Consider the following 57,671-nt stretch of genomic DNA (forward strand, 5'->3'; position numbering starts at 1 on the left):
GTAGGTGATCAGCACGCGGGCGTCAGCAGGGATCTGCGCGCGCAGGTCGGCGATAGCGTCTTTACCAAACAGAATGCGGGTTGGGGTGTGAAGATTAAAGTTGTTCATTGCTCGTTCCCTTTAGTGGGTGAAAAACCGTGGTGGCGCTGATGGCTACCTGATGCTGCTCATTGTGGCCGTCCGGGGCCAGGCTCTCAATGCACATTCCTGTCGATGTCTTGCCCATTTCTACAGAGCGCTGGAGAAACTTCGTAAAAATGCGCAGACTGTGAGGGTCGGAAACCGTACCCGGAGTAACGTAAAATGAACCGTGAAGCGATCTGCCTTCAGCTTACCTCGCAGATTAAAAGGCTGATAGATAAAGAAAATAATGTTGGCGACCTGCTACCGGATATTCGCCTGCTCTACGGCACGCAGCCCGGGACGCGCACGCCGGTGATGTACCAGCCGGGCATCGTTTTTCTCTTTTCAGGCCATAAGATTGGCTATATCAACGAGCGGGTGTTCCGCTACGACACCAATGAATATCTGCTCCTGACGGTACCTTTACCCTTCGAATGTGAAACCTTCGCGACAGAGTCGGTCCCGCTGGCGGGTATTCGCGTCAACGTCGATATTCTTCAGCTGCAGGAGTTGCTGATGGAGATTGGCGAAGACGAGCTTTTCCAGCCGTCGATGGCCTCCAGCGGGATTAACTCGGCGACGCTGTCGGAAGAGATCCTCTGCGCCATTGAGCGCCTGCTGGACGTCATGGAAAGGCCGCTGGACGCGCGTATTCTCGGCAAGCAGATTATCCGCGAAATTCTTTATCACGTGCTGCTGGGGCCGGGCGGCGGGGCGTTACTCGCGCTGGTGAGCCGACAGACCCACTTCAGCCTGATCAGCCGCGTGCTCAAGCGTATTGAAAGCCAGTACACGGAGAACCTCAGCGTTGACCAGCTGGCGGCGGAAGCGAACATGAGCGTTTCGGCGTTTCACCACAACTTTAAGTCGGTGACCAGCACCTCGCCGCTGCAGTACCTCAAAACCTACCGTTTGCATAAGGCACGGATGTTGATGATCCACGACGGCATGAAGGCCAGCGCGGCGGCCATGCGCGTCGGCTACGAAAGTGCGTCGCAGTTCAGTCGGGAGTTTAAGCGCTATTTCGGCGTCACGCCGGGAGAAGATGCGTCACGTATAAGAACGATGCAGGGCGCCTGAGGGGAAACGTAGGCCGGGAAAGCAGTAGCGCCACCCGGCTTTTGTTTATGCACTGCAATACTTTTTCTTAATCACCACCGCAATGGTACCCACCAGCCCAGCAACCAGCAGGAATATCGGCAGGATCATCAGGAAGGTCATCACCTGATCTTCATGGTGCTTCACAAAGGGGATCATGTTCAGCGCGTAGCCGAGGGTGGTTACCACGCCAACCCACAGCAGGGCGCTCAGCCAGTTGAAGAACTGGAAGCGGCGGTTAGACAGCCCGGAAATACCCGCCATGGTGGGCAGAAGGGTGCGCACAAACGCCAGGAAACGCCCGGCGAGCAGCGCCAGCAGGCCGTGGCGGTCAAACATACAGGTCGCACGCTGGTGGTATTTATGCGGCAACTGCGCCAGCCAGCCCTTCACCACGCGCGTGTTCCCCAGCCAGCGGCCCTGCAGATAGCTCAGCCAGCAGCCCAGGCTCGCGGCGGAGGTAAGGATAACCATCGTTGGCGTAAAGTCCATGACGCCTTTGCCGATCAACGCCCCGGCAAGCAAAAGCAAACTGTCACCGGGTAAAAACGAGGCTGGCAGTAATCCATTTTCCAGAAACAGCGTCGCGAACATCACGAAATAGACGACGCCTACAACGTGGGGATCCGCCAGGGCGGCAAAATCATGTTGCCAGAGCGCCGCGATAATATCTTGAATAACAGCCATGGACTTTCCTGTGGAACAGCAGAGATAACGCTATTGTACTCCCAATTTCACCTGTCGGGATTGATCGCAGGCGCAACTCATGCAGACTTTTCTGCATGCAGTGTTCACAAAAGCGTCCGGGGAGTACATTTTCAGCCCGCACTCTACACGATACGTTCAAAGCCTGCAGATAAATCCGCAATTAAATCGTCCACATTTTCTAAACCGATATGCAATCTAATGAGGGTGCCGCTGAAGTCCACTTCTCCGCCGGGGCGCAGGGCCCCGATCTGCTCCGGCTGATTCGGCAGGATCAGGGATTCAAAACCGCCCCAGGAGTAGGCCATGCTGAAGAGGGTAAAATTATCCAGATAGCTTGCCAGCTCGTCATTACTCAGCCGTTTTTTAAGGACAAACGAGAACAGCCCGCTGCTGCCCGTAAAGTCACGTTGCCAGAACTCATGGCCTTTACTACCCGGCAGCGCCGGATGGTTCACGCGCTCAACCTGCGGATGCTGCGCCAGCCATTCAGCGATTTTCAGGCTACTTTCATGATGCTGACGCAGACGCACGCCGAGCGTACGAATGCCCCGGCTGGTCATGTATGCCGTGTCTGCATCCACCATCTGGCCCATCAGGTAGGCATTTTCCCGCAGCTGGTCCCAGCAGCGCGCGTTGGAAACCGCGGTGCCAATCATCCCGTCAGAGTGCCCAATCAGGTATTTCGTTGCCGCCTGAATCGAGATATCAATATCGAATTCCAGCGCCTTAAACAGCACACCTGCCGCCCAGGTGTTGTCGATCATGATAATCGCCTCTGGCGCTTTGCTGCGCACGGCCTTCACGATAGCCGGAACGTCGTGCACTTCCATGGTGATGGAGCCGGGAGATTCCAGGAACACAATGCGCGTGTTTGGCTGGATAAGTTCAGCAATGCCTTCACCAATCAGCGGGTCAAACCAGCTGGTGGTCACGCCGAGCTTGCTGAGAATTTTGGTGCAGAAATCCTGGCTGGGTTCATAGGCGGTGTTGGTCATCAGGATATGGTCGCCCTGTTCCACAAACGCCAGAATGGTGTTGGCGACCGCCGCCGCACCGCACGGGAACAGCGCGCAGCCCACGCCCCCCTCCAGCTCGCACATCGCTTCCTGCAGCGAAAAATGGGTTAGCGTGCCGCGGCGACCGTAGAATAGCCCACCTTTTGCGCGGTTACGCGTGGCGATTTTTTTTTCCTCAACGGTATCAAACACCAGCGAGGAGGCGCGTTGAATCACGCTGTTGACCGATCCCTGAGTGTATTTCTTGCTGCGTCCCGCCTGCACCAGCGTGGTATCAAGATGCTTCTTCGTCATGTTCGCTAACCCTGTTTTTATACGTCTGGACGTCCAGACTACCACGATTGTAAAAAACTGCACCCGCATGCTTATCGAATAAGCAGAAAATATTAGCAAAAAATCGCATAAGAAATTTTTACTGCGTAAGCGCAAGGAAACTGAGCGAAAATTACGGCACCATGTAAATACTAATGAGAACGACTATCAATTCGACGGCTTTTTGATATTATTACGTTCAGATTTTGTGATTTGCGTCCTGGAGATACAGAGTGGGTAATAATTTGATGCAGACGGATCTCTCCGTTTGGGGCATGTATCATCATGCTGACATCGTGGTTAAGATTGTGATGATCGGCCTGATTCTGGCGTCCGTTGTCACCTGGGCTATCTTCTTCAGCAAAAGCGCCGAGCTGCTTTCGCAGAAGCGTCGCCTCAAGCGGGAACAGCAGCAGCTGGCAGAAGCCCGCTCTCTGGATCAGGCTTCTGAGATGACCTCATCCTTCCACCCGAAAAGCCTGACCACCCTGTTAGTGAATGAAGCTCAGAACGAGCTGGAACTCTCCGCCGGCAGTGAAGATAACGAAGGCATTAAAGAGCGTACCGGTTTCCGTCTGGAGCGTCGCGTTGCGGCCGTTGGCCGACACATGGGACGCGGCAATGGGTATCTGGCGACCATCGGCGCGATTTCACCGTTCATCGGTCTTTTCGGTACGGTCTGGGGCATCATGAACAGCTTTATCGGCATTGCCCAGACCCAAACCACCAACCTGGCGGTAGTGGCCCCGGGGATCGCGGAAGCGCTGCTGGCGACGGCAATCGGTCTGGTTGCGGCAATTCCGGCGGTGGTTATCTACAACATTTTCGCGCGTATGATCGGCAACTACAAAGCTACGCTCGGCGACGTTGCCGCTCAGGTTCTGCTGCTGCAAAGCCGCGATCTCGACCTGAATGCCAGCGCCGTGAAGCCGGTGCATGCGGCGTCTAAACTGCGCGTAGGTTGATTGTATGGCAATGCGTCTAAACGAAAATCTGGACGATAACGGCGAAATGCACGAAATCAACGTGACGCCGTTTATCGACGTCATGCTGGTGCTGCTGATTATCTTCATGGTGGCAGCCCCCTTGGCGACGGTCGACGTGAAGGTGAATCTGCCTGCCTCCTCCAGCCAGCCGCAGCCGCGTCCGGAAAAGCCAATTTATTTGTCGGTGAAAGCGGATAAATCCATGTTCCTGGGGAACGACCCTGTGACGGATGCCTCCGTTATTCCGGCGCTGGACCAGCTGACCGGCGGCAAGAAGGACACCACCGTCTTCTTCCGGGCGGACAAAACCGTCGACTACGAAACCATGATGAAGGTAATGGACACGCTGCATCAGGCGGGTTATCTGAAGATTGGGCTGGTCGGGGAAGAGAAAGCGGCCTCGAAGTGATAAAGAAGCTGGCGAAAGCCGGCTTTTTTCATTGTGTGTGAGGGAGCACGGTCAATCTAACGAGTAATAGCGTATATGGTTTCCTCTCAACGTGTTCCGGTCGCGTTGAGGTTGATAACGGGCATGATAGCCACATTACCGGCGTAAAAGAGATCTGAATTAGTAAACGAATAAATACGTCCGGTAATGGTTGCGTTGACGTGCGAACCGTACCCAGTGATTCTGGCGCTGCCGGTATCAGCAACCATAAACGGTGTCCTCTTTTTCAGATGGTTAAGCGGGTTTACCTGATGCTTAGCGTCAAGATAATAGCGGTACACGTCTGAAACCGTCGCTCCTCCGCCCTTGTACTTAGTGATGTATAAATACATATCAGATGTAATTTGTTGTTCTGAATAAAGTTCATCATCTGGCGGCTGGCTGGCGTAATACTGAAATATCACAAAAACGAGTAGTGCGACAGTCAGCGTGCGATGCAACCATTTAATAACCGTGCTGCCTGGCATAATCAATTCCTTGTTTAATCCAAAACTGGTCGTGCGGGTCATCCCCATAAGGTAGTTCACCGTACCATGCTCCCCACTGTGGGTTTGATGTTCCAGCCCTGCTTTGCGCGAAACCTGCGCCCATATAAAGCATTTTTTCTGGTATACCCGCTGCAAACCCGGTAGCACCATAATTAAAATTACCAAAATTAGCCAGGTCACGGCGCTGTTGTTTGTAATCCCACGGACCATGATTTCTGACCTGTTGATAAAACCAGTAATAGGTTTGCGGTAGCGCCATATTACGTCCCACGCTATGCGTGCTGGCTTCGCGCATGTTGTCTAAAACAATGCTCGTTCCTCTGGTCGGCATGAGAGGCAGTACAGCCATAATTGCATCCTTGCAGTTTGATTTTTGGGGATATTTACCCATGATCAATCCTTGAACATTGATACATATCATTTAAGTCGGTGATTTTTTCTGCGCGCAATCGTATTACAACAAGCGCGCAGGAGTTGTGATTTTCTGCGAACAGGAAGAAGAAAAGAGTATTTAGCTTTTAGTTTCGGGGGGGCGGGTTGCCAGCGCGTCTTCATCAAGCGCGACGTGGGTGACGTTTGAGGTGTGATAATCCCCCTCAGACAGTTTACGGGTCAGGCGCAGCGTCGCGGTCTCTCTCGCCAGCAGATACTGATAATTTGCCTCCAGACGTCCCAGAAGCTTCTCTTTCAGCTCCGGGCGCTGCTCAATGATGGCATTCATCACGGCACCGTAGATCTCTTCTTTCACCTGTAACGGGTATATTTCGCGGCGGTTCTGCCATTTCAGGCGCACGAGCGTGGCCGGGATCGATACCAGATCCTGGGTAATACGTGTCATTTCTTCATTTTTACTCTTTTTTAATGCTTCGAAATTTTGCTTTAAGATAAATTCATCGCTTTTTTTATCATCTAAAGTCAAATAAACGTTATTGTCTTTAACTTCTTTCACGTTAATCTTCCCCCAGGGTATAAAAAATAGGGTTGTTTTTTTGTCGCGTAATTAGATTAAGCCAAATTTCATTGCCGGCCTCATTTATTTCTTTCGTTTTTTTAGCCATTATTTGACTTAGTTTCTGGGCATCTATTTCGCCTTCTGCCTGCAGGTCATTCAGCAGGTGGACGAAGGCTTCAATTTTTATAGCGCGAAATAAGCGGTCTTTTATATGGCGATCGTGCTCTTCCAGCAGCATATTACGGGATTTGCCAGTGTGAGAGACGCCAATTAATATATCAGGCTCGAAATCAGAGAGCTTTCTTTTCCCCTGAGTGAAACTGGCCTTTTTTTCTTCTTCCGTCGGTTGCTGTTCCACAGGCGTAATGTGGTACTTAGCCGGGACGAGATAGTCGGGCAGCATTTTTAATTTCCTTTAATTTCAACAGGGTGGGGTTGGTAAAGGCGTGAGATTCGTTGACAATATCATGAGGCAATTTTAAAATCAAAAAAAATGGAGCCAACCCATGAACAGCATCTTTTTTACGGTCATCACATTACTATTACTGACCGCTGGTGTGCTTTTATTGATGCAGGAGTTCAATAAAACGAAAGTGTCGAAAGACACCAGTGAACCGCCACAATCTGAACTGATGACAAAAGAGGAAGGAGAAGATCATTTCTCTGTTTTGATGAACTCCGTTACGCCTGTCTGGTACTGGCGGGTGAATCATGAATATATCGACTTCTTACACGCGACAATTAAGCGCATGAAAATGTCGGAAATTAATGACACGCCCGGTCTGTTTGAGGCGCAGCGTCGCTGTAGCGATCTGAATTCAGCGGTTTATAAATATTACGACAACATCAAAAAGCGCTGTCTTAACGGTGAGAAGGTCTCGTATTCAGACCTGGACGTATTAAACCTTCGCCAGTGTTTTCGCGAGTTTAGCCTGGAAGCCTACCCGGAGCTGGTGGTGCTGGTCTGGCCGGAGTATGCGCGTCCTGAGGTTAACCCGGACGACGTCTGAGTGGCGTACTGGTTAGTTCTTGCAAACAGTCAGCGCCGTTGAGATATACTGAGCGCTGGTTTCGTTTGCAGACAGGATTTTATGGAACGCTTCTTTGAAAACGCAATGTATGCCTCTCGCTGGCTGCTCGCACCCGTCTATTTCGGTCTTTCCCTGGCGCTGGTCGCCCTGACGATCAAGTTCTTCCAGGAGATTTTCCACGTATTGCCTAACATTTTCTCCGTGGCGGAAGCTGATTTAATTCTGGTTCTGCTGTCGCTGGTGGATATGACGCTGGTGGGCGGCTTACTGGTGATGGTGATGTTTTCCGGTTATGAGAACTTCGTCTCTCAGCTTGATATCGCCGAGCATAAAGAAAAGCTCAGCTGGCTGGGGAAAATGGACGCCTCGTCGCTGAAGAATAAAGTTGCGGCATCTATAGTGGCAATCTCCTCTATCCACCTGTTGCGCGTGTTTATGGACGCGAAAAACGTCCCGGATAATAAGCTGATGTGGTATGTGATTATCCACCTGACGTTTGTGCTGTCGGCGTTTGTGATGGGGTATCTGGATAAGATCAGTAAGAAATAAGGTACACATTTCTCCCCTCACCCTAACCCTCTCCCGGGGAAGGGTTAGGGTGAGGGGAGAAAGCATCGAACCACACTATTTATCCGACGACGCCTGCCACAAATTCAGTTCCCCGTCCGCCACGTGCTGGTCAATCCGCGTCAGTTCATCTTCCGTAAAGCGCAGATTACCCAGCGCCTGAACATTCTCCTCCAGCTGTTCCGGGCGGCTCGCGCCAATCAGCACTGACGTCACGCGAGCATCTTTCAGCAGCCAGCTCAACGCCATCTGCGCCATTGTCTGCCCGCGCGCCTGCGCCATCTCATTAAGCAGACGAAGACTGTTCAGGTTAGCTTCCGTCAGCATTTTCTGCGTCAGGCCGCGCACTTTGTTCCCCTCGCGCTGCATACGAGAACCTTCCGGAATACCGTTCAGGTATTTTCCGGTCAGCAGACCCTGCGCCAGCGGGGTAAATGCAATACACCCCGTGCCGTTTGCTTCCAGCGTATCCAGCAAGCCGGTCTTGTCGACCCAGCGGTTAAGCAGGTTATAGGACGGCTGGTGGATCAGCAGCGGGATCTTCCACTCGTGCAGCAGCGCGGCCATTTTTTGTGTGCGCTCGGTAGAGTAGGAGGAAATGCCCACGTACAGCGCTTTCCCACTCTGAACAGCATGAGCCAGCGCGGAGGCCGTCTCTTCCATTGGCGTATTTTCATCCACGCGGTGGGAATAGAAAATATCCACGTATTCGACGCCCATACGTTTCAGGCTCTGGTCGAGACTGGCGAGCAGATACTTGCGTGAGCCGCCTGAACCGTACGGGCCTGGCCACATGTCGTAACCGGCTTTAGTGGAGATAATCAGCTCGTCGCGATACCGGGCAAAGTCCTCACGCAGCAGGCGTCCAAAGTTCTCTTCCGCGCTTCCCGCAGGCGGGCCGTAGTTGTTGGCAAGATCGAAATGGGTAATCCCTAGATCGAAGGCTTTACGCAGCAGCGCGCGCTGGGAGTCAAGGGGCTGAACGTGGCCGAAGCTATGCCACAGGCCCAGCGACAGCGCGGGAAGGCGCAGGCCGCTCTTGCCACAGTAGCGGTACTGCATATTCTCGTAGCGGGTAGCGTCAGGGTACCAGGACATGATGTCTCCTTTTCTTATAGATGATTTTTTTGAAACGACGTTTTCATTCTGAACTTATCACATCATGTCGTGCGAAGATAAGGGTTAAGGGTGGCTGTGCGACCTGTGAAGCCACGCTAACGAAAAATAATCACAAAAGGTTATAATTTCCCTGCACCCTGCCGATAACGAGAGTAGCACTCGCCTCTGGGCGAATTCACCCTCACGGCAAGGAAGACTTATGAATATGCTCCGTAATTTCACGATCCGTTTCGTCATGCTGACGATCCTCGGGATTTTTTGTTTAATGTGGGCGGGCGTTGGGCTGTACAGCACCTGGTCCCTGTCACGGGTATCAGACGGCAATGAAGTCGATCGCCAACTGGTTAAACAGATGATGGTGCTCAGCCAGGGCAACGATCAGTATTTCCGCTTTGTCACTCGTCTGAGCCGCGCCATGGAGGTCAAAGCCGCTGGCGGCACGCCGGATTTGTCTTCTGCCCAACAGGCGCTGGACAACATGGGTAAGAAACTGGCCGAAATGAAGGCGATCTCGCCTGGCCCAATGGATGAGCAGGTCTCTGCGCAGGTGATCGGTGCCTGGCAGGCGCTGCTTGAACAGGGCGTGACGCCGCAAATGGAGCAGGCGAAGCAGGCGACCCTGGACGGCTACCGCCAGCAGGCCAACAACGTTACGCCGCCGCTAAGCCGTGCGTTCGGTGCCGCCGCCGAGAAGTTCAATAATGCCGCCGCGAAGACGCTCGACAGCACCCGCATGGTGGTCGACGGCCTAACCAGCATGACCCGCACGGTTATTATCGTCGCCACCATTATCGGCCTGCTGATCCTGCTCTTTACCGACCGCTACCTGGTGGCGATGCTGGTCAAACCGCTGGAGCGCATTCGCCAGCAGTTTCGCCAGATTGCCCAGGGCGATCTCAGCCAGCCCATTGCGCCTTTCGGCCGCAACTGCGTGGGACAGCTGGTGCCGTTGCTGAGCGCCATGCAGGACAGCCTGCGTGAAGCGGTCAGCACCATTCGCTCCGGCAGTGAGAATATCTGGCGCGGCGCGACGGAGATCTCCAGCGGCAACAACGATCTCTCTTCCCGTACCGAAGAGCAGGCTGCCGCGCTGGAAGAGACGGCGGCCAGCATGGAACAGCTGACCGCTACCGTGAAGCTGAACGCCGAAAGCGCGCGTCAGGCCAGCCAGCTTGCCGATGTGGCCTCAACCACCGCCAGCCGCGGCGGCTCGCTGGTGGAAGAGGTGGTCACCACCATGAGCGGTATTTCGGAAAGCTCGAAGAAAATTGCTGAAATCACCAACGTCATCAACAGCATTGCCTTCCAGACCAATATTCTGGCGCTCAATGCGGCCGTAGAAGCGGCGCGCGCGGGCGAGCAGGGGCGTGGATTCGCCGTGGTGGCGGGTGAAGTCCGCAACCTGGCAAGCCGAAGCGCCAATGCGGCAAAAGAAATTGAGGGTCTGATTACCGATTCCGTTACCCGCGTAGAGCAGGGTGCGCAGCTGGTGAGCGACACCGGCACCACCATGGATGCGATTTTGCGCGACGTGACGGAGGTGACGACCATTATGAAGCAAATCGCGTCGGCTTCTGAGGAGCAAAGTAAGGGCATTTCGCAGGTCGGGATTGCCATTACGCAGATGGACGGCGTCACCCAGCAGAACGCCTCGCTGGTCGAAGAGGTTTCCGCGGCAGCCGCGGCGCTGGAACGCCAGACCGAAGAGCTTCAACGCTCGGTGCAGAAGTTCCGCCTGACGGCATAACACAACAGGCCGCCTGATGCGGCCTTACTTCTTTCTTTTCCCGATGCTGTTAGTGCGTCGCTTCACCAATCAGCGCGCCCGTGCCGGCACCCACGGCCGCGCCTTTCAGCACGCTATTGCCCGTCACCGCAGCCGCGCCCGCGCCAACGACGGCACCCACGGCACCGCCCTTACGTGCGTCTTTGCCTTTTTCGCCGTTTTTGAACATTGCACCCGTGCCTGCGCCAACCACGGCACCACCCACGGTTGATTTCAGATCTTTGCCCGTGGCTGCGCCAATAGCAGCACCTGCTACCGCGCCGGCGGCGGTTTTGTCGATGGCCATTCCCGAGGTGGAAAAAATGAGGGCGCTGATAACCAGCGTTGTTTTAATAAGTCTCATAACAGATCCTTTGTGACTGCTGTCAGTTGATACGGCGTTTCTCATTCTGAGGTGAGAAAAACGTCCAGATAGTGCCAGCAATAGCCACTCAACCTTTAGGCTAATCATGCCCTGGGCAAGGATCGCGGCTGCCGGGCGGGGAGCCGCCCGGCGAAACGTTACGCCTGACGCTTGTCTTCCGTATTGGTATCGAAGTCGCTCGCCGCGTGGCGTTCGTGGAGCTGCTCGTTCAGCTCGCCGCTGGTGCGGTTAACGATGCGACCGCGCTTAACCGCATGGCGGTTCGCCACGTCCTTCGCCCAGCGCTGGACGTTGGTGTACTTCTCCGCGTCCAGGAACTCGGCGGCGTTATAGACGCTGCCCAGTGCCACGCAGCCGAACCATGGCCAAATCGCCATATCCGCGATGGTGTACTCCTCACCTGCCACGTAGCGACCGCGCGCCAGCTGTTTATCCAGCACGTCGAACAGGCGCTTAGCTTCCATGGTGAAGCGGTCAATCGCGTACTCGATTTTTACCGGCGCATAGTTGTAGAAGTGGCCAAAGCCGCCGCCGAGGAACGGTGCCGCGCCCTGGAGCCAGAACAGCCAGTTCAGCGTCTCGGTGCGTCCCGCCGGATCTTTCGGCAGGAAGTGGCCGAATTTCTCCGCCAGATAGAGCAGGATATTGCCGGATTCAAATACGCGCGTTGGCGGGTTCGTGGAGTGGTCACGCAGCGCCGGTATTTTCGAGTTCGGGTTCACGTCTACAAACCCGCTGGAGAACTGGTCGCCCTCGCCGATGCGGATCAACCACGCATCGTATTCCGCGCCCGTCACGCCCAGCGCCAGCAGCTCTTCGAGCATGATCGTCACCTTCTGGCCGTTCGGTGTGCCCAGCGAGTAGAGCTGCAGCGGGTGAGAGCCTACGGGCAAATCCTTCTCATGCGTTGCGCCGGAAATTGGACGGTTGATGTTGGCGAACGCGCCGCCGCCGTTCTTTTTCCATTCCCACACTTTGGGTGGCTGATACGTGTTGTCTGACATGTTGGCCTGCCTTTTTAGTGATGTGTTGAGGCAGTGTAGCAGGAGATTTGTGAAGCGTTTAACGTTGTGAGCGCAAGCAATTAACCGCTATTCCTTCTGCTGCTTATATATATCAAATCCGGCATAAGCTTAATCGAAAATCGCATTTTCATAATTAATGCGTAAACCGCTAAAGCTGAATATGATGCTTCAACATAAATAAAAGATGCAGTAATAAACACTTTATAAGGCAAGGAGTTAGTGAGATGCGCAAGCTTCTGTTATCGGCAGTGGTCGTTTCGCTCGCGTTAGGCCTGGCGGGCTGTGATGATGCGAAAAATAAAGAGACAAATTCGGCCGCGGCGGCAAAAAGCGACGCGCCAAAAGAGGGCGGTTCGCTCATTATCGGGATTACCTCCGGCGACCCGTTAGCCGTTAATCCGCTCTACGCCAGCGACCGCACAACATTAACCATCATGCAGGCGCTTTATGCCCCGCTGTACAGCTTTAATAACGGCAACATTGAGTGGGGCCTGGCGGAAAGCCTGACGCCTTCTGCCGACAACCTGAGCTATACCCTGACGCTAAAACCCAACCTAAAATGGCAGGACGGACAGCCGCTGACGGCGGACGACGTGGTCTTCACCTTCAATAAGCTGCTGGATGCCAAACAGCACAGCTTCTTCCGCAGCATGTTTACCTACGGCGGCAAGCCTGTTGAAGTGAGCAAGGTTGATGAGCGCACCGTTAAGTTCACCTTACCGCAGGTCAGCGCGGCCTTTACCGGCACCCTGGTGCAGATCTACCCGATCCCGCAGCACGTGTTCGCCGGTGAAGGCGACCTGGAAAAGAGCACCAAAAACGATGCGCCGGTCGGTTCCGGGCCGTTCAAATTTAAAGAGTATCGCGCCGGTCAGTATTACGCCCTTACGCGCTTCGACGATTACTGGAACGGCAAACCGAAGCTCGATTCCGTCACCTACCGTTTCGCCAAAGACAGCAACGCCGCCAACCTGGCGCTGCAAAACGGTGAAATCAACCTCAAGATGGTTGACCCGCAGGATGTGAACCGCCTGAAAAATACCGGGAAATTTGACTTCGTGGTCTATCCGGAAGGCCGTCTGGCCTATATGACGTTCAACCAGAACGTGGCGGTGATGAAGAGCAAAGCGCTGCGTCAGGCCATCGCGTACGCCATCAACAAAGACGAGCTAACCCAGACCGCGTTTACCTCGCTGGACTACGCTAAACCGGCGACGTCGTTTCTGACGCCAGATACGCTTTATAAGACGGATGACGTTGAACAGTACAAATTCGATCTGCAAAAAGCCAAAGACCTGCTCAAGACGTCCGGCGCGCCGGATAATCTCAAGCTGCGCCTGGCGTATGTGAACACCAACAAAACCCAGGAAAGCATGGCGCTCTACATTCAGCAGGCACTGAAGGGCATTGGGGTGAACGTGGAGCTGATGCCGCTGGACTCCAACGCCATGTCTCAGCGCAGTCTTGATATGAACAACACCGCGTGGGAACTGAACCTGGGCGGCTACATTATGGGATCAGAGCCGGACGGTTACAAATCGCTGTTCATGAGCAACGAAGCCTATAACTACGCGCACTACAAAAATCCGCAGTTTGATGCCCTGTGGGATAAAGGTGCCGTGGAAACCGACGCCGCGAAACGTGCCGATATCTACAAGCAAATTCAGCAGACCGTGGCGAACGAGATGACCTACTACCCGATCGCCTACACCAATGCGACCGTCGCCGTGGATAAACGCTTCGGCGGCACGAAGGAAGCGGAGCCGAAGCCGGTTTATCTGTTCCAGGATCTGTCAAAAATTTATCAAAAATAGGCTGTTGCCCCGGTCGTAAGATCGGGGCCTTTTAAGGGCACGTCGTGAACACACTCCTCACGCGTCGGCTGCTGCAGCTGCTGCCGATGCTTTTCTTTATTTCGCTGGTGGCGTTTTTGCTGGTCAAGCTCGCGCCCGGCGACCCCGTGGCCGCGTACATCACGCCGCGTATGGCGCCGGAAGATATTGAGCGCATTCGCCAGAGCCTGGGGCTGGATAAGCCGCTGGTCACGCAGTACGTCCTGTGGCTGAAAAGCGTCCTGCAGGGCGATCTCGGCTATTCGTTGATTTACCACCGCCCGGTGCTGGAGATGATCGGCGAACGCATTCCGGCCACGCTGGGGCTGATGGGGGCGTCGCTGCTGATGGCTATCGTGCTGGCGATCCCGCTGGGGCTGCTGGCGGGGGCATTTAAGCACCGCTGGCTGGATCACCTGCTGAACCTGTTTGCCTATATCGGCATCTCGGTACCGATTTTCTGGTTCGGCATTTTGCTCATCACCGTTTTTGCCGTGCAGCTTAACTGGTTCCCCAGCATGGGGATGCGCACCATCGGCATGGAGGATAACGGGCTGGATCTGCTGCGCCACGGCGTGCTGCCGTGTATTGCGCTCACGTTCTATAACCTCTCCAGCTACGTGCGCTACATCCGCTCTAACACCATCTCGCAGCTCTCCGCCGACTACGTACAGACCCAGCTTGCCTACGGCGCCACGCGTTTCAGTATTCTGTTCCGCCACGTGCTGAAAAACGTCTTGCTGCCGGTGATTACCCTGTTCGGCCTGTCGTTCGGTGAGCTGATTGTAGGAGCTTATGTGACCGAGAGCGTCTTCTCCTGGCCGGGGATGGGGCTGCTCGGGATCCAGTCGATCGCCTCGCTGGACTACCCGCTGATTATGGCGATCATCATGCTCTCGTCGATAATGCTGATCGTCGGTAACCTGATCGCCGACGTGCTTTATCGCTTCGCCGATCCCCGCATTCGTACGCTGAGGTAACCGGATGAGCAGACGCTGGCAGCAGGTTCGTCACCAGCTGCGCCGCAACCGTCCGGCGCAGTTCTCCCTGTTTGTGCTTTTTATTTTCGTTGTCGCCGCGCTCTGTGCGGGGTTAAGTCCGTACGATCCAGATCGGATGGCGCTCGGCGCGCGCACGTTGCCGCCGGATGCCGCGCACTGGTTCGGCACCGACGAATACGGGCGCGACTACTTTACCCGCGCGCTGTATGGCGGCCAGATCTCCCTGATGGTCGGTTTTCTTGCCATGCTCTTTTCCACGCTTATCGGCACGGTAGTAGGAACGGTGAGCGGCTATTTTGGCGGCTGGCTGGATAACCTGATGATGCGCGCCGTGGATATCCTGATGGCCATTCCGGCCTTCTTCCTGCTGCTGGTGGTGAATGCTTACCTCAAGCCGGGCGTGGATAACATCATTCTGATTATCAGCCTGCTGACGTGGATGAACATGTCGCGTCTGGTGCGTGCTGAAACCCTATCGGTGAAAGAGCGTGAGTACGTGCTTTATGCCCGCGCGTCGGGAGCGCATCCGCTGCGTATTATCATGCGCCACATCATTCCCGGCGTGCTGCCGACCATTATCGTGGCGGCCACGCTGAATATCGCCTCGGCCATTCTGATGGAGTCTACGCTCAGCTTCTTAGGGCTGGGCGTGCAGGCACCGGCGGCATCATGGGGAAGCATGCTTAACAACGCCCAGTCTTATATTGGCGAAGCGTCGTGGCTGGCGATGTTCCCCGGCATTCTGATCCTGCTGACGGTGTTTAGCTTTAACGTGCTGGGCGATGTGTTCCGTACCGCCTTTGAGCCGGGAGCAAATCGCGATGAGTAACTTATTAGCGCTTGAGAACCTGCAAACCACGTTCCGCACCCGCGAGGGCGAGGTTCACGCGGTGCGCGGCGTGAGCTTTCAGGTTCAGCCGGGGGAACTCGTCGGTATCGTCGGCGAGTCGGGCTGCGGGAAAAGCGTCACCTGTAAGTCGATTATCCAGCTTCTGGGGAGCAACGGACGGATAACCGGCGGCAGCATTCGCTTCCAGAATGAGGACCTGGCGCAGAAAACGCCCGCGCAGATGCGTGCCATTCGCGGCAACGAGATCGCGATGATTTTTCAGGATCCGATGACCGCCCTGAACCCGGTGCTCACTATCGGCAAGCAGATGTCTGAGATCCTGGTGCGAAATAAAAAACTGTCGAAAAAAGCGGCCAAAGCGGCAGCAATAGCCATGCTGGATCAGGTGGGCATTGCTGAAGCGGAACGCCGATACGACCAGTATCCCCACGAGTTCAGCGGCGGGATGCGCCAGCGGGTGATGATCGCTATTGCGCTCTCCTGCAATCCGAAGCTTCTTATTGCCGATGAGCCGACCACCGCGCTGGACGTGACCATTCAGGCGCAGATCCTGCGCCTGCTGAAAAGTCTGCAACAGCAGACCCAAACCGCGATTTTGCTGATCACCCACGATCTCGGCGTGGTGGCGCAGGTCTGCAGCCGCGTGGTGGTGATGTACGGCGGCCTGGTGATGGAGGAGGGGAGCGTGGAGGACATTTTTTATCGCCCTGCGCATCCTTACACCCAGGGTCTGCTGGCCTCGCTGCCGCGCCCGGATGAGGTGAATCAACGTTTATCGCCCATTGAAGGTTCGCCGCCTGGCCTGCTTAACCCGCCGCCGGGCTGTCCATTTGCGGAACGCTGCCCGAAGCGCATGCCCCAGTGTGAACGGCAACCCGCATTTTACACCGCCGGAGAGGGCCATCGCGCCGCCTGCTGGCTATGGGCCGAGGAGATTCAGGCATGAGTGAACAACAGGCGCCATTAGTGAGCGTGCGCGATCTGCGCAAGCACTATCCGCTCAACGGCGGTTTGCTGCGTAAAGGCGTGGCCGTGAAGGCGGTTGATGGCGTGAGCTTTGATATCCAGCCCGGCGAGACGTTTGGCCTGGTGGGGGAGTCCGGCTGCGGAAAATCCACCCTCGGGCGCGCCATACTGCGCCTTTTCGATATTACCTCTGGCGAGATCCACTTTGCCGGACAGGCAATCGCCCACGCCCGCGAAAGAGAGCTCAAGCCGCTGCGTAAGCGGATGCAGGCAATTTTTCAGGATCCTTACTCCTCGCTCAACCCCGGTATGACGGTGCGACAGCTGGTGGCCGAACCGATGCAGATCCACGGCTACAGCCGCGAAGAACAGCGAGAACGTACGGAAACGCTGCTCTACAAAGTGGGGCTGAAGCACGAACACCTTGAACGGTTCCCGCATGAGTTCAGCGGCGGGCAGCGTCAGCGCATCAGTATTGCCCGCGCGTTGTCCGTGCATCCTGAATTTGTGCTGTGCGATGAGCCGCTCTCGGCGCTGGACGTATCGGTGCAGGCGCAGGTGGTGAATATTTTGCAGGACCTGCAGCAGGAGTTGGGGCTAACCTATCTGTTTATCGCCCACGATCTCTCCATGGTGCGCCATATCTCCAGCCGCATTGGGGTGATGTATCTCGGCAAACTGGTAGAGGTGGCCCCGGCGAATGAACTGTATCAGCGCCCGGCACACCCTTACACCCGCGCGCTGCTGGCGGCGGTTCCCCAGCCCGATCCGCGCATCCGCAATCTCGAAGACGCCACCCTGCGCGGCGACATTCCCGGCCCCACGTCCGTGCTGCCGGGCTGTAAGTTCTGCAGCCGCTGCCCGCACGCCATGCCGGTTTGCCAGACGCAGGAGCCTGCGATGCAGGAGATTGCGCCAGGGCATTTCGCGGCATGCTGGCTGTTTTAAATGTTATTCACGCGTCGCGCAGGTGTATGATAAACGCTCCTCTGTCAGGTTAATTACAACGTGCAGACGACGACAACCCTTCAAAAAATTGCCGCCTGCCTGTTTTAGGTTGGATACATGCGTAAAGGAAAGTTAAGCAGTGATGCGCCATTCGGGACGTTGTTAGGCTATGCGCCCGGTGGCGTGGCGATTTACTCTTCAAATTACGGCAGTCTGGACCCGCGTAACTACCCGGAAGACGCGGACTTTCGCAGCTATATCGGCAACGAATACATGGGCCACAAGTGGCAGTGCGTTGAGTTTGCCCGCCGTTTCCTGTTCCTCAACTATGGCTTCGTGTTTACCGACGTCGGCATGGCGTGGGAAATCTTCTCCCTGCGCTTTTTACGCCAGGTGGTGAACGATAACATTCTGCCCCTTCAGGCTTTTGCCAACGGCTCGAAGCGCGCACCGCGCGCCGGGGCGCTGCTGATCTGGCAAAAAGGCGGCGAGTTTCACGAGACCGGCCACGTGGCGGTGATCACCCAGCTTCTGGGCGATAAGGTGCGTATTGCGGAGCAGAACGTGATTCACTCCCCGCTGCCGCTCGGGCAGCAGTGGACGCGCGAACTGCGCATGACCGTGGAGAATGGCTGCTATACCCTTCATGACACCTTCAGCGATACCGAAATTCTCGGCTGGATGATCCAGACGGACGACACGGAGCACAGCATTACCCAGCCTGAACCGGACGGTGAACTGCTGAAAATCCGCGGCGCGCGGCTGAAAAACAAACGTCAGTTCGACGGAAAATGGCTGAACGAAAATGACGCGCTGCAGCAGGCGTATATCCGAGCGAACGGCCATGTGATCAACAAAGATCCCTGCCAGTACTTCACCATCACCGAAAGCGCCGAGCAGGAGCTGATCAAGGCCACCAACGAACTGCACCTGATGTACCTGCACGCGACGGACAAGGTGCTGAAAGACGACAACCTGCTGGCGCTGTTCGACATCCCGAAAATCCTCTGGCCGCGCCTGCGCCTCTCCTGGCAGTGGCGCCGCCACCATATGATCACCGGTCGTATGGATTTCTGCATGGATGAGCGCGGGATTAAGGTCTACGAGTACAATGCCGACTCCGCGTCTTGTCACACAGAAGGCGGGTTGATCCTCGAAGAGTGGGTCAAAAACGGCTATCGAGGCAACGGGCACAACCCGGCAGAAGGCCTGCTGGAAGAGCTGACCGGCGCATGGAAGCACAGCCACGCGCGGCCGTTCGTTCACATCATGCAGGACAACGATGTCGAAGAGGACTATCACGCGCTCTTTATTCAGCGTTCGCTGATGCAGGCCGGGTTCGAGACCAAAATCCTGCACGGGCTGGAGGCGCTGAGCTGGGATGGCGCCGGGCAGCTGATTGACGACGAAGGTCGCCACGTCAACTGCGTGTGGAAAACCTGGGCGTGGGAGACGGCGATAGAGCAGATCCGCGAGGTGAGCGAAACCGAATACGCCGCAGTGCCGATCCGCACCGGGCATCCTGAGGGCGAGGTACGCCTGATTGATGTTCTGCTGCGCCCGGAAGTGCTGGTCTTTGAACCGCTGTGGACCGTTATTCCCGGCAACAAGGCGATTCTTCCGGTACTGTGGCAGCTGTTCCCGAACCACCGTTACCTGCTCGACACCGATTTTGAGGTGAACGACCTGCTGAAGCAGACCGGATACGCCGTCAAGCCGATTGCCGGACGCTGCGGCAGCAATATCGATCTCATCAGCGCCCAGGACGAACTGCTGGATAAATCCAGCGGCAAGTTTGTCGACCGTAAAAATATCTACCAGCAGCTGTGGTGCCTGCCGAAGGTCGACGGCAAGTACATACAGGTCTGTACCTTTACCGTGGGCGGAAATTACGGTGGGACCTGCCTGCGCGGCGATGACTCGCTGGTGGTGAAAAAAGAGAGCGATATCGAGCCGCTGATTGTACTGAAGGATAAGTAACGTGCATCTGCGCTAAAAAAGCCCCCGCAGGGTATTCTCTGTGGGGGCTTTTTGTTACTGCGCTTCCTCGTCCTGCTGCGCGCTGGTTTTCAATTCGATGATGCGTCCAATCTGGTCATGATAAACCGTCAGCAGGTTGTGCTGGCTCATCTCCGAGATGAGCTGCGGTGAGACGTTAAAGCTGCGGGCAAGTTCGTCATGATGCAACAAGCCCGGCTGACGTCGTCTTACGTTCGCGCGGCGGCGGTTGTACTGATACCACAAAATCAGCAGCCAGCCGTTGAGCGCGGCGAACAGCAAATAGATCAACACCGTATTAAAGGAGGCAATAATCACGCTCCACCGGTGGTCGCTCTCCTCGGTTAACTGCATCCACAGCCTGGCATACAGGAAGAACAGAAACCCGCCCCACGCCACCACGGTTACCGCGGCATCAAAAAGTCGTGGCAGCAACCGATGTTCAGTCAAAATTAAGGTATTTTCGTTCATTGAAGGCTTCCTTTTCCCCTGTCCGGACTGATCCAGCGCGCGCGGGCGCGCTGACGTTTAAGCATGACTTTTGGAAATGCGACGAGGGTGGTGAACAGACCAATCATCCAGTAGACCATCGGGAACCAAATCACCCAGAAAAGCGAGCTGGCCACCTTACGCTCATAGCGCCGCTCGATGTACAAGCTGACCAGGAACTGCAGCAGGCACATCACGCCCAGCAGCAGCCCGGTAAACGCCGGGGGAAACAGGGTTTCAACGGTCAGCCTGGCGGGAATGGGCGCGACGTGGCTGATGATGTACAGCAGCACCGTTATCGCATACGCGAAGGCCCACAGCGTTGACAGCGCGTACTCCAGAAACAGGGGCCACATGCGGTGATGCTCCCAGCGCACCATCTTGCGCAGGTTCACCAGAAATACCTCCGCGCCGCCCTGTGCCCAGCGCAGACGCTGCTTCCACAGGCCCTTCAGCGTCTCCGGCATCAGGATCCAGCACAGCGCCCGCGGCTCGAAAAAGATATCCCAGTGGCGCAGCTGGAGCTTCCAGCTGATGTCGATGTCTTCGGTGATCATGTCCGGGCTCCAGTACCCGACGTCCGCCAGCGCCTGTCGGCGAAAGGCGGCGATGACGCCGGAGACGGTAAAGACCCGGCCATAGATCCGCTGCGTCCGCTTGATGAGCCCAATGATGGACGAAAACTCGCCAACCTGAATGCGGCCAATCAGCGTGGAGCGCGTGCGAATGCGCGGGTTCCCGGTAACCGCCCCGACGTGGGGATACTGAATCAGCGGCGCGACCAGATAGGCCGCGGTGTCGCGGTCGAGCAGAGCGTCGCCGTCAATGCAGACCAGCAGATCGCCCCGGGCCGCCGCCGCCCCGGCTTTGAGCGCCACGGCTTTTCCCTGGTTCTCCGCGAGGTTAATCACCCGCAGGCGCGGCTGCTCCAGCGCCAGCTGCTGCAGCACCTGCGCGGTGTTATCAGACGAGCCGTCGTTGATGGCGATCACTTCAATATTCTCGTATCGCTGAGCCAGCGCGGCGCTGATGGTCTCTCTGGCGTTTCTTTCCTCATTGAAGCAGGGGATCAGAATTGAGATGAGCGGCTCGCCGGCGAGCGTCGGGGCGGGCGTGTCTTTATCCCACGACCATCGGCGTTCAAGCTGAAACCAGAAATAGAGGCCGCCGGTGACCCAGAGCACGGACATAAACAGCGGCCAGAAGAAGACAAAATCCAGAATCAGCTCGCCGGTAAAGAGGGCGGCCACCCCTAACGGCAGCCCGAATACCAGACACAAAATTGAAAAGGCGATTATGCGATCAGTCATTGTCAGGGTACCAGTAGGAAGAAAAGACGGGCCTGATGCGCGAGATATCAGGCTGGTTATTGATGAAATCGTCAGGGTAGTAGCCGTAGTTTTTGATGCCGTTCAGCTGGAGGACGCGCATCCACGCCGCAAGCTGACTGTCGGAGACGGCGCGCTGCGGCTTCTGCTCCCAGTCTCTGGCCTGCAGCTCGAAAATGGTTTTATCCAGCGCGCCGGGCCGCGCGGCGACGGCCTTGATCAAACGCGTCAGCCAGGCATTGCTCTCGTTCGCCGGAACGGACTCCATCAGCGGCATTGCCATGGGCACCGTCCAGTCATAGGCCGCCAGAAAATCATCGAGATTCTGCGCAAACCACGCTTCGCTTTCGGGCTGCAGAATGGGAAGGACGAACATATTGCGCGCGGTTTTTATCTGCGGGCCGCGGATGTGCTTCACCGCCTGGCTCAGAGCACGGGTAAATCCGATAAGCCTCCGGCTTTTCTGGCGCGTCGTGTCCTGCCCGGCAGCGTCAACGTCCGTCAGTACCGCATCGTCATGGAACAGGATCCCGTTGAAGCTGGCATGGCGGGCCAGATCTTCATAGATTTCCGTCACCTGCAGGCGAACCTGCGGGTCCCACGGTGAAAGCCTGATGTAGGGCTCATTGGCCTCGCGCAGCTGGCCGGTTCGATCGTCCCGGCGCTGCACGCGCGGCAGGGCAGGATCGAGATCGAACGAGAGCACCGGCATCCACGCGTAGACCTTCACCCCCGCGCGGGTTTGCAGCTGCCAGGATACGAAGTTAAAGAGATCGGCCCGGACCGGAAGCCGGCGGTTGGGGAAATAGAGCGCCCTGATCCTGCCGTCGCCCTGCGGGTCGGCAAACGCCTGCAGGAAGACGTGGCTGATTTTCATGTCGTAGACCCGCTGGATCAGCCTGTTGATGTTTTGGGTCTGCTGAGCCGGATCGGGATCGTAAACGTAGTCGAGATCGACGTGCATCACGCGCACGGGATCGTGCTCCTGAACCCGGCTGACCGAACTGGCAAACGCTTTGAGCGAGGGGTTGCCGGCGATCAGCAAACGGGGGATGTTGCCCAGCTCCTGCACGTTCCCCAGCCCGTCCTCAAGGGTAAAGGCCAGCTGATAACCCTGCTGCCTGGCGATGGCGAGTGACGTACCGCTGGCGGCACCGTAAGGCCAAACCCAGGCGCGCGGCGCTTTGCCCGTCACCTGCGCGATTTTCTCCGTCACCTTGCGGACGTCATCGCCGATCCGCTGGCTGAACTGCTGGTCAGTTTCATAGCGCCCCGTCGCTTTATCATAAAAGCGGTTGGCGATGGCCGGTTCGCGGCTTCCCTGCGGGTTGGCGACGATGCCGTAATGCGAGGCCCAGGTATGCGATCCGATCTCAACCAGCGGAGACTGGCTGAGCTCGCGCACCATGTCCCAGGTCGCGAAGCGATCCCGGGGCGTCATCAGGCCGCCAAAGTTCACCTTCTGGTTTGCTGGCGTATCCACCCAGCTGCCCACCGGCGCCCAGAGCGCAGGCACGTTCCAGGCCTTAAGCAGCGGCCAGACGCGGGTGTAGAAGCTGCTGTAGCCGTCGTCAAAGCTAAGCAGAACGGCTTTCGGCGGCAGCGATTTTTTGCCGTCATGCGCGTCCAGAATGTCCTGCACGCTGATGGCGTGATAGCCGTTGTGCAGAAGCCAGCTAATCTGCTCGTTTAGCGCGCTGGTGCGCACGGAGAGGTAGCGCTGATCGGCGGCATCGTCTTCGACGTCGTGGTAGGCCAGCACCAGAAACTGGTTCTGCGGCCAGGGTTTGCTCGCCTCCGGCTGCGGCCGCTCGCTGGGCGCAATGAACGAGATCGCCTGCGCCCAGACGCTCGCGCTGAGGCAGAGCCAGCCGATGAGGATCAGGCTCACGGAAAAACGTGTGTTCAGCATATTCATCCTTAAAAGCGTAAAGTCGCATCAAGCGTGACGGAGAGGTTGCTCTCGCGTTTGCCGTCGTAAGGGCGTTTATCCCAGTTCAGCATCACGCCGGTATCAATGACGTTATTCCACTGGACGCGTTGCCCGTAGCCCAGCAGGGCTATGGCGCCAACGGACTGGTTTTTCTGCCAGTAGCTGCCGCCTCCCGCCACCAACTGCTGGCTCCAGAGGGTGTCGTAATGGCGGTACATCTCATGGTCCACGGACAGGGCGGCCGTCACGGACAGATCCCGCGCCGGGTTGTAATAGAGCGTGTCCCGCAGGCTGTTTTTACTGGTGGCGATCCCCGGTTCAAGATCCAGCGTCAGGGTCGGGGTCTGCCAGAGACGCTCCTTACCCGTAAGGGTGTATTCCTGTCGGCGATTATGGTCTGAGAAGCGGCTGACGGCGGCGCTGAACTGGTACTCACGGCGCTCGTTTTGATACCAGCGGATCCCGCCTTCACCCCGGTTGGCGCTAATCCCGTTGCGTAATGCCCGTAGCGGCGCGGTGCGGGATAAGCGTTCAAGGCTGCCGCTGACCTGCCAGTTATCATTGAGAAAGTACGTGGTTGAGAGGCGAGCACCCGGCTTGTTTTCACCGTGATAGCGGTTGCTGGATACCTCGGCTTCGAGCTGAAGGTCGCGAGGACGCCACTCGATGCCGCCCAGGAGGTGACGGCTGGTGCCTTTGCCTTCATCGAAATTACCCTGCGCATAGCGGGTACCCGCAAACAGCCGCCAGCTATCCGCTACCGGTGGACCATAGAGCGTGGCATCCCCGTTCAGGTCGTGCGTCCCGCTGATGGGGTTATCGGAGTGCAAGCCCTTGCTCGTGTTAAAGCGCAGCTCGGACATGTGATGCACCGTTCTGAGCCTGTCCAGACGCCTGGCGCTGCGAGCAACGGGCGCGCGGGCAAGCACGTCGTCGGCCAGTAAATCCATCTGGCGCCACTCCTGCAGATCCATGGCGACGTAAGCCTGCTGCTGTTCCAGCTCCAGATTAGATGGCTCCAGCGCCTCCGCCCTTTTTAACGTTTGCTCGGCCGCGCGCGGCTGACCCCGCGCCTGAAGCAGGGTGGCATAGTCAATCTGCAGCCCCTGATTGCCCGGCGCCGTTGTGGCCAGACGGTGCGCCAGCTTCTCCGCATCCGGCAGGGCGTTGGTTGAGAGCAAATAGTTAAATTTGAGCGACTGCCCGGTAAGCCACCGATCGTTGGGCTGCGGAGTGGGCGAGCCGAAATCGTAGCGGGTCCACGGAACGCTGCGGGTCTGGCGCTCTACGTACTGCCGAGCGGCCTGATACCGCCCCGTGTCCAGCCAGGCGTAGAAAAGCGCATGCTCCTCGTCCTGGGGATCGGCGGCGTATTGCGGATAGCGTTGCAGCAGCGAGAAGGCGGCAGTGGCGTTTTTCTCCTGCAGATACGCGGAGATCGCCCAGCCGATGGCCCAGCCCGGCACCGAATGCTGCGCCTCCGTCAGCGCCTGATATTCACGGATGACCTGCGGGTAATCGCCATGCGCGTACAGCGCACCCAGCCTGTCGATACGGGCGAGGATGATGTCTTCCGCTGCCTGCGGTTCGTGTTGCCAGCGTGAGAGCAGGGCGTCGTAACGATTCAGTGCCGTTTGCGCCAGCTGCAGGCGCTCCTTTTCCGTTCTGCCAGGCACGTCGGCAAGGCGAACCCATTCTGCGGCGGCATTAAGCTCCAGACGGCGGCGCTGCGCGGGGGTCAGCGTTACCCTTTGTGACAGCATCAGCGCGGGAGTACTCACCCGGTTATCCGTTAGCGCGTCAATCAGCTCGCTAAGGAGCGCGTTATTCTCCGGCGCGAGGGTCAGCGCGCGCGTGTCCGCTAAAAGCCGATCCCAGCTTTTTCCCTGGCGTAACCAGACGTATGAAAGCGTCTGAAGATGCGCCGGAGAGGGATCCTCCGTCACCAGCTGGCGGGCTTCCTGCAGAGCGAGCGTATCCATGCGGGCATCGGCCAGGGTTTTGATATAGCCGATACGATAATCGTCATTATGTGGCGCAAGGCTACGCGCCTCTTTCCACAGTGATAAGGCAGGCTGCCACGCTTTTTGATCTCTTCTGGCCTGCGCGACAGCCGCAACGCCGCGAGCGGGCAGCGGCATATAAATGCCATAGCGCTGCCAGAGCTGAATCACCTCGTCATTACGACCTGCCCACGCAGCCACCTGTAACCAGTCCGCCACTTGCTCGGGCGTCAGAGCATGCTGTTGCTGATACCGCTGAAGATAATTGAGAAACGGCGTGTAATTACCGTTACGTGCCTGTTGAATCTGTTGCTCATAAACGGATTCCGTTGCCTGAACGAGAACAGGAAACAGAAATAGCAGAAACAATAATCCTGGGGCGCGATAAAAGAATAACGTATTGAAGCGAAGCGATCTTTCCATATCTATTTGCCATTTGTTTATCATGAATCCATTGCATAACACGGCCGCCTTTTAACTCTGCGTTAAAGGCCATAAATGAGAACATTAAATCTGAATGCAGTAACGTTATGGGGTACTTACTTTAAGGTAATTATGGAACCTCCTCTTTGGGGACTGGGTGGAAGGTAATGTACACCTGATATGTTGCCGGATAAATATGGTGAAAAGCAGAGGGATAGTTTTGGGATAATTCTGGAATGAGAAGTCTTTTGTGATTATTTTGAATTGAATGTGTGTTTGCAACCATTTGATATTAATGTGTTTTATTTATGTCTTTTTGAGTTTGTTTATATTCCTGGCGAGGTTTTATTGTAGCAATTAAAGTACTTTCTGGTGCATGTTTGGGAAGTTTCATGACAAAAAGTCTTAATGTTCAGTGAAGTGACTTTTCTGCGATTGTTTTTTATTTATAATTAACGCCAGCCATTGAATGAAAGTCTACAGGAAGTCTTACTCATCAATGTCTGTATTGAGGGATGTTCAACGCCAGAATACATATTGTCGTTAATATTACAGCGCTATAAAACGAAGGCGGCCTTCTTTCTGAAGGTGCGTTCTTGCTTTAATCTAAAAGGGATGGTTAGTGGCAACTTCAATAGTGTTAGTGACCCAGGATCGCTATCTTGTCAGGGGGATGAGACTATTTTTCCCGGATATTATCCTGCTCGACTCGATTGACAGAAACATATTCGATAACGGTGCAGATGAATATTCTGTGTTGATTGATAGCCGTTCTCCGCTCCGTTTATATGATTACCTGATACGCCATCCGGCCAGAACAAAAAAAACGATCTGCTGCGTTATGCTGGATATGCGACATCGCGAGGAGAATCTACTCAGTATGAAGTTGTTTATGAACACGTCGCTTACGGCGCCGGATATGGCATCGTTGTTTAACCTGGTGCTCAATATGAAGGGCAGGCGTCTGACCACCAAGTGGCTGCTTAACTTACGGCTTGGCACGCACGAAGCGATCATGCTGCGGTTGTTGAGGGCAGGGATGTCGATGGAAGCGATTGCCGATGAACTGAACACGTCGGTGAAGAGCCTCTATCGCAAACGGACAGCGCTGTCGGAACGCCTGGGGGCGGAGAACTTCAACGAGGCGTGTTTGTTTATCTTTAAAAACAAACTGCTGGATGCGGTTGGGAACGATCCCTGAGTTCCTGAGAGCCCAAAAGAAAAAACCCGCCACAAGGGCGGGTTCTTTTACTGGAAATAATTCAGAACGACCAGCGCAGATTAGCGTTAACCGAGTTGACGCGGGTATCCGCACCATATTGCCCCTGATAACCCACATCCAGCGTCGCAGCACGCGACAGCTGTACGCTCACGCCGATATCACCCACCATCACGTCCTCATCCACGGCCTGCCCCTGAGTAATGAACGCGTCGCTGCCCGCAAACGCCATGCGCGAAGAGGTATTCTTATCGCCATAGGCGTGCTGCCAGCCCAACGAACCGTAGAGGTTCACGTTCTTCGGCAGCTCGGTCACACCGCGCACCCCGAGGGTGGAGTAGAAGGTGTTCATCGTTTCGTTACTTACGCTCAGCGCGGCGGCACCGCCGTCTTCCCTGAAGCTGTCGGTATGCAGTCGAATGTACGATAAATTGACGAACGGCTCGATATTCATATCAGGCTGGCCGAAGCGATAGCCCGCTTCGGTGAATGCCAGCAGCGAGTTGGCGTCGTAATCCGACTTCAGCCGATCCGAGAAGCCGCTGAAATCAACGCTGCGCTCGCCATCGATCTTGTGCCAGGTGTAACCCAGCGCGCCGCGAAGGGAGAACGCATCCTGTTGACCCGCCGCATACAGGCCAAGGTGGTAGTTATCGGTATCCGTTGAGGAACGACGGCTGTCGACGTCGTAATCACCGCGGCTGTAGCCGAAGTAGCCACCGACACGCACGTTATGATCCGCCAGCTTGCGATCTGCCCCCAGCAGGAAGCCGGTGGTGTTGCCGTCCAGCTTGCCCACGTTACCGTCGCCGTCGTTTCGGCTCCAGGAGCTGAAGGTCTGGCCCCAGACGCCATTGTTTTGCGGCTCCGGCTGCTGCACCAGCGACATCGCTAACGGTGGTATCGGCAGGCTGTCGTTATCAAACGCGCGCTGCATACGCTGGTTTAAAACGTTAAACACCTGCGTGCTGCCGGCGATCAGGTTGGACTGCATTGACGGATAAACTTCACCGGACAGCTGGTTGAACGCCTCGCGCGCTTCCGGCGCGCTGAGTACCAGCAGCGAGTTATACAGCGCCAGCGACGGGACGCTTTGCGTCAGGGTGGAGAGCGCGCCGGCGGTATTCCACTGGTTGCTGCTTTTGGCGACGGTCTGGAAAATCCCCGGCTTGCCGCTGCCCGGATTCTCACTGCCAGGGTTTTCTCCGCCCGGGTTCTCACCGCCTGGGTTTCCTCCTCCTGGATTTTCACCTCCCGGGTTTTCGCCTCCCGGATTCTCGCCGCCGGTCTCTTTCTGCGCGATGGTCAGATCGACGGCGTTGGTGCTCTGGTTGAGCGCCACGTCCAGGAAGGCGGATTTAGACACCGCCCCCGCGAACTGACCGTCAATTCCCCCGTCGGAGGTTAAAATGCGGTAGCTTTGGCCCGTTTTGTAGCTGGTTTGCGGATCCAGCGCGGTGACCTGTACCTGAGCCCGATCGCTGATGGTCGTTTTGCCTGCGACCAGCAGCTGGTCGCTGCGGCCATCACCGGCGATATCGACATCATAGAAAGAGTCACCCACAAAATTCAGATAACGTTTCAGCGTCAGCGTGCCGATATCGCCATCCCCGGGCGAGATATGCCCGCCGGAAAGGATCTCGGTCTGGCCCAGCGTGCCGTTCCCTCCCAGGGTTCCGCCGGCCTTGATTGACGCGGCGCTGCTGTAGCCCAGCCCGTCGCTAACGTCGGATCCCGCCGTCGCGTTGAGGATCAGCGTCCCGCCGTTCTCGGCGCTAAGAGTCTGAATATCAAAAATATCGTCTTCTGGCTGGGTGTTGATGTTGCTGGCGATAATGACTTTGCCACCGCGCGCGGTCACGTTCGCCTGAAGGGCTGAAAGATCGCCATTCAGCGTTGTCTGCCCGGAAGTATTGATCACCTCACCTTCGCCGCTCATCTTGTTGCTGAAGACGTAATTTTCATCGGTATGGTTGAAGTAGACATAGCTGCCGAACAGCCCGCCGCGTAGGCTGATTGCCGTATTCGCATCGAGAGTACCCGCGCCGCCCGCTGTGCCAAGCGTTGGCTCAGTTAAACCCGTGCCGGTTTCCATATTGCCGCGGCTGCCGATAATGAGCGCACCCCGGTTCGAGCCGGAACCCGAGGTCCCCACGATCAGCGTATTGCTGCCAGCGGAAAATGAACCGCCGTCAATCACCGACAGCACGCCATTGCCATAATCGCCCACGCTCACGCTGCTGCCGCTGGTAAAGCGCGAGTCTTTGCCCGCAATAACCAGCTCGGCGGTTTTACCTGCCCCGGAGACGCCCGCCACCTGCACGCCGCCAACGTTAACCGCACCGCCGTTCAGCACGTCCAGGTCGCCATAAAGCGTCAACGTACGGCCAACGTTCCACTGTGAGCCGCTCCCCGTGACGGTGGCTTTCGGGCTTAGCGTGTCGGTTTCACCCGGCCCGGTACCATTGCCGATGCGCGCATCGTAGGCGGTGCTGAGCGCCGCGCCGTCTTCAATCGCCAGCGTGGAGCGTGCCCCCAGATCGGTACCTACGCTGAGAAAATTACTGGTCACGCGAGAGCCGGCGCCAGTGGCGATAAGGTGACTGTCGTAGCCGCGGGTGGTGCCGACAACAATTTCTTTTGCGCTGGCCAGCGCGCCTTCTTCGACTCGCAGGGTGCCGAGGCCAAGATTCAGATCGCCGCGCAGGACGTACTGATCGTTCACTGCGTTAAGCTCAGCGTTTGGCCCACGGACCGTGACCACGCTTTCATAAATTTGGCCGTCGAACAGCCGACCGATGTTGATGTTATAGGCGGTGATTTTGCCATTATCGATCAGCAGGTTTCCGGGTTGATTACGTCCAACGTAAACATCTCCGGTGTAACCCAGCGTTTCGGTTATACGCGCCTCGCCATCAAAAATGGCATCGGCTGCGCGCGCGAAATCGGCAGGTGAAAGCAGTAACAGCGGCGCGGAAAATAGAGCGAGGTAAAGTCTGGAAAGCGGCGTCTTAACCGCTAAAGCATGCGATGTAGAGTTATTCACGGGCTATCTCCGTACTCATTAGCGTGATGTCTGGAAAATCGTTTTTATGAAAACTCAGATACGTCAGAAAATATAAAAGGCGTTATTTATGTACGCCTTTTCATTTGCCGTTAATTATTTATGCGTGACAACAGGGGTACAGGTTGGTGCGCTGAGCGTCGGGGCGGATCCTAAAATCCCCGGCATCATCATTGATGAGCAATCGAAAATACGCCCTTTTTCCGTCGTAGCGCGATAAGACAGTTTTTGCCCTCCCAGTGCGTCCGGCTGGGCGCCATTAACATTGGTCACGGTTATTTCATCCGATGAGCCCAGTCCCAGCATTTTAGCGGTCTCCGCCTGCAGGAGTGGAATAGCCTGATCGGTTTTTAGCGTGGAACAACCGGCGAGCATCAACGTAACGCTTAAAAAAATGAGTGGTTTTTTCATAAATTATCCTTGATATCCAATCAGTTAATTTCACTGATTGTATTTATGTTTTCATTTACCCAAATCAGCGAATAATATATTTCCCTTTCCTAATCGAAAAAACCCTCCTAAAGTAGGGTGGGTAGATAATAATTCATCTGTACACTCAGATATGCGAAGGTAAAAGGAGGATCCTTTGGGGCAGAATTATGCGTTGGTCGTTGATGACCATCCATTGGTAGCAAGCGGCATCGCTAATTTTCTGATTTCACATTGCCAGTTTAAGCAGGCGAGCGTGGTGACGAATGAGGAAGATTGCTACCGTCAAATTAGGGATAATGGCCCGCCGCGTTTGCTGGTAATCGATTTTTGGCTTTCGTCCGGAACGGCACTGAAATTACTCAAAGAAGTAAAACAACATTACCCACAGGTACGGTTCCTGGTGGTCAGCGGGGATGACAATAATGACATCTGGCAGAAAGTTCACGCCGCCGGGGGACACGGATTTGTATTGAAAAGCGAACCGCCTGAAATGTTCTCACGGGCCGTTTGTGCACTCCTTGATAATCTGACCTGGTTTCCTGAGAGAAACGATTTTCCCGTTGAATCGAATAATGAGAAGTTAAGTAAATTTAACTTAACGCCGCGACAAATAGACGTTTTAAATATGATTATGCGCGGCCTGCCAAATAAACGAATCGCCGCGCAGCTTTCAATTTCTGAGCCCACGGTCAAAGAACACATCAGCAATATATTGAAAAAGATAGGCGTTAACAGCCGGGTCGAAGCCATCACGCTTCTGCATGGCAAGCGGGAATCATCAGAATGAGGTTTTTCCAGAGCTTACAGAAAGATGGTATCTCATCTCCCGCGCAGATCCGTTTGCTAAACAACACTTTTTTGCGGCTGGTGTTCAGCTTTAGCGCGGTGCCATTTGTCGGTATTCCTTTTGCCATCTGGATCTATTTGCTGGGCGATGAACTTGGCCCAACCATTATCTGGATAATTATTTACCTGCTATGTGCCGTGGCGATCCGCATATTGCACCGACGCTACCAGCGCGAAGTGAAAGAGCATGATGAAGAGGACGTCCTGCGCCGCTGGCTTCCGCGCATAAATAAGATCGCTTTTATTCACGGGCTGGGGATTTCATCTCTCTATTTAATTACTCCGCAGACGCAGAACTTTGACTTTTTCCTGCTCCTTAATATCAGTATTGCCGCCATCGTCGCCGCCAATGCGACGCATCTGACGCCAGTCATCAGCACCTTTACGTGCTTTTTCTTCGCCTCCTGGGGAGTATTGAATATCGGCATCATCTGGCGGCTGGACGAGCTGATATTCATTGTGCTGATGCTGAACCTGCTGTACGGCTTCGCCATTTACCGCCATGCGTTAACGTCGCACGCGTACTTTATTCAGCAAGCGCTGCTTGAGGAAAAAAGCTCACGCCTGGCAGAACAGTTTCGCCAGGCCAAAGAGGAAGCGGAGCAGGCGCTGCTGGATAAAAATCAGTTCCTGACGACAGCCAGCCACGACCTGCGTCAGCCGGTACACGCCATGGGATTTTTGATTGAAGCGATTATCCACCGAAATCGGGACGACAGCCTGACGCCTCAGCTGCTTGACCTGCAGCAGAGCGTTCGCTCGGTGCATTTGATGTTCAATTCTCTGCTCGACCTCAGCAAGATTGAATCCGGGAAAGTGCTCACTGCCCCTACCAAAGTGGACATCGGCGCTCTGCTCGACTCGGTGATCACGCTGTTTCGCGAAGAGGCCAACAGCCGTGCACTTAGGCTGTCCACCCGTCGACCCAAACGCCGCATCCACGTGATGGGCGACCCGCTGCTGGTGCGACAATCGCTGATTAACCTGATTCAAAACGCCCTTCGCTACACGCAGCAGGGCGGCGTGCTGGTTGCCATCCGACCGCGCGGTGACGAGTGCCTGGTGGAAGTGTGGGACACGGGTGTCGGTATCGCTGATGACGAGAAAGGTAAAATCTTCTCCCCTTATTACCGCCCCGAACTGGCCTGGAAGATCGACAGCGCCGGACACGGGCTGGGCCTCGCCGTGGTTGCCCGCTGTGCCAGGCTGATGAAGGTGAAGTACGGGATGCAATCCATAGAAGGTAAAGGCTCACGCTTCTGGATGCGCTTCACTCAATATGCTGGCGAAGAGATCGCGACGGACATCCCGCCCGCCGATAACAACGCCTCTGCGCCGGTACGCTATGCGCCGCTGCGCGGTTCTTGCCTGGTCGTCGATGACGACCCGCTGGTGACGTCAGCCTGGGAGAGCCTGATGAGCGTTTGGGGAATCAACGTGCGCTGCGCGGCCTCCGCTGAAGAAGCGTTCGCCATCATCGACGACGGCTTCACCCCGTTCGCCGTGCTGTGCGACCAGCGCCTGCGATCCGGCGAAAGCGGCTTCGACATCCTGAAAGCGCTTTTTGAACGTCTGCCGGACATGAGCGGCGCGATGGTCAGCGGCGAATTTAATTCGCCTGTTCTGCTGGAGGCGGAGCAGGAAGGGTATCTGGTGCTGCGCAAGCCTCTGGAGCCGGCTAAACTGCATGCGCTGCTGACGCAGTGGTCAGGATGTCGTTAAGGGGGTGTAGATGCGTTGATTTTGGCGGGCTTAGAATGCAAAAACGTACCTCCGTGGAGGTCCGTTAATATGAATTTGGTGCCCGTACTCGGTATTTTCAATTACTTACCAATTTGATCTATTTGATAAATTCTTCTGCATTTTATTGTAAAGGCCAGGAGGTTGACCCTCATTTTTTCTTTTAAATCATCATGATGGATTAGTAATCAAGAAAATAGTTCGGTTCTAACCTTTGTTAAAATTCCCTTTATAAGGTCGTAAAGACTTTTACATCGCCTGATTTCTGATCTAATTGTGAAATAACCCAATGTTTAAAAAGGGTTTTAGGTGTACTATCCTGAGGTTATTTTATGTTCAGGGAGGTATTATGCCACAACTGCTTCGCATCATTCTTATACACACTCACCTGCCTGGTGTTGTTGAAATTCAACTGGAGCAGCATACTAATATTTGTGGAACTAATGCTTCAGGGAAAACAACTCTGCAACGTCTTGTCCCGGTTTTCTATGGTGAACAGCCCAATAAAGTGGTGCCGAGAACGCGGAAGAAGTTCGACGAGTTTTATCTCCCTTTCAGCAATAGCTATATTATTTATGAATACCAGCGAGAAACGGGTGAAAATTGCCTGGTTGTTCTTACGGGTAAAGGTGAGGGGGGCGTGGAATATCGTTTTGTTAGCGCACCTTATCATCCAGACTTTTTCCTTCGTTATACCGAAGATGGCGCGAAAGGGATGAGTTATAACGAATGGTCTGCCCAGATGCGCTGCCGGGATGACGTCTCAGTTTCAGCTAAAATAGGTTCAACGACGGAGTACCGTAGTATCATTCAGAATGATGTCGCCTCATTACGCGGTAATTCGACGGAGGCAATGAGACTACGCCGCCTGGCTGTATCGTTTAGTCTGGTGAGCGGTAGCCACAAGCTCAGGCATATTGAGAAATTAGTAAGCGCGGTTCATGCCGGTGAAGGCAAGATGGAAACGCTCAAAACCATGCTGGCGGCGATTTTTGCCGATGATGGCGTGACGCTTCCGCAAACAAAAGTAAAAAGCGGCTTTGCGCGGGAATGGATCCAAAAAATGCGCCAGTCGCTGCGCTACGATAAATTACAACAGGAGTTTGAGTTCATACAGCGCCTGGGACTCAAGCTGGATGATACAGAGGCACAGCTAGCCGCGCTCCACCCCTTGTTAAGAAACGATGAACAAATTCAGAGGCAGAAACGCGCGGATGCAGAGCAGTTGCTTCACCAGCGTCGTGGGGAGCTCGTTCAATTAGAGGATAGCTTTAATCAACAGCGTAATGCACTGAATGATAGGTTAAGCGAAACGCAAAGCGACCTGAAAACGATTCAGGCATGGCTGAATCATATCCAGAATCAATACGACTGTTATGAACGCAAAGAGATACGCCTGTTACAGACGCACATGGAAGAGTTACCTCAATGGCGCGAGGAGCTTTCAGTGCAAAGCGAACAATTCCGGCTTATGCAGGAGCAGGTTGGTGAACTTTCCCGAGAATTTGAACAGCACAAAGCAAAACTAAAAGACAGTGTTTACCGCCAGGAACGTCTGACTCAACAAAAAATTCAGGACTGCCAGCGGGAAAAAGAGGCGGTCAGGAATAAATCTGACAGCCAGAAAGAGATACTTTGGCAGCGCTTCGAAGAGCGAAAACAACAGCAGGAAAATCACTACGGTGAACAACTGGAGAAGATTTCAGGCGATCGAATGGCTGTTAGCATTGAGCTTAAACATTCCCAGTTAACAGCTCAAGAGCATGAAGAGCGCCAGTTTGCTGAGCTACGCATTGAGCAAGCGCAGGAGCGATTATTGCAACTGGCTGAGCAGCGACAAAATGCACTGACAACGCTGTCTGAGGCCCGTATAAAGCAAGATAGTGTAGAGCAACAGCTTCACAACGCCCGTGCTAACTTACATCAGACTGAAGAACGACTGCAGCGGCTACATCGTCAGTTGGATCCTGAACAGGGTACTTTACGTCACTTTCTGCGTTTACATTATGAGGGCTGGGAACAGAATCTCGGTAAGGTTCTGAATGAAAATCTGCTGGAACGCAAAGATTTGCTACCAGAAACAGGCGAGCTGTCGGAATCGCTGTACGGCCTGCAACTGGATTTAAGCGTGTTAGATATGCAGGATTTTGCGCAAGATGAGGCTTCAATTCGACACAGTCTTGATAAGGCGGAGCAAACCAGAGCCCGTGCTGAAGAAGTGAAGAACATGTCCGAAGCCACTCTTCAGGAGCATCATCAGAACGTTAACCGTTTGAAATCACAAGTAGAAGAGTATGAAAGGCAACGTCAGCGTCAAAACCAGGAAGTTGGCTATGCTCGCGATGCCCGATCGCGTTTAATCGCAAAGCATGAAGCGCTGGAGCAACAACGTCGGCAGGAAAAACGCGTCCGTTTAAGGGCTTTAGACAAAGCACATGCCGAATTAACGCAGCAGAAAGAACAAGATATTGGTGCGTTGACGGAAGAATATAATACGCAAACCTTGCAATTAAATATTGACCTGCAAAGTGAGCAGCAGCTTATTGACGAGAAGATTGAGGAACTGTCTAGCCAGATAAATAAAAAACACGCCGATATGGAGGAGCAGATTAAGATCTTCCAGCAGGCGATGGACGATAATTTAGCGAAGAAGGGAATCGATCCCCGCGAAGTCAATGTACTACGGCAGCGTATTGAAACGCTTAAAAAAGACATTCAGGAAGTGGAGTCTCGTCGGGATGAGTTAACCGAATGGCTTCGTTTTATCAAAGTTGACTACGGGACGTTGCGCCAGGAACAACAGAATAAAGAAAGTGCACTCTCTCAACTAAATCGTGAACTGTTGCAGAAAAAACAGCAATTACAGGCAGATTATCAGAATAAAAAAGACAGGCTTAATAATGAGAAAAAAGAGTATGAGATGCAGATACGACAGGCCAGTGAGTTTGTCGGTCAGTTAAAAATATTACTGGAACGATTATCACCTTTGCCTTTTACCGAAATGATTCCGATTCATATTGACGCAGCTGCTGATATTAATGAACGGATGTCGCGTACCAGCGATATGTTGGAGCAACACGCCAGTTTGACCTGTACTCTGGAGAGCAAACTGAATGAGTTTAAGTCGCGCTTTAATCAGGATGCTGACCCCACTTTCTTTGAATTGTTGGATTCTGAGATAGATAAATTACCCGATCCTTCAAGGACCCGCCAGCAATTGCCAATACTTGAGAAACTACTACAGCTTCTTAAAGATAAACAGCAGCAATTGCTGGAAATGGGGGAGAATATCGGTGGCGATCTGAAAAAATTCTTTGATGTTTTCAGTGATATCAATCGTCGGATTTCGCACCAAAGTCGGCGTTTGAGCGATGCAGTTACCGACGATTTGCAACTGGAGGGCATCAATAAATCAGAAGTTCGTATTTTATCGACCATCGACCAGTTACGCTTCTGGAAACCATTAAAGCGCTTTGCTAAAAACTATAGTGACTGGCGCTCGTCTGGTCAGCAACTACCTCCCGAAAGCTATTTGAATGCACTTATGGATGTAGTTGAACTGCTGCATGCCGATGAGCGTTTTACAATGGAATCGTTATTAAATCTCGAACTTCACCTGAATGAAGGTGGGGAAGATATTGTTATCAAAAACGATCGCCAACTACTGGAAGCATCAAGCCACGGTATGGCCTATCTGATCTTGTGCAAATATCTTTTGGCGTTCACGCGTTTGTTAAGAGGCAAATCAGACGCCGTTATTCACTGGCCTATTGATGAAATCGGGACGCTGGCTTACCACAATGTGGAGAAATTATTTATTGCCTGTAGCCATAATAATATTGTGATTGTAGGCGCTTTTCCGAATGCGGAGTCTGATGTGTTAATGCTGTTTAAGCATCGTTATTTGCTCGATGTCGATCAGCTTGAGCCGACTCAGCGCAGGCTGAAAAGGATCCAGCCGAAAGTGAGCCGCCTTTCTGCCCTACTGGCGCAGATGGAACAGGAGGCAATGTAATGCTGGAACATGGACTTTTAATCAAAAGGCTACTGACAGGGGAATTTATTTGCCGTATCAACGACCCGGATGCTTATCGTCACTTACAGGATGAGATTACCCGGCAAGCGATGGATAGCTATTTGCGCCCTCTTAACTACAGAATTGTCAGTAATGAAACTAAAACTGTCTATTATGCGGGCTTTTGTGAGATGAATCGCGATACCCGCAGCCAACTGATGAATCAGTTTAAGGACATCATCTCTTCTCTGCTGCCTCTGCTTGAATGGTTACAGCTCATACAGGAGACGCAAGGGCGGGAGAGTACATTGACCGCTGGTGACTATATCAGGTTGTCGGAAATCATGACGCGTGTAGAGGATAATCAGAGCCTGCAACAGCGTCTGAATCAGCTTTCCAGCGATCGTTTTTTCAATTGTAAGAGTGATTCCATTGATCTTCAGCTCAAACAAATTTTCCGGCGTTTGAAAGAGCATGGCTATGTCAGACAACCCAACGCCGAGCAGCAGATATTTATTGCTACGGGAAAAATTGATTATTTGATTGACGTGATCCGCTTTATCCGTGATGAAGAGCATTTACCAGTTGAAGACAAACCGCCTGTTCAGCAGGAGCTTTTATAATGGCGCAGGAAATTTTTCCGCTATCCGGCCTGTTTAAAAACGGTGCTGAACGGCTGGCGTTGTTGGGAAAACACCATCACGCTTTGATGAAGGGTTATGTCGATGGGTTTATTGATGAAACGGCTTTTAGCGACCAGACATTAAAAAAGCTGATTGCAGCGCGTATTGTATATCGCCCTGATGAACAACAGCCGCTGAGGCTACGCCCGCTGGTAAGCGATCTCATCGCCAGCATGGTTGCTGATGAGAGCCGACGGCAAATTAATGCGGATGTGGCAGAAAAACTGGAGCAGATCCGCAATAAGGTGCAGGCTTGGCGCGATGCTTATTATAAAGGCGATTACAGTATTGCTGAACGACAAATGCAGAGACTGACTGAGCTCATTCACGATCTTAGCGGGCAATTTGAAGAGGCTATTGATAGCCTCTGGCATCGTCTGAATAACGATTTCGGCTTCGTCAGCACGTTGAATGAAAAAATTATCGAGAATGCGCGAGCGCAAAATCAGGTTCGCCGGCTGCTTGATGGACTGGCTTTAATCGCTTTCCCTGAATTGATCGAGTTTGCTGAAAATAATAGTTCACTTCGTAAATTATTAGTGAGCCAGTTACAATTGCGCGTCAGTCTTCACCATAGTTCACTACTGGCCGTTCAGCAGCGTCTGGTGGATCTGATGGCTAAATTTCGCCAACAGCAGTCGCGTACACTGTTAGTGACGAATATGGCTGCTTTTTTGCGTCAGCATCCACAATATCAACCGGCTAGCTATCCTGAACGCCGGGAAGTGCCGAATATATTCAACATTGCGACACCACTTTCACTGCAAGCTTCCATTTCGCTCGACAGGCCTGTGGATCGACAAGCTATGGTGGAGATGTTGCTCGCTCTGCCTCGTGCATCGGTTATGCCCCCACCCGTGCCAAAAAGTGCGGGTTCAGTAATGCCTCCCGTTGATGAGGAGGTCGCTGCTCGTCAGGTTGCGCTTAAAATGGACGTTGAGGATTTTTATGTTTTTGCTGCCGGACAATCTGGGCCAGTTAGCGCACTGCATTATCTAGCGGAAAATCATCTAAGCTGGGACAGCGAAATATGGCTTTATCAGGTCATTACGGAATATCATTCATTGCCGCTAGCGGATAAACCGCGGTTCTGGCAGCGTTGTGATGAGCGCCAGGCCAGCCCGGTAAATGATCTGCGTATTATATCGGATGTAAGTATTGGCGTGAGGGGAAAATGACCGAAGCAGAATCGTTGTCGTATAACGCACTCGTCTGGCTTAAAAAACTTGATCATCGCCTGAAAGCGAAACATAGCGAGAAGAAAAATACTAGCGGTAAAATCGTGACTCAGGTTTTGCGTTGGTGTACTGAGCTGGATTTGATCCCTACTAACAGTTTGTTACTGCCTGAGTTCCTTTTTACAGTGGCATTGCTGAATAAAATTTCAGATACCCAGCAACGTCTTAAACAGGCGAACTTTCGTGACGATCTTAGTTTAAAGAGCCGCATTGAGAGCGCACAGTTAAGTGATCAGGAGATTAAAACGGCTGGAGTTCGACCACAGCAGCATCGTGTGCTGCTCCGTCTTAATCAGCCCTTGGTCAATGAGTTGGGGATGACTATTGAGGCTGTCGATACGGATTGGCGTAAGATTACGCTGATGCAGTTTGATGTTCTTATCGTGGTGGAGAATCAGGATTGTTTCTACCAACTGGCGCTTTTTGATTATTCCCAATGCGATTTTCGTTCTCCTCTGATTATTTACCGTGGCGATCGGGCATATAGTAAGGGGGCTGTTGCGTTGAAGCATTGCTGGTTGAAAACAGGGAAAGCTGCGATCTATTTTGGCGATTTTGACCCGAAGGGAGTCAGTATTGCAATGAATGAAGGTTATCATTTTATGTTATTACCTTCGCCAGATACGGTAATAAAAAAATCCTCTCCAGTGATGTTTCCTGATGAGCAGTTAAAATTCTTACCTGAATTATTAAGAGGTAAGATACATTGTCATTTTCGTGACTATCTGATGGTTTTGGAAAAACATCAAGCACTTAGGCAGCAGAAAATGCAGGGAGAAATCTTAAAAATGGTTATGTTGAAAACTTCAGGTTAGAATATTTTGTTGGTGGTCATGAATTGTTTCGGTCGCTTGCCAGCCAGTCAAGATAGGCACCACGGCAACGAGGGGAGAGTGTAGCAAAGCTGGGCCAGTATCCCAGCAATTCATCATAAGGTTCTATGGGGAAAGCCTCATTAACCAGCAAGGCGTCGGATCCATCGTTATAAAAATAGCCATATTCACCTGTGAATGTGTTTTTAACTGCCCGCCGAAATGTAAATTACTGTGATTAATAACGACGTTTTGAACGGTGACGATTTCTCCCGGTTTGACCCATCGCGCTGGCGTAGTATTTTTTTCGGGCTACGCTTTCTCTTAATAGCTTATGGCTGGTGCTGTAGTCAACCGTCAACCCATTAACGAAGCTGAAAGTTGCTAGTTCGTCATTATCCTCGACCTGAGAATACATATTTATCACGCTGCTGTCTGGCTTTCCAGCTAATAAAAACAGCTGATGTAAAAAAGGAGGCACACATCCAGCGATAAATTTGTTGGCACTTGAAGCTGATAGAGTCAACAGTGATTTGCTCTACAAACAGGTAGGATATTACACCGACACCCTCAAGGCACCTTGTGAGCTAAGGACGGAAACAGGGGCGTATAAAGTTGCTGAATTAGCCAAAAAGCAAAAACCCGCCTCAAGGGCGGGTTTTCTGAATAGTGGTGCCCGGACTCGGAATCGAACCAAGGACACGGGGATTTTCAATCCCCTGCTCTACCGACTGAGCTATCCGGGCAACGGGGCGCATTAAACCCGATCTGCCCGTTGCCGTCAACGAAAAATGTTGTTTTCGTTACAGACTGCGCAATCTCTCGCCATTTCGCCGCAATCTTAAGCGAAAAAGTGCGTCCAGAGCGCAGAGAGCGGCATGGCGAGCAGTAATGCGGGCAGCATATTCACCACGGCAAACATTTTGATCCCGCAAATACGTAGGCCCGTCGCCAGCAGCAGCAGGCCGCCGACGGCGGTGAAGTCCGCCATCATCGCTGGCGTGGTCAGCGGGAGAATGAAGGTGGCGCAGGTGGCAAGCGCGAGTTGAATCAGCAGCATCGGCACGCAAATCGCCGCAACGGCAATGCCAAGCGTGGTGGCAAAAATGGTGGCGGTGAAGAAATCGAGAAACGCTTTTGCAATCAATATGCTTGGGTCGCCCGTCATCCCTTCCTGCATCGAGCCGAAAATCCCGGTGCCGCTTGCACAAAACAGAATAATGATGGCGACGTAGTTCTGAATAAACGACTCGTGCGTGCCGTGTTTCGCCTTGCCCGGTCGGGCAATCAGGTTTTTGGCTTTGCCCACCGCGCTATTGATGCCTTTTTCCAGATAGCAAAACTCGCCAATCAGTGCGCCGAGCAGTGTAGCCAGTACCATGACGGGCAGGTTGGCGCATTTGATCACTAAAAGGATGCCGATGCCTAAGGATGCCAGGCCGAATATAGAGGGCATGGATGAACGGATACGCTCCGGCAGCCGCTGACTCAACACTGCGCCCAGTACGCCGCCCAGCAATACGGCTCCGGCGTTAATAAATGGCCCGATAACCACGGTTAACTCCTGTTATTTACTCATTGATATTGCATTATTATGGCACGTAAGGGCTGCGCGAGCCTTAGCTTTGGGTGGTTTCGTGCATACTGATTCCTTCTTGCGCGTGAAAATAAAAAGTGACATGATTGCGCGAATTTTCTCCTCCCTGTCTCACCGCTCGGTGAGGGTATTTGCGCTTATGAAAACCATGAAAATTGCCGTCAGCCATGAGCTGGTATCCAAAGTTTCTACGCACCGTGAAAAGGTGACGCTGGATAACACCGATTTCACCGATGTGGCGGCAGTCGTCATTAGCGTTGTTGAAAGCTACAGCGGCATTCTCGCATTGCTGAAGCGTACGGGCTTTCAGCTACCGGTGTTTATGTTCTCGCAAGAGCCTGGAGAGGTGCCTGATGGCGTCACGGCGATTATCTCGGGTAAAGCTCAGGAGTTCCTGGAACTGGAGAGCGCCGCCTGCCGTTACGAAGAGGAATTGCTGCCGCCTTTTTTCGATACCCTGAGCCAGTATGTAGAGATGGGCAACAGCACCTTCGCCTGTCCGGGCCACCAGCACGGGGCTTTTTTCAAAAAACACCCGGCAGGGCGACAGTTCTATGATTTCTTCGGTGAGAACGTATTTCGCGCCGACATGTGCAACGCCGACGTTAAGCTGGGCGATCTGCTGATCCACGAAGGCTCCGCCAAGCACGCGCAAAAGTTCGCGGCGAAAGTATTCAACGCGGACAAAACCTACTTTGTGCTGAACGGCACGTCGGCGGCCAACAAGGTGGTGACCAACGCGCTGCTGACCCGCGGCGACCTGGTGCTGTTCGACCGCAACAACCATAAATCTAATCACCACGGCGCACTGATCCAGGCGGGCGCCACGCCGGTGTATCTTGAGGCGGCGCGCAATCCGTTTGGCTTTATCGGCGGGATCGACGAGCACTGCTTTGATGACGCGTATCTGCGGGATCTGATCCGCGAGGCGGCGCCGGAAAAGGCCGACGAGGCCCGCCCGTTCCGCCTGGCGATCATTCAACTGGGCACCTACGACGGGACGATCTACAACGCCCGCCAGGTGATCGACAAGATCGGCCATCTGTGTGACTACATCCTTTTTGACTCCGCGTGGGTGGGCTACGAGCAGTTTATTCCGATGATGGCGGAAACGTCTCCGCTCTTGCTGGAGCTTAACGAGAACGATCCGGGTATTTTCGTGACCCAGTCGGTGCACAAGCAGCAGGCCGGGTTCTCGCAAACGTCGCAGATCCATAAAAAGGATAACCACATCCGCGGTCAGGCGCGCTTCTGTCCGCACAAGCGGCTGAACAACGCGTTTATGCTGCACGCCTCCACCAGCCCGTTTTATCCGCTGTTTGCGGCGCTGGACGTGAACGCCAAAATTCACGAGGGCGAGAGCGGGCGCAGGCTGTGGGCGGAGTGCGTCGAGCTGGGCATTGAGGCGCGCAAGGCCATCATCGCCAACTGCCATATGATCAAACCGTTTATCCCGCCGGTGGTGGCGGGGCGGCCATGGCAGGATCACCCCACGCAGGTCATCGCGAGCGAGCGTCGCTTCTTTAGCTTCGAGCCGGGGGCCAAATGGCACGGATTTGAGGGTTATGCGAGCGAGCAGTATTTCGTCGACCCGTGCAAGCTGCTGCTGACCACGCCGGGCATTGATGCAGAAACAGGTCACTATACCGATTTCGGCATTCCGGCGACCATTCTCGCCCACTACCTGCGCGAAAACGGCATCGTGCCGGAGAAGTGCGACCTCAACTCGATCCTGTTCCTGCTGACGCCTGCTGAAAGCAGCGAGAAGCTGGCGCAGCTGGTGGCGATGCTGGGGCAGTTTGAGCAGCATATTGAAGACGACACGCCGCTCGCCGACGTGCTGCCGACCATCTACCAAAAATACCCGGTGCGTTACCGCGACTACACGATCCGTCAACTGTGCCAGGAGATGCACGATCTCTACGTCAGCTTTAACGTGAAGGATCTACAGAAGGCGATGTTCCGCCGGGAGAGCCTGCCCGCCGTAGTGATGAACCCGCAGGATGCCAACCAGGAGTACATTCGCGGGAACGTGGAGCTGGTGCGTATTCGTGACGCTGAAGGGCGCATTGCCGCCGAAGGTGCGCTGCCGTACCCGCCAGGCGTGCTGTGCGTGGTGCCGGGAGAAGTCTGGGGCGGGGCGGTACAGCGTTACTTCCTGGCGCTGGAAGAGGGCATTAATATGCTGCCGGGCTTCTCGCCGGAGTTGCAGGGCGTTTACAGCGAGAAGGATGCGGACGGGATTAAGCGGCTGTATGGGTACGTATTGAATGTCTGAACGTAGGCCCGGTGGCACAAGCTCACCGGGCCTATAATACTTCGTCAGGCTTCTGCGCGGCGGTACATCCTCCTCGGATGCCCAATTTTCCCGTACAGCATCTCCACCGTCAGAAAACCCACCTCCACGCAGTGTTCCAGATAGCGTCGGGTGGTGGTTTTACTCAGTCCCGTCTCGCTCACCACCTCATCCACCGTAAAGCAGTGCGCCGCCTTGCTGTTAAACAGCGTTTGCACCCGCGCCAGCGTGTTCTCCTCTATTCCCTTGCTGCCGTTGTCCAGACGATAGTTTTTCGCCTGTAACTGATAGAGTGAATCCACGTTCTGCTGGTCGACAATCTTCCAGACCCGCTGCTGTTCTGCAAACTGCACAAAACGCTCCAGCGACTGGCTGAGCCGCTTCCAGGAGACCGGCTTAAGGATATAGTCAAACGCGCCGTTTCGAATGGCCTGGCTACAGGTGTCCATATCGCTGGCGGCGGTGATGAAAATCACCGAGCAGTTGGCGCGGGCCAGCATCGGGTTGCTGATAAGGGTGATGCCTTTGCCGTCCGGCAGGTAGTTATCCAGCAGCATCAGCTTCGGCTGTTTGCTCTCCAGCTGTCGCTGCGCGTCGGCCAACGACGCGGCAATCCCCACCAGCCTCAGGCGCGGATGTTTACCGATAAGCTCCGCGTGCAGCTGTGCCAGTTCGTTCTCGTCTTCAACAATCAGTACGTCGATAAGTTCATGTTGCATAGTCGGTATCTTCCGATTGCCGGACGGTTCCCGAGGCCGGGATAAACAGTGAGAAAATGGTCCCGTGCGGCATGTTATCGGCAACTTCTATTGTGCCGCCAGCCTGCGTGACGTAGCTTTCGATCAGATACAGGCCAATCCCGTGATCGCCCCGCGTTTTGGTGGTGATGCCGCGTTCAAATATCCGGTCACGGATCGCCGGGGTAATGCCAACGCCCTGGTCGGCCACTTCAATAATCAGCTCCTGCTCGCTGAGTTTTATCAGCACTTCCACCGGCGCATGCGGGAGCGGCGATCGCTGCGTCGCTTCGATGGCGTTATCCAGCAGGTTACCAATAATCGAAATCAGTTCTTGCTCTCCCAGCGGCAGGAACGGTTTGTCCAGCCGACAGGCCGGGTCGAAACTCAGCTCCACGCCTTTCTCACGCGCACGGGCGGCTTTTCCCAGCAGCAGCCCGCAAAGTGTCGGGGAACTAAAGCGGGAGGAGATAAAGTCCAGCAGCTCCTGAGCATGCTCCGACTGCGCCTGAATGTAGCGAATGGCCTCTTCATAGCGGCCCATATGCAGCAGGCCGGAGAGGGTGGTCATCCGGTTCAGCTGCTCATGACGCATAATGCGCAGGTTATCGACGTAGCGTTTTACCTGGCTGAGCTGGCTGCTGAGAGAGTCGATCTCGTTGCGATCGCGGAAGGTGATCACCCAGCCCTGCAGCGACCCCTCAAGCATGATGTGTACCCGGCTGGCAATCACCGTGAGATCGTTAAAGCGGCAAATCTCGTCATGGGTATCTTTCGCCAGCATCGTCTGCGTGTCGAAGAATGGGACCGGATCGATCACCTGGCTTATCAGCTGCCCGCGCAGTTCCCGGGCCGGCTGGCTCAGGCCCAGCAGCTTTCGCGCCGCCTGGTTGATCACCTCTATGCGCCGTTCGTTATCAATGGCGATCACGCCTTCGTAGATGGACTCCATCATCGCCTTTTGCTGGCGCACCAGCAGGCCGATCTCTCGTGGCTCCAGGGAGAAGATCTGCTTCTTAATACTACGGGTAAAGAACCAGGAGAAGACAAAGAGGGCGATCAGCAGCAGCACGGCGGCAATCAGGATATTGACCACTTTACTGACGGTAATGGTGTCCAGGTAGCTGGTGAGATAGCCAACTGAAACAATGCCGACCACCTGCCCGGCGTCGTTGAAAATGGGCGCTTTACTGCGCAGTGAAATGCCCAACCCGCCTTTACGTATGGTTGTCGTGCTTTTCCCCTGCAATACGGCTTCATTGTCGCCGCCGACCAGCGTCGTGCCCACCCTGTCGGCAAAGACGGAGTGAAAAAGATGCCGTCCCGTATTATCGCCAATGACAATAAAGCTGGCGTCGCTGTGCGCGGCCATTTTCTGCATGAAATCATGAATGGCGTTGATATCTTTTTGTTCAACTTCAGTACGCAATGACGGAATAAGCGCAATCTCTTCTGCCTGTATTTTAGCGCGCGCACTCATTTCCTGATAAAGCTGTTTTCCGACATCGGCATAATAATATCCGCCCAGCAGCACAAAAAGCACTGAGAAAAAGGCAACGAGCGAAATAAACAACTTAATCTGGAAAGAGACTTTCATAACTATCACGCAAAGTAGCGGCAAAGATCGTCAATATATCATCTTTTTTCATGCGGATGTCCGCTTTGCGGGAAACTTGTGATCCCTTGCACAGCAAGGGCTGTAAATGATTTATCCAGAAGGCTTAAGATCTTCATGCTGCTAAGTTAAATGTTATTTGGTCGTTCAATTCAGAAAAGAAACCATAAAAACCACGATAATAAATAAGGCATAAATCACATTAAATAAAAGAAACCATAAAAACCATAGCTGCCATTAAAACTTCGCTTTTAATATGCCATTCCTCACATAAAGTAGGCCTTTGTGACTCTAAACTGAACGCACAAAATAACTAAGGGGCTTATTATGAGCACAACTGATGATTCTTTCTCTGTTACCCACGACCCGATTGAAATTCAGCGGCCATCCCTCAAGGAGCGGTGGTGGCATATTATGGATACCTGGAAAATCGGGATTATTCCTCTGCCGCTGTTCGTTCTGGCGGGTGCGCTGATCGCGATTGATTGCCTGGGCGGAAAGCTGCCGAGCGATATCGTGGTGATGGTGGCGACGCTGGCCTTCTTCGGCTTTGCCTGCGGTGAGTTCGGCAAACGCCTGCCGATTGTCGGCAAGCTTGGCGCGGCGGCGATTTGCGCCACCTTTATCCCTTCCGCACTGGTCTACTACGGTTTGCTGCCGGACGTGGTGGTGGAATCCACGACCAAATTCTACAAATCCACCAACATTCTCTACCTCTATATCTGCTGCATTATCGTCGGCAGCATCATGAGCATGAACCGCACGGTGCTGATTCAGGGCTTCCTGCGCATCTTCTTCCCGATGCTGTGCGGTGAAATCGTCGGCATGATTGTTGGCATGGGCGTGGGGCTGGCGCTGGGCCTGGAGCCGTTCCAGATCTTCTTCTTTATCATTCTGCCGATCATGGCGGGCGGCGTCGGGGAAGGGGCGATTCCGCTTTCCATCGGCTATGCCACCCTGCTGCATATGGACCAGGGCGTAGCGCTCGGCCGCGTGCTGCCGATGGTCATGCTCGGCGGCCTGACGGCAATCATCATCTCCGGCTGCCTGAACCAGCTCGGTAAACGCTACCCGCACCTGACCGGTGAAGGCCAGCTGATGCCTAACCGCGCCAATGCCGATGCCACCGTCTCTCAGCCTGCGTTCTCCGGCAAGGCGGACGTGACGACTATCGCCTCCGGCGCGCTGCTGGCGGTGCTGCTCTATATGCTGGGCATGCTAGGCCACAAGCTGATTGGCCTGCCTGCGCCGGTCGGTATGCTGTTTATGGCGGTGCTGGTGAAGCTCTGCAACGGCGCCTCTCCGCGCCTGCTGGAAGGCTCGCAGGTGGTGTACAAATTCTTCCAGACCTCCGTGACCTACCCGATCCTCTTCGCCGTTGGCGTGGCCATTACCCCGTGGCATGAACTTGTGGCCGCCTTCACGCTGACCAACCTGCTGGTGATTATCAGCACCGTCTCCGCGCTGGTGGCGACCGGGTTCTTCGTCGGTAAAAAGATCGGTATGCACCCGATTGATGTCGCCATCGTCTCCTGCTGTCAGAGCGGACAGGGCGGTACCGGCGACGTGGCGATACTGACCGCAGGCAACCGCATGAGCCTGATGCCGTTCGCCCAGATTGCTACCCGTATCGGCGGGGCGATTAACGTCTCTGTCTCACTGCTGATTCTGGGCAACTTCCTCGTCTAAGTATTCAGGAAAAAACAATGAAACTCGCAAGCTTTTTATACCAGGGAAAACGCAGCTACGGCATCGTTCAGGCCGAGGGCGTGATTGATTTAGGCCGCCGTCTGGGCGACCGCTATGGCGACCTTAAAGCGCTGCTGCAGGGCAACGGGCTGGCGCAGGCCACCCGTTACCTGAACGACGCCGTGGACGTGCCGCTGAGCGCCATCACCTTCTTACCGGTGATCGTGCAGCCGGAAAAAATCCTCTGCGTGGGCATGAACTACGCCGACAAACGCAAGGAGTTTGACCAGCACAACCCGGCCCCGACGCTGTTTGTTCGCTTCCCGGACTCACAGACCGGCCACAACGAGCCGGTACTGAAGCCGCGCCACTCCAGCGAATTCGACTACGAAGGCGAGCTGGCGGTGATCATCGGTAAGGGTGGGGAGAACATCAGCCGCGATGACGCCCTGCGCCACGTGGCGGGCTACAGCTGCTACATGGACGGCTCCGCCCGCGACTGGCAGCACACCTGGTTCACCGCCGGTAAAAACTGGCGTCAGACCGGGGCGTTTGGCCCCTGGATGGCGACGGCGGATGAGATCCCGGACCCGCACAGCCTGGCGATCCGCACCTGGCTTAACGGCCGCATGGTGCAGGAGGACAACACCAGCAGCATGATCCACAAGGTCGCGGAGCTCATCGAGTACATCAGCACCTTTACCCGCTTAAGCCCGGGCGACGTGATCATCACCGGCTCCCCGGGCGGCGTGGGTAAAAAGCGTAACCCGCCGCTGTTTATGAAAGAGGGGGATCGCATTGAGGTGGAGATCGAGCATATCGGTCATCTGAGCAACGTGATTGTTGAAGCGCCAGCCGTCGGGCTTGCGGCGGCACACTGAGAAAGGCGGCATGAACAGTCAACCCATCGATTTTCGCCAGACGCTGGTGGCGAAACACCCGGAACGCTTAAGCCAGATCCGCTACCTGCTGGCAGACAGCGGCCTTGGCCTGGACAACGACATCACGCTGTTTGTCGAAGCCTGGTCCGGCGCGCAGCTGGTGGGTTGCGCAGGACTTGCCGGCAACGTCATCAAATGCGTGGCGGTCAACGAGCAGCTTCGTGGGGAAAACCTCAGCGCGCGGCTGCTGGCAGAGGTGGAAAATGCGGCGCTGGAGCGCGGCCATTTTCACCTCTTCCTCTGCACCCGTCCGTGCAATCGGGAGCGCTTTGCCCGCAGCGGCTTCTGGCCAATTGCCCAGAGCGGGAACAACGCGGTGCTGATGGAGAACACCCCGCAGGGGATCGCGCGCTACTGCCGTTCTCTGCGCGCGAGCCGCAAGTGTGGGGAGAAGATTGGTGCCATCGTGATGAACGCCAATCCGTTCACCCTCGGCCACCGCCATCTGGTGGAGCAGGCGGCAGCGCAGTGTGACGCCCTGCATCTGTTCGTGGTGCGCGAAGACGCGTCTTTCTTTCCGTTCAGCGCGCGTCTCGAGATGGTGCGCGCGGGCGTGGCGCACCTGCCGAACGTGGTGGTGCATGAAGGCTCGCAGTACATCATCTCCCGCGCCACGTTTCCGGCCTACTTCCTGAAGGAGACCGGCAAGGTGCAGCAGGCGTGGAGCGAGATCGACGTGCTGATCTTCCGGGACTTCATCGCCCCGGCGCTCGGCATCACGCACCGCTTCATCGGCTCGGAGCCGTTTTGCGACATCACCCGCCAGTACAACCAGACGCTGCATGACCTGCTGGCCTCGCATATCGAGGTGGTGGAAATGCCGCGCATCAAGGCCACCGGCAACGCCATTTCGGCGTCCGAAGTGCGCCGTTTACTCAAGACACAGCAGTTTTCCCGGATCCGGGAGATCGTCCCGGACTCCACCTTCGCGCATCTCGAAACGCATTACCGTGCGAGTGCGGAAGTCGCATAACTATCAGGAATTTATCATGAATATTGTAAGGGAGGCGCTGGCCGGAACGCAGGAGTCCAGCGACCTGATGGTGAAAATCGCCCCCGCTCACGGCGAGCTGGAGATTGTCATCCACAGTGAAGTGATTAAGCAGTTTGGCGAGCAAATTCGCCAGGTGGTCAACGACACGCTGCGCGCCATGAACGTGCGCCAGGGGCTCATCATTATTGAAGACAAAGGGGCGCTAGACTGTGTTATTCGCGCCCGCCTGCAAAGCGCGCTGATGCGTGCCGCCGATGAACAGGCCATCAACTGGGAGGCGCTGAAATGAGCAAACTCCGCCGCAGCATGCTGTTCCTGCCTGGCGCCAACGCCGCCATGCTCTCTACCGCCTTTATCTACCGTCCCGACTCCATCATGTTTGACCTTGAGGACGCCGTCGCCCTGCGTGAGAAGGACACCGCGCGCATGCTGGTATTCCACGCGCTACAGCACCCGATGTATCAGGATATCGAAACCGTGGTGCGCATTAACCCGCTCAGCACGCCGTTTGGCCTGCTGGATCTGGAAGCCGCCGTGCGGGCAGGCGTGGACGTGATCCGTCTGCCGAAAACCGATACCCCGGACGACATCTACGAGCTGGAGGGCCACCTTGAGCGCATTGAACGCGAGTGCGGCCGCGAAGTCGGCTCCACCCGCGTGATGGCGGCGATTGAGTCGGCCATTGGCGTCATCAATGCCGTGGCGATTGCCCGCAGCTCCCCGCGCCTCATCGGCATCGCGCTGGCCGCCTTTGACTACGTGATGGACATGCAGACCGAGCGCGGCGACGGCACCGAGCTGTTCTACGCCCGCTGCGCCGTGCTGCACGCCGCCCGTGCGGCAGGCATCGACGCCTTCGATGTGGTGTGGTCAGACGTTAACGACGAGGCCGGGTTCCTTCGCGAGGTCGATCTGATCCGCAAGATGGGCTTTAACGGCAAATCGCTGATCAACCCGCGCCAGATTGACCTGCTGCACAACGCATACGCCCCGACGCAGCAAGAGGTGGAGCACGCCAAAAGGGTGATTGAAGCGGCAGAAGAGGGCGAGCGTAACGGCCTGGGCGTGGTGTCGCTCAACGGCAAAATGGTGGATGCACCGATTATTAACCACGCGCAGGTGGTGCTGGAGCGCGCGGCGGCTTCCGGCGTGCGTCGGTAAGGATGACAAAATGAATCAGACAGAACTTCTCCACGTAAACTTCCCCCATCTGCGGGACCTGAAACCCTTTAATACTGCCCACAGCGCGACGCCCTGGCTGGCGGACAGTGACGCGAAGCACAACCGCAAGCTCTGTGCCTCCCTTGAAGAAGCCATAGCGCGCAGCGGCCTGCAGGACGGGATGACCATCTCCTTCCACCATGCCTTTCGCGAAGGCGACCGGGTGATCAATACCGTTGTGGCGCTGCTGGCGCGGATGGGATTTAAAAATTTGACTCTGGCCTCCAGCTCGCTGATGACCTGCAACGACGCGCTGATCGAGCATATTGAAAGCGGTGTCATCACCCGGATTTACACCTCGGGCATGCGCGGCAGGCTGGCGGACGCCATCTCTCACGGGCTGATGGACGAGCCGGTACACATTCACTCCCACGGCGGGCGCGTGAAGCTGCTCCAGGACGGCGAGCTGAATATCGACGTGGCGTTTCTCGGCGTGCCGTGCAGCGATGCGTTTGGCAATGCTAACGGCACGCACGGCAAATCATGCTGCGGCTCGCTGGGCTACGCCATGGTGGACGCGCACTTTGCCCGCAAGGTGGTGCTGCTGACTGAAGAACTGGTGCCATTTCCCAATATGCCCGCCAGCCTGGTGCAGGACCAGGTGGACTACATCGTGCAGGTGGAGAGTGTGGGCGACCCGGCGAAAATCAGCGTCGGCGCGGCGCGCGTCACCAGCAACCCGCGCGAGCTGATGATCGCCCGCTATGCGGCGGACGTGATCGAGCATTCCGGCTACTTCAAGCCGGGCTTCTCGATGCAGACCGGCTCCGGCGCGGCGGCCACCGCCTGCACCCGCTTTATGGAAGAGAAGATGGAGCGCAGCGGCGTAAAGGCGCGCTTTGCGCTCGGCGGCATCACCGGCAGCCTGGTGGATCTGCACGAGAAGGGGCTCATCGAAAAGCTGCTCGACACCCAGTGCTTTGACGGTCAGGCGGCGGCCTCGCTGGCGCGTAATCCGAACCACGTGGAGATCTCCACCAATGTCTACGCCAACCCCGGCAGCAAGGCGGCAAGCTGCGACCAGCTCGACGTGGTGATCCTCAGCGCCCTGGAAATTGACGTCGATTTCAACGTCAACGTCATCACCGGCTCCGACGGCGTGATGCGCGGCGCGTCCGGCGGGCACTGCGACGTGGCGGCGGCAGCCAACCTGACCATCGTCGTCGCGCCGCTGCTGCGCAGCCGCATTCCGACGGTGGTCAAGCGCGTCACCACGCGCCTCACGCCGGGGGAGAGCATCGACGTGCTGGTCACCGACCACGGTATTGCGGTCAACCCGGCGCGCCCGGAGATCCGCGAGCGGCTGCTGGAGGCCGGGCTGAAGGTAGTGGACATCAGCGCGCTCTATGAGCGGGCGATTTCCCTGACCGGCGTCCCGAAACCGATTGAATTTACCGACAAAATCGTCGGGGTGATCCGCTACCGCGACGGCAGCGTGATCGACACCGTACGACAGGTGAAGGAGTCAGTATGATTTTAGCGACACCCGTGCGGGCGGGTGTCAGCCTGGAGGAACTGCTGGCGGCGAAAGAGCGTCGCGCAGCCCGTCAGGCTGACATGCTTGAGCACTATAAACAGCCGGTGATCTCCCTCACGCTGGTCACGCCAGGGGAAATCAAGGACAGCCTGCGCTATCGCAATACCATGGGCGTGGCGCTCCAGATGTGCGACCAGCTGCTGTGGGAGAACCGCTGGCAGGTGCTGGACCGCCAGGTGCTGTGGCTGCCCACCGGACCGGAAGCTTTGTGGTGCGTCGCCCATCCGGCGGCGGAAATCAAAGCGCACTGCGCGGAACTGGAGCAGACGCACCCGCTCGGCAGGCTGTGGGATCTGGACGTGATCTGCCCTCAGCACGGCCACGTCGGGCGTCAGTCGCTGGGAGATAATCTCCGGCGCTGTCTGATCTGCGACGAGCCCGCGCATGCCTGCTCCCGTTCGCGCAATCATCCCGTTGAGCAGGTTGTTTCCCGCGTGGAGAAGACGATCGATGACTGGTTTGCTCGCGACTAAACCGCGCCCGGTTGACGTGCCCGCGCTTGCCGAAGCGGCGCTGTGGCAGGAGCTGGAGCTGACGCCCAAACCGGGGCTGGTGGACAAGCTCAACAACGGTTCCCATCGCGATATGGACCACGCGCTGTTTGTCCGCAGCATCGCGGCAATTACGCCGTGGTTTTCGCGCTTTGCTGAACTCGGTAACGTGCATGCGGATAAACCCGCTGACGCACAGCTGCGGATTATCCGCCCGATGGGGATGGCCTGCGAGCAGGCGATGTACGCCGCGACGAACGGCGTGAACACGCATAAGGGCGGGATTTTTGCTCTCGGCCTGCTGTGCTTCGCTGCCGGGCGTGTGAAAAATGTCTCTGCGGACAGCCTCTGTTGTGAGGTGAGTAACATCTGCCGCGGGCTGGTGTCGCGGGAGCTGGCAGCGCGCAGCGGGCAGGCGACGGCGGGCGAGCGGCAGTTTCAGCAGTACGGCTTAACCGGGGCGCGAGGCGAGGCGGAGAGCGGCTTTGCGACGGTGCGTAAGGCGCTGGGGCAGTGGAACGGACAGTCGCTTCACGGCCTGCTGTTGCGCCTGATGGCGGTCAATCAGGACAGTAATCTCGTGTCACGCGGCGGCATTCAGGGGCTGCGCTACGTTCAGGGCTATGCGCGGAAACTGCTGGCTAACGGCTGGGATCGCGACGCGTTGCTTAAGATGGATAAGGCACTGATTGAACGAAACCTGAGTCCGGGCGGCAGCGCGGATTTGCTGTCGGTGGGGTGGATGCTCTCTGCAATAAAATAGCCGGGTGGCGGCTACGCCTTACCCGGCCTACGGTCTGGTTTTGTAGGCCCGGTAAGCGAAGCGCCACCGGGCACAACAATTAATGCGCAATCGGCTGCGTACCGTGCGCTGTGCGAACGTGCTTGTACTTGAACAGCGCGAGGAACGCGAAGAACAGCACCAGCGAATACGCCGCGAAGATCAGCCACACGGGCTGCCAGTCGGTGATACCGTTGGTGGTGTACATCTCAACCACTTTACCGCTCACCACGCCGCCCAGAATACAGCCGAAGCCGTTGGTCATCATCAGGAACATGCCCTGCGCGCTGGCGCGGATTTCAGGCTTCACCTCTTTTTCCACAAACACCGAACCGGAGATGTTGAAGAAGTCGAAGGCGCAGCCGTAAACAATCATCGACAGCACCAGCAGCACGGTGCCGAACGCGCTCGGGTCGCCGTAGGCGAACAGGCCGAAGCGCAGCATCCACGCGGCGATACTGATCAGCATGACGTTTTTGATGCCGTAGCGACTCAGGAAGAACGGGATGGTCAGGATGAACAGCGTCTCGGAGATCTGCGAGATGGACATCATCACCGACGCGTGCTCAACGATAAAGCTCCCGGCAAACAGCGGATCGTTATCGAAGCTGTGCAGGAAGGTGTTGCCGAACATGTTGGTGATTTGCAGCTCCGCGCCCAGCAGCATGGAGAAGATAAAGAAGATCGCCATGCGCTTGTTTTTGAACAGGGCGAAGGCATCCAGGCCAAGCATGGTGCTCCAGCTCTGGTTTTTCTGCTGGTTAGATACCGGAATGGTTGGCAGCGTCAGGGTGAACAGCGCCAGCAGTACGGAGAGCGCAGCACCAATATACAGCTGCATGTGGCTCAGCTCGAAGCCCGCGAAGCTCACGCCCCACATCGCCATGATAAAGCCGATGGTGCCCCAGATACGGATTGGCGGGAAGTCGGTGACGATATCCAGGCCGGCAGATTTCAGGCGGTAGTAGGAGATGGAGTTGATCAGCCCAAGCGTTGGCATGTACGCCAGCGAGTTAAGCAGGATCACCATAAACATAGCCCCCGGCGTGGTCACTTCGGCCGCTATAAACAGCGTCCCCGCACCCACCAGATGGCAAAGCATATACAGCCATTTCGCACTTAACCATTTATCCGCCACGATACCGAGCAGCGTTGGCATGAAAACAGCCGCAATACCCAGCGAGCTGTAGACGGCACCGATTGACGCACCATCAAACTTGAGCGTCACAAACATATAGGAGCCGAGTGTAGTCAGCCAGCTACCCCACAGGCAGAACTGCAGAAACGACAAGATTTTAAGCTGCAGCTTAAGGTTCATGTTACTTTCCTCACAAGTGAGCGGGAGATATGTTGTTATAGGAACATTCAGGGTTGTTATTTGATGCAATTCTATCAGTTGGCAACGATATGTTTTGTTACCTTCCGCAAAAAAATGCAATCCACATTAATTTGCAGTTTGGATTGTGATGCAAATAACATTTTCGTATGGGTGGAGGATAGGTGCGGCCTGATGCCCTCACCCTGACCCTCTCCCACAGGGAGAGGGGAAGCAGAACCCCTTCTCCCTGTGGGAGAAGGAGGGCCGATCACCGACGACGATAGTTTTTCTGCGCCGTATTCACCTTATACAGGTATCGGCGGGATTCCGCAGACGGGTGGCGGGTGGTGAGGGTGGAGTAAACATCCCCCGGCGCCATGCTGTTGATGATGTTCGCAGCCTGCACTTTGTCATTCGAGAAGACGCGCAGCACGCTGCCCGCGCCGCCGTTATAGGCGGTGATCACCGCATAGCGACGCGACGTCGGGTTATCAATTCCGCCGAGATAGACATTGTTCAGCATCGCCAGATAGGCCGTGCCGGTATCAATGTTGCTTTGCGGATCGAACAGATAGCTGCGGCTCGGCGTGCCGGATTTCCCCTGCGAGCGGAAAACGTCTTTACCGGCGCTGTGCTGGACAACCTGCATCAGCCCCAGCGCGTCGGAACGGCTCACCGCGTACGGGTTGAACGAGGATTCGGTCTGCATAATCGCCAGGATCAGCGACTCGTCCACGCCATACTTACGCGACGCCTGACGCACCATGCCCAGATACTTATGCGCACGCTTGTCGAGGTGGTTCGGGACAAGGTTAATGGTAACGCTGTAGATAATCTTCAGGCCGTTAGAGCGGCTCTTCAGGCGCGTCTGCAGCAGGTAGTCGGCAAATTTCGTGGCGCGACCTTCCCAGCGGATCGGCTGTCCGGTCTGGTCGACAACCTGACCGTACAGGAACGGCTCTTTCGAAATGGTGATGTCGTCCGCATCGGAGTAGAGATCGATAGATCCCGGATCGTCACCCATCAGCAGGGTTTTGACGATCGCCTGACGCAGCCGTGCCGCAGGGTCGGTGCCTGCGATGGTCTCAATGGTGATCGTACCCTCATCAAAGTTGATGTGGCTACGGGTCAGATAGGCGTCGGTGTACTTAACGTAGTCCTTCGGTCCGGCAATAAGAACTTCGTTAAATCCCCATATGTTCTCGATGTTATGGGCAAACTGCCCCATCAAAATGTCAAAACCGTTGGTGTCCTTGACCCAGGCTTCATTGTAATCATCGCCTTTTTTGGACGAGCACGAGACCAGCAACGGCGCAACAAGGGCTAGCGCTAAAAGTTTTTTCATCATTCCGGGAGTGCGTGTTGTGTTTGCTTTAACGGCGGGGTTTCACCCGCACGCTGTTATTTTTCCGGCGGCGTATAGCCTTCGATGTGGACGTCTTTGCCCTCGAACAGGAAGCTCACCATCTCCTGCTCCAGCAGCTTGCGGTGCTCCGGGTTCATCATGCTGAGCTTTTTCTCGTTGATCAGCATAGTCTGTTTTTTCTGCCACTGTCCCCAGGCTTCTTTGGAGATCTCGTTATAGATGCGCTTGCCCAGGTCGCCCGGGTAGAGCTGGAAATCCTGGCCTTCAGCGTCGCGCTGCAGGAAAGTACAAAAAATGGTTCTGGCCATACGTATTCCTCTTTGTGTTGCCGATGCTAAACCATTGCACCGGCACGTAATTGCTGTAACAGGCGCTCCACGGGAGCCGCCAGCCCGACTGATGGCGGTTGCGCTAAGTTATACCAGAGAGCGGTGCCTTCATCCATGCAGGAGGTGAATGAGGACACGGGAAGCCACATCGGTACTATATCCAGATGGAAATGGCTGAAGGTGTGGCGAAACGCGGTCAGCTGCGTCAGGGTATCTGCCGCAATGCCGCGCTGTTTAAGCCATTCACGCAGCAAGTTTTCATCTTCAAACTGTGGGAAGCAGTATAGACCACCCCACAGACCGCTCGGCGGACGCTGGGCGAGGAAGACGTCGTCACCGTGCTGCATCAGCAGCATGTAGCCGGTGCGCTCCGGCAGCGTCTGTTTAGGTTTCTTAGCCGGATACTGCGCCCATGACTGGTTGGCATACGCCACGCAGAGGTTGTTCACCGGGCAGAGTTCGCACTTCGGTTTTGAGCGCGTGCAGACCATCGCGCCGAGATCCATCATCGCCTGGTTAAAACGCTCTACGCCCTTCGCCGGGGTGACCGCTTCAGCGATCTCCCACAGGCGTTTTTCAACGTCTTTCTTACCCGGCCAGCCGTCAACGGCGTAGCAGCGTGCGAGCACGCGCTTCACGTTGCCGTCGAGGATCGGGAAATGCTTGCCTAATGAAAGGGAGAGGATCGCGCCTGCGGTTGAACGTCCTACGCCGGGTAAATCGGCCACCTCGTCAAAGGTTTCAGGGAATTTACCGTTGTGGCGGGTGGTGACCTGCTGCGCGGCCTTGTGCAGGTTGCGCGCGCGGGCGTAATAGCCCAGCCCGGTCCACAGGTGCAGCACTTCGTCCAACGGCGCGTTTGCCAGGTCGGTGACCGTCGGGAAGCGTGCCATAAAACGCTCGAAGTAAGGGATCA

At 55.3% G+C, this 57,671-nt stretch carries 52 protein-coding genes and 1 tRNA gene (2 of these 53 running past the window's edge); 28 read left to right on the forward strand and 25 right to left on the reverse strand.

What is annotated here, in order from left to right:
• Positions 1-108, reverse strand: the 5' portion of a protein-coding gene (gene yqhD / locus IM295_RS03040) for an alcohol dehydrogenase (RefSeq protein ID WP_041908132.1). The gene continues 1,056 nt to the left of window position 1, outside the view; only the first 108 of its 1,164 coding nucleotides appear in the window; its start codon is at positions 106-108; its stop codon lies off the left edge, out of view.
• Between the two features lie 195 nt (positions 109-303).
• Between yqhD and IM295_RS03045 the strand changes: the two genes are divergently transcribed.
• On the forward strand, positions 304-1,203 hold the full coding sequence (locus IM295_RS03045; protein ID WP_049000640.1) for an AraC family transcriptional regulator: 900 nt from the start codon (positions 304-306) through the stop codon (positions 1,201-1,203).
• Positions 1,204-1,248: 45 nt separating this feature from the next.
• Here the strand turns inward: IM295_RS03045 and yghB are convergent, their stop codons facing one another.
• Both yghB and metC read right to left on the reverse strand, forming a co-directional pair.
• Positions 1,249-1,908, reverse strand: coding sequence for a DedA family general envelope maintenance protein YghB (gene yghB, locus IM295_RS03050; protein WP_028014419.1), 660 nt, complete (start codon positions 1,906-1,908; stop codon positions 1,249-1,251).
• Positions 1,909-2,051: 143 nt separating this feature from the next.
• Positions 2,052-3,239, reverse strand: a complete 1,188-nt coding sequence (gene metC, locus IM295_RS03055) for a cystathionine beta-lyase (protein ID WP_193066195.1) — start codon at positions 3,237-3,239, stop codon at positions 2,052-2,054.
• A 251-nt stretch (positions 3,240-3,490) separates the two neighbouring features.
• Here metC and exbB point away from each other — a divergent pair, with 251 nt between their 5' ends.
• Complete coding sequence (gene exbB / locus IM295_RS03060; protein ID WP_028014417.1) at positions 3,491-4,222, forward strand: tol-pal system-associated acyl-CoA thioesterase; 732 nt, start codon at positions 3,491-3,493, stop codon at positions 4,220-4,222.
• Between the two features lie 4 nt (positions 4,223-4,226).
• The gene (gene exbD / locus IM295_RS03065; RefSeq protein WP_032643392.1) at positions 4,227-4,652 is read left to right on the forward strand and encodes a TonB system transport protein ExbD; all 426 of its coding nucleotides are present in this window, start codon (positions 4,227-4,229) and stop codon (positions 4,650-4,652) included.
• An 86-nt stretch (positions 4,653-4,738) separates the two neighbouring features.
• On the opposite strand, the gene IM295_RS03070 is transcribed toward exbD, so the two are convergent.
• The 4 genes from IM295_RS03070 to IM295_RS03085 all read right to left on the reverse strand — a co-directional run bounded on the left by IM295_RS03070 (position 4,739) and on the right by IM295_RS03085 (position 6,534).
• Positions 4,739-5,158 carry a hypothetical protein gene (locus IM295_RS03070; protein WP_193066196.1) on the reverse strand — a complete coding sequence of 140 codons (420 nt, stop codon included), beginning with the start codon at positions 5,156-5,158 and terminating at the stop codon, positions 4,739-4,741.
• Complete coding sequence (locus IM295_RS03075) at positions 5,136-5,570, reverse strand: polymorphic toxin type 44 domain-containing protein (RefSeq protein ID WP_224066002.1); 435 nt, start codon at positions 5,568-5,570, stop codon at positions 5,136-5,138. The genes IM295_RS03070 and IM295_RS03075 overlap by 23 nt, the downstream gene beginning before the upstream one ends.
• A gap of 120 nt (positions 5,571-5,690) precedes the next feature.
• Positions 5,691-6,128 (reverse strand): cytoplasmic protein, encoded by a 438-nt coding sequence (locus tag IM295_RS03080; RefSeq protein ID WP_193066197.1) that lies wholly within the window; start codon positions 6,126-6,128, stop codon positions 5,691-5,693.
• Position 6,129: 1 nt separating this feature from the next.
• A complete protein-coding gene (locus IM295_RS03085; RefSeq protein WP_193066198.1) occupies positions 6,130-6,534 on the reverse strand; it encodes a hypothetical protein in 405 nt (134 codons plus the stop codon).
• A gap of 103 nt (positions 6,535-6,637) precedes the next feature.
• Between IM295_RS03085 and IM295_RS03090 the strand changes: the two genes are divergently transcribed.
• Both IM295_RS03090 and IM295_RS03095 read left to right on the forward strand, forming a co-directional pair.
• Entirely contained in the window at positions 6,638-7,141 is a 504-nt protein-coding gene (locus IM295_RS03090; protein ID WP_028014411.1) for an ESA_00282 family adhesion-associated protein, read from the forward strand.
• 81 nt (positions 7,142-7,222) lie between these two features.
• A complete protein-coding gene (locus IM295_RS03095) occupies positions 7,223-7,711 on the forward strand; it encodes a TIGR00645 family protein (protein WP_003862473.1) in 489 nt (162 codons plus the stop codon).
• A 75-nt stretch (positions 7,712-7,786) separates the two neighbouring features.
• Here the strand turns inward: IM295_RS03095 and IM295_RS03100 are convergent, their stop codons facing one another.
• A complete protein-coding gene (locus IM295_RS03100) occupies positions 7,787-8,827 on the reverse strand; it encodes an aldo/keto reductase (RefSeq protein ID WP_028014410.1) in 1,041 nt (346 codons plus the stop codon).
• A gap of 220 nt (positions 8,828-9,047) precedes the next feature.
• On the opposite strand from IM295_RS03100, the gene IM295_RS03105 reads away from it, so the two are divergent.
• Positions 9,048-10,595: a methyl-accepting chemotaxis protein gene (locus IM295_RS03105; RefSeq protein ID WP_045260793.1), complete on the forward strand. Its 1,548-nt coding sequence runs from the start codon at positions 9,048-9,050 to the stop codon at positions 10,593-10,595.
• A gap of 49 nt (positions 10,596-10,644) precedes the next feature.
• Here the strand turns inward: IM295_RS03105 and IM295_RS03110 are convergent, their stop codons facing one another.
• Entirely contained in the window at positions 10,645-10,977 is a 333-nt protein-coding gene (locus IM295_RS03110) for a glycine zipper domain-containing protein (protein WP_028014408.1), read from the reverse strand.
• 158 nt (positions 10,978-11,135) lie between these two features.
• The gene (gene yghU / locus IM295_RS03115) at positions 11,136-12,002 is read right to left on the reverse strand and encodes a glutathione-dependent disulfide-bond oxidoreductase (protein WP_028014407.1); all 867 of its coding nucleotides are present in this window, start codon (positions 12,000-12,002) and stop codon (positions 11,136-11,138) included.
• 245 nt (positions 12,003-12,247) lie between these two features.
• Here yghU and IM295_RS03120 point away from each other — a divergent pair, with 245 nt between their 5' ends.
• The 6 genes from IM295_RS03120 to gss all read left to right on the forward strand — a co-directional run bounded on the left by IM295_RS03120 (position 12,248) and on the right by gss (position 19,600).
• Complete coding sequence (locus IM295_RS03120) at positions 12,248-13,837, forward strand: ABC transporter substrate-binding protein (RefSeq protein ID WP_049138322.1); 1,590 nt, start codon at positions 12,248-12,250, stop codon at positions 13,835-13,837.
• Between the two features lie 44 nt (positions 13,838-13,881).
• Positions 13,882-14,835, forward strand: coding sequence for an ABC transporter permease (locus tag IM295_RS03125; RefSeq protein WP_126344902.1), 954 nt, complete (start codon positions 13,882-13,884; stop codon positions 14,833-14,835).
• 4 nt (positions 14,836-14,839) lie between these two features.
• A complete protein-coding gene (locus IM295_RS03130) occupies positions 14,840-15,685 on the forward strand; it encodes an ABC transporter permease (RefSeq protein WP_193066199.1) in 846 nt (281 codons plus the stop codon).
• A complete protein-coding gene (locus IM295_RS03135; protein ID WP_126344903.1) occupies positions 15,678-16,652 on the forward strand; it encodes an ABC transporter ATP-binding protein in 975 nt (324 codons plus the stop codon). The genes IM295_RS03130 and IM295_RS03135 overlap by 8 nt, the downstream gene beginning before the upstream one ends.
• Positions 16,649-17,620 (forward strand): ABC transporter ATP-binding protein, encoded by a 972-nt coding sequence (locus tag IM295_RS03140; RefSeq protein WP_028014402.1) that lies wholly within the window; start codon positions 16,649-16,651, stop codon positions 17,618-17,620. Before IM295_RS03135 ends, IM295_RS03140 begins: the two co-directional genes overlap by 4 nt.
• A gap of 117 nt (positions 17,621-17,737) precedes the next feature.
• Positions 17,738-19,600 carry a bifunctional glutathionylspermidine amidase/synthase gene (gene gss, locus IM295_RS03145; RefSeq protein ID WP_193066200.1) on the forward strand — a complete coding sequence of 621 codons (1,863 nt, stop codon included), beginning with the start codon at positions 17,738-17,740 and terminating at the stop codon, positions 19,598-19,600.
• Between the two features lie 54 nt (positions 19,601-19,654).
• Here the strand turns inward: gss and pgaD are convergent, their stop codons facing one another.
• From pgaD to pgaA, 4 genes are read right to left on the reverse strand one after another with little or no spacing between them, the layout of a single operon-like run.
• A complete protein-coding gene (pgaD, locus tag IM295_RS03150; RefSeq protein WP_193066201.1) occupies positions 19,655-20,089 on the reverse strand; it encodes a poly-beta-1,6-N-acetyl-D-glucosamine biosynthesis protein PgaD in 435 nt (144 codons plus the stop codon).
• Positions 20,086-21,417 (reverse strand): poly-beta-1,6-N-acetyl-D-glucosamine synthase, encoded by a 1,332-nt coding sequence (gene pgaC, locus IM295_RS03155; RefSeq protein ID WP_028014399.1) that lies wholly within the window; start codon positions 21,415-21,417, stop codon positions 20,086-20,088. The genes pgaD and pgaC overlap by 4 nt, the downstream gene beginning before the upstream one ends.
• On the reverse strand, positions 21,410-23,347 hold the full coding sequence (gene pgaB / locus IM295_RS03160) for a poly-beta-1,6-N-acetyl-D-glucosamine N-deacetylase PgaB (protein WP_193066202.1): 1,938 nt from the start codon (positions 23,345-23,347) through the stop codon (positions 21,410-21,412). The genes pgaC and pgaB overlap by 8 nt, the downstream gene beginning before the upstream one ends.
• Positions 23,348-23,355: 8 nt before the next feature.
• A complete protein-coding gene (pgaA, locus tag IM295_RS03165) occupies positions 23,356-25,794 on the reverse strand; it encodes a poly-beta-1,6 N-acetyl-D-glucosamine export porin PgaA (protein ID WP_193066203.1) in 2,439 nt (812 codons plus the stop codon).
• Positions 25,795-26,467: 673 nt separating this feature from the next.
• On the opposite strand from pgaA, the gene IM295_RS03170 reads away from it, so the two are divergent.
• Positions 26,468-26,995 carry a helix-turn-helix domain-containing protein gene (locus IM295_RS03170; RefSeq protein WP_045260784.1) on the forward strand — a complete coding sequence of 176 codons (528 nt, stop codon included), beginning with the start codon at positions 26,468-26,470 and terminating at the stop codon, positions 26,993-26,995.
• Positions 26,996-27,056: 61 nt separating this feature from the next.
• Here the strand turns inward: IM295_RS03170 and IM295_RS03175 are convergent, their stop codons facing one another.
• Positions 27,057-30,059: an autotransporter outer membrane beta-barrel domain-containing protein gene (locus IM295_RS03175; RefSeq protein ID WP_193066204.1), complete on the reverse strand. Its 3,003-nt coding sequence runs from the start codon at positions 30,057-30,059 to the stop codon at positions 27,057-27,059.
• 114 nt (positions 30,060-30,173) lie between these two features.
• Positions 30,174-30,488, reverse strand: coding sequence for a lipoprotein (locus IM295_RS03180; protein WP_028014394.1), 315 nt, complete (start codon positions 30,486-30,488; stop codon positions 30,174-30,176).
• Positions 30,489-30,663: 175 nt separating this feature from the next.
• On the opposite strand from IM295_RS03180, the gene IM295_RS03185 reads away from it, so the two are divergent.
• From IM295_RS03185 to IM295_RS03210, 6 genes are all read left to right on the forward strand, one after another.
• Positions 30,664-31,296: a response regulator transcription factor gene (locus tag IM295_RS03185; protein ID WP_028014393.1), complete on the forward strand. Its 633-nt coding sequence runs from the start codon at positions 30,664-30,666 to the stop codon at positions 31,294-31,296.
• A complete protein-coding gene (locus IM295_RS03190) occupies positions 31,293-33,077 on the forward strand; it encodes a hybrid sensor histidine kinase/response regulator (protein ID WP_193066205.1) in 1,785 nt (594 codons plus the stop codon). The genes IM295_RS03185 and IM295_RS03190 overlap by 4 nt, the downstream gene beginning before the upstream one ends.
• Positions 33,078-33,444: 367 nt before the next feature.
• On the forward strand, positions 33,445-37,110 hold the full coding sequence (locus IM295_RS03195; RefSeq protein ID WP_193066206.1) for an ATP-binding protein: 3,666 nt from the start codon (positions 33,445-33,447) through the stop codon (positions 37,108-37,110).
• Positions 37,110-37,733 carry a hypothetical protein gene (locus IM295_RS03200; RefSeq protein WP_193066207.1) on the forward strand — a complete coding sequence of 208 codons (624 nt, stop codon included), beginning with the start codon at positions 37,110-37,112 and terminating at the stop codon, positions 37,731-37,733. The genes IM295_RS03195 and IM295_RS03200 overlap by 1 nt, the downstream gene beginning before the upstream one ends.
• Positions 37,733-38,971 (forward strand): hypothetical protein, encoded by a 1,239-nt coding sequence (locus tag IM295_RS03205; RefSeq protein ID WP_193066208.1) that lies wholly within the window; start codon positions 37,733-37,735, stop codon positions 38,969-38,971. Before IM295_RS03200 ends, IM295_RS03205 begins: the two co-directional genes overlap by 1 nt.
• Entirely contained in the window at positions 38,968-39,846 is an 879-nt protein-coding gene (locus IM295_RS03210) for a Wadjet anti-phage system protein JetD domain-containing protein (protein ID WP_193066209.1), read from the forward strand. Before IM295_RS03205 ends, IM295_RS03210 begins: the two co-directional genes overlap by 4 nt.
• A gap of 16 nt (positions 39,847-39,862) precedes the next feature.
• Here IM295_RS03210 and IM295_RS22975 read toward each other — a convergent pair whose 3' ends face one another.
• The 3 genes from IM295_RS22975 to IM295_RS03225 form a co-directional block, all read right to left on the reverse strand.
• On the reverse strand, positions 39,863-39,997 hold the full coding sequence (locus IM295_RS22975; protein WP_226859407.1) for a TerB N-terminal domain-containing protein: 135 nt from the start codon (positions 39,995-39,997) through the stop codon (positions 39,863-39,865).
• Positions 39,998-40,513: 516 nt separating this feature from the next.
• A tRNA-Phe gene (locus IM295_RS03220) sits at positions 40,514-40,589 on the reverse strand.
• Positions 40,590-40,684: 95 nt separating this feature from the next.
• Entirely contained in the window at positions 40,685-41,398 is a 714-nt protein-coding gene (locus tag IM295_RS03225; protein ID WP_193066210.1) for a DUF554 domain-containing protein, read from the reverse strand.
• 181 nt (positions 41,399-41,579) lie between these two features.
• Between IM295_RS03225 and IM295_RS03230 the strand changes: the two genes are divergently transcribed.
• Positions 41,580-43,718 carry an ornithine decarboxylase gene (locus IM295_RS03230; protein WP_049138373.1) on the forward strand — a complete coding sequence of 713 codons (2,139 nt, stop codon included), beginning with the start codon at positions 41,580-41,582 and terminating at the stop codon, positions 43,716-43,718.
• Between the two features lie 44 nt (positions 43,719-43,762).
• Here the strand turns inward: IM295_RS03230 and IM295_RS03235 are convergent, their stop codons facing one another.
• Together IM295_RS03235 and IM295_RS03240 are read right to left on the reverse strand one after the other, a co-directional pair.
• On the reverse strand, positions 43,763-44,455 hold the full coding sequence (locus IM295_RS03235; protein ID WP_047367414.1) for a response regulator: 693 nt from the start codon (positions 44,453-44,455) through the stop codon (positions 43,763-43,765).
• Positions 44,445-46,070: a sensor histidine kinase gene (locus tag IM295_RS03240; protein ID WP_193066211.1), complete on the reverse strand. Its 1,626-nt coding sequence runs from the start codon at positions 46,068-46,070 to the stop codon at positions 44,445-44,447. The genes IM295_RS03235 and IM295_RS03240 overlap by 11 nt, the downstream gene beginning before the upstream one ends.
• Positions 46,071-46,415: 345 nt before the next feature.
• Between IM295_RS03240 and IM295_RS03245 the strand changes: the two genes are divergently transcribed.
• The 8 genes from IM295_RS03245 to citG are packed head-to-tail and all read left to right on the forward strand — an operon-like array spanning position 46,416 to position 53,724.
• On the forward strand, positions 46,416-47,777 hold the full coding sequence (locus IM295_RS03245) for a 2-hydroxycarboxylate transporter family protein (RefSeq protein WP_045630637.1): 1,362 nt from the start codon (positions 46,416-46,418) through the stop codon (positions 47,775-47,777).
• Positions 47,778-47,794: 17 nt separating this feature from the next.
• Complete coding sequence (locus IM295_RS03250) at positions 47,795-48,658, forward strand: fumarylacetoacetate hydrolase family protein (protein ID WP_059355464.1); 864 nt, start codon at positions 47,795-47,797, stop codon at positions 48,656-48,658.
• Between the two features lie 10 nt (positions 48,659-48,668).
• Positions 48,669-49,691, forward strand: coding sequence for a [citrate (pro-3S)-lyase] ligase (gene citC, locus IM295_RS03255; RefSeq protein ID WP_193066212.1), 1,023 nt, complete (start codon positions 48,669-48,671; stop codon positions 49,689-49,691).
• Positions 49,692-49,707: 16 nt separating this feature from the next.
• Positions 49,708-50,001 carry a citrate lyase acyl carrier protein gene (gene citD / locus IM295_RS03260; protein WP_028014384.1) on the forward strand — a complete coding sequence of 98 codons (294 nt, stop codon included), beginning with the start codon at positions 49,708-49,710 and terminating at the stop codon, positions 49,999-50,001.
• Complete coding sequence (citE, locus tag IM295_RS03265) at positions 49,998-50,873, forward strand: citrate (pro-3S)-lyase subunit beta (RefSeq protein WP_059358303.1); 876 nt, start codon at positions 49,998-50,000, stop codon at positions 50,871-50,873. Before citD ends, citE begins: the two co-directional genes overlap by 4 nt.
• Positions 50,874-50,883: 10 nt before the next feature.
• On the forward strand, positions 50,884-52,407 hold the full coding sequence (citF, locus tag IM295_RS03270; RefSeq protein ID WP_193066213.1) for a citrate lyase subunit alpha: 1,524 nt from the start codon (positions 50,884-50,886) through the stop codon (positions 52,405-52,407).
• Positions 52,404-52,943: a citrate lyase holo-[acyl-carrier protein] synthase gene (gene citX / locus IM295_RS03275; RefSeq protein ID WP_193066214.1), complete on the forward strand. Its 540-nt coding sequence runs from the start codon at positions 52,404-52,406 to the stop codon at positions 52,941-52,943. The genes citF and citX overlap by 4 nt, the downstream gene beginning before the upstream one ends.
• A complete protein-coding gene (gene citG, locus IM295_RS03280) occupies positions 52,921-53,724 on the forward strand; it encodes a triphosphoribosyl-dephospho-CoA synthase CitG (RefSeq protein ID WP_193066215.1) in 804 nt (267 codons plus the stop codon). The genes citX and citG overlap by 23 nt, the downstream gene beginning before the upstream one ends.
• Before the next feature lie 79 nt (positions 53,725-53,803).
• Here citG and IM295_RS03285 read toward each other — a convergent pair whose 3' ends face one another.
• From IM295_RS03285 to mutY, 4 genes are all read right to left on the reverse strand, one after another.
• Entirely contained in the window at positions 53,804-55,060 is a 1,257-nt protein-coding gene (locus IM295_RS03285; RefSeq protein ID WP_193066216.1) for a nucleoside permease, read from the reverse strand.
• 268 nt (positions 55,061-55,328) lie between these two features.
• Positions 55,329-56,405, reverse strand: a complete 1,077-nt coding sequence (mltC, locus tag IM295_RS03290; protein ID WP_045260773.1) for a membrane-bound lytic murein transglycosylase MltC — start codon at positions 56,403-56,405, stop codon at positions 55,329-55,331.
• 56 nt (positions 56,406-56,461) lie between these two features.
• Complete coding sequence (locus IM295_RS03295; protein WP_023309138.1) at positions 56,462-56,734, reverse strand: oxidative damage protection protein; 273 nt, start codon at positions 56,732-56,734, stop codon at positions 56,462-56,464.
• A 26-nt stretch (positions 56,735-56,760) separates the two neighbouring features.
• Positions 56,761-57,671, reverse strand: partial view of an A/G-specific adenine glycosylase gene (gene mutY / locus IM295_RS03300; protein ID WP_193066217.1) — the 3' portion only. The gene runs 142 nt beyond the window's last position; 911 of the gene's 1,053 nt are visible here — the last part of the coding sequence; the start codon falls outside the window, past its right edge; its stop codon occupies positions 56,761-56,763.

The organism is Enterobacter cloacae complex sp. P14RS, assembly GCF_014895895.1.
Lineage (GTDB): Bacteria > Pseudomonadota > Gammaproteobacteria > Enterobacterales > Enterobacteriaceae > Enterobacter > Enterobacter bugandensis.

What these genes read in the sequence shown, in the direction of transcription:
- exbD (WP_032643392.1), top strand. Translation starts at nt 4,227, where the DNA reads ATGGCAATGCGTCTAAACGAAAATCTGGACGATAACGGCGAAATGCAC.
- gss (WP_193066200.1), top strand. Translation starts at nt 17,738, where the DNA reads ATGCGTAAAGGAAAGTTAAGCAGTGATGCGCCATTCGGGACGTTGTTA.
- IM295_RS03230 (WP_049138373.1), top strand. Translation starts at nt 41,580, where the DNA reads ATGAAAACCATGAAAATTGCCGTCAGCCATGAGCTGGTATCCAAAGTT.
- pgaB (WP_193066202.1), bottom strand. Translation starts at nt 23,347, where the DNA reads ATGCTGAACACACGTTTTTCCGTGAGCCTGATCCTCATCGGCTGGCTC.
- IM295_RS03170 (WP_045260784.1), top strand. Translation starts at nt 26,468, where the DNA reads ATGAGACTATTTTTCCCGGATATTATCCTGCTCGACTCGATTGACAGA.
- citG (WP_193066215.1), top strand. Translation starts at nt 52,921, where the DNA reads ATGACTGGTTTGCTCGCGACTAAACCGCGCCCGGTTGACGTGCCCGCG.
- yghU (WP_028014407.1), bottom strand. Translation starts at nt 12,002, where the DNA reads ATGTCAGACAACACGTATCAGCCACCCAAAGTGTGGGAATGGAAAAAG.
- IM295_RS03210 (WP_193066209.1), top strand. Translation starts at nt 38,968, where the DNA reads ATGACCGAAGCAGAATCGTTGTCGTATAACGCACTCGTCTGGCTTAAA.
- IM295_RS03100 (WP_028014410.1), bottom strand. Translation starts at nt 8,827, where the DNA reads ATGTCCTGGTACCCTGACGCTACCCGCTACGAGAATATGCAGTACCGC.
- citC (WP_193066212.1), top strand. Translation starts at nt 48,669, where the DNA reads ATGAACAGTCAACCCATCGATTTTCGCCAGACGCTGGTGGCGAAACAC.
- IM295_RS03105 (WP_045260793.1), top strand. Translation starts at nt 9,048, where the DNA reads ATGAATATGCTCCGTAATTTCACGATCCGTTTCGTCATGCTGACGATC.
- IM295_RS03240 (WP_193066211.1), bottom strand. Translation starts at nt 46,070, where the DNA reads ATGAAAGTCTCTTTCCAGATTAAGTTGTTTATTTCGCTCGTTGCCTTT.
- IM295_RS03110 (WP_028014408.1), bottom strand. Translation starts at nt 10,977, where the DNA reads ATGAGACTTATTAAAACAACGCTGGTTATCAGCGCCCTCATTTTTTCC.
- citD (WP_028014384.1), top strand. Translation starts at nt 49,708, where the DNA reads ATGAATATTGTAAGGGAGGCGCTGGCCGGAACGCAGGAGTCCAGCGAC.
- IM295_RS03095 (WP_003862473.1), top strand. Translation starts at nt 7,223, where the DNA reads ATGGAACGCTTCTTTGAAAACGCAATGTATGCCTCTCGCTGGCTGCTC.
- IM295_RS03140 (WP_028014402.1), top strand. Translation starts at nt 16,649, where the DNA reads ATGAGTGAACAACAGGCGCCATTAGTGAGCGTGCGCGATCTGCGCAAG.
- IM295_RS03235 (WP_047367414.1), bottom strand. Translation starts at nt 44,455, where the DNA reads ATGCAACATGAACTTATCGACGTACTGATTGTTGAAGACGAGAACGAA.
- pgaD (WP_193066201.1), bottom strand. Translation starts at nt 20,089, where the DNA reads ATGAACGAAAATACCTTAATTTTGACTGAACATCGGTTGCTGCCACGA.
- yghB (WP_028014419.1), bottom strand. Translation starts at nt 1,908, where the DNA reads ATGGCTGTTATTCAAGATATTATCGCGGCGCTCTGGCAACATGATTTT.
- IM295_RS03120 (WP_049138322.1), top strand. Translation starts at nt 12,248, where the DNA reads ATGCGCAAGCTTCTGTTATCGGCAGTGGTCGTTTCGCTCGCGTTAGGC.
- IM295_RS03285 (WP_193066216.1), bottom strand. Translation starts at nt 55,060, where the DNA reads ATGAACCTTAAGCTGCAGCTTAAAATCTTGTCGTTTCTGCAGTTCTGC.
- IM295_RS03135 (WP_126344903.1), top strand. Translation starts at nt 15,678, where the DNA reads ATGAGTAACTTATTAGCGCTTGAGAACCTGCAAACCACGTTCCGCACC.
- mltC (WP_045260773.1), bottom strand. Translation starts at nt 56,405, where the DNA reads ATGAAAAAACTTTTAGCGCTAGCCCTTGTTGCGCCGTTGCTGGTCTCG.
- citX (WP_193066214.1), top strand. Translation starts at nt 52,404, where the DNA reads ATGATTTTAGCGACACCCGTGCGGGCGGGTGTCAGCCTGGAGGAACTG.
- IM295_RS03295 (WP_023309138.1), bottom strand. Translation starts at nt 56,734, where the DNA reads ATGGCCAGAACCATTTTTTGTACTTTCCTGCAGCGCGACGCTGAAGGC.
- pgaA (WP_193066203.1), bottom strand. Translation starts at nt 25,794, where the DNA reads ATGGAAAGATCGCTTCGCTTCAATACGTTATTCTTTTATCGCGCCCCA.
- citE (WP_059358303.1), top strand. Translation starts at nt 49,998, where the DNA reads ATGAGCAAACTCCGCCGCAGCATGCTGTTCCTGCCTGGCGCCAACGCC.
- IM295_RS03090 (WP_028014411.1), top strand. Translation starts at nt 6,638, where the DNA reads ATGAACAGCATCTTTTTTACGGTCATCACATTACTATTACTGACCGCT.
- IM295_RS03200 (WP_193066207.1), top strand. Translation starts at nt 37,110, where the DNA reads ATGCTGGAACATGGACTTTTAATCAAAAGGCTACTGACAGGGGAATTT.
- IM295_RS03085 (WP_193066198.1), bottom strand. Translation starts at nt 6,534, where the DNA reads ATGCTGCCCGACTATCTCGTCCCGGCTAAGTACCACATTACGCCTGTG.
- IM295_RS03130 (WP_193066199.1), top strand. Translation starts at nt 14,840, where the DNA reads ATGAGCAGACGCTGGCAGCAGGTTCGTCACCAGCTGCGCCGCAACCGT.
- IM295_RS03195 (WP_193066206.1), top strand. Translation starts at nt 33,445, where the DNA reads ATGCCACAACTGCTTCGCATCATTCTTATACACACTCACCTGCCTGGT.
- IM295_RS03245 (WP_045630637.1), top strand. Translation starts at nt 46,416, where the DNA reads ATGAGCACAACTGATGATTCTTTCTCTGTTACCCACGACCCGATTGAA.
- citF (WP_193066213.1), top strand. Translation starts at nt 50,884, where the DNA reads ATGAATCAGACAGAACTTCTCCACGTAAACTTCCCCCATCTGCGGGAC.
- metC (WP_193066195.1), bottom strand. Translation starts at nt 3,239, where the DNA reads ATGACGAAGAAGCATCTTGATACCACGCTGGTGCAGGCGGGACGCAGC.
- IM295_RS03180 (WP_028014394.1), bottom strand. Translation starts at nt 30,488, where the DNA reads ATGAAAAAACCACTCATTTTTTTAAGCGTTACGTTGATGCTCGCCGGT.
- IM295_RS03250 (WP_059355464.1), top strand. Translation starts at nt 47,795, where the DNA reads ATGAAACTCGCAAGCTTTTTATACCAGGGAAAACGCAGCTACGGCATC.
- IM295_RS03190 (WP_193066205.1), top strand. Translation starts at nt 31,293, where the DNA reads ATGAGGTTTTTCCAGAGCTTACAGAAAGATGGTATCTCATCTCCCGCG.
- IM295_RS03075 (WP_224066002.1), bottom strand. Translation starts at nt 5,570, where the DNA reads ATGGGTAAATATCCCCAAAAATCAAACTGCAAGGATGCAATTATGGCT.
- pgaC (WP_028014399.1), bottom strand. Translation starts at nt 21,417, where the DNA reads ATGACTGATCGCATAATCGCCTTTTCAATTTTGTGTCTGGTATTCGGG.
- IM295_RS03045 (WP_049000640.1), top strand. Translation starts at nt 304, where the DNA reads ATGAACCGTGAAGCGATCTGCCTTCAGCTTACCTCGCAGATTAAAAGG.
- IM295_RS03070 (WP_193066196.1), bottom strand. Translation starts at nt 5,158, where the DNA reads ATGCCAGGCAGCACGGTTATTAAATGGTTGCATCGCACGCTGACTGTC.
- IM295_RS03205 (WP_193066208.1), top strand. Translation starts at nt 37,733, where the DNA reads ATGGCGCAGGAAATTTTTCCGCTATCCGGCCTGTTTAAAAACGGTGCT.